Genomic DNA, 57,175 nt, shown 5'->3' with positions numbered 1-57,175 from the left:
CCGCTGCTGCTATTGGCGCTATGCCTGTTGCCGGCGATGGCCTTGGGGTTGTGGATTGGCCGCCGGCTGACGATGAAACTGTCCCGGGAGGCTTTTGTACGCCTGGTGACCTGGCTGGTGCTGGCCAGTGGCGTTGCCTTGATCGGCCATTACCTGAGCACTTGACCTGCTGGGGCTAGGGATTAAGCTGCGGGCCTTTGAATTCGTTCGCCGGCAGGCCGGCTCCTACAATTGATGACAGGAGCCGGCTTGCCGGCGAAAGCGTGAGTACCGTCCCCGCATGTTCCAGGCTTATCCATGAACTCCCAAAGCATCCTCGTCCCGAAAATTTCCACCCTGCCGGTGCACGAGCCCCGGGCCCGGGCGATCGTGCGCTGGCTGGTGCGCAAGAACATCGTCGAGGAAAGCCTCAGCACCTGCGGGCGCACGGGCAATCGCATGGGGCACGCCATTGCCGCCGGGGCACGGGAGGTGGTGCTGCGGCCAGAGGCGCTGCCCTTCGGCGAGCCGATCAATGGCCTGGAAATCATCACCAAGCGCTGCATCTATACCCCGGCCAAGGGCTTTCTCGAGGAAGCGGGCTGTGCCGAGTGCCGGCAGGAAATCGGTGAGGCGCTGTTCGAAAGCCTGGAAGACTGGATGCCAGGGCGTACCGACAACTTCACCTGCCCCGAATGCGGCCATGAAGATGACATCAACGGCTTTCTGTTTCTTCAGGAATGCGGTTTTTCCAACTTGGGCTTTATCTTCAACAACTGGGCCGAAGCGGGTTTTAAACAGAGCTTTATCGACGAGTTCGCCGACTGGCTGGATCAGCCGATAAGTTGGGTCAAGGTCGAGTTGTAGCGCGCGGATATCTCCATCTATCACTCCAGCGATATTAGCCAGAGTTTTACATTGAGCCCGGGTAGCTGTCTGAGTATAATGGCGCGCTTCCATTTTCCCGCCCGGGAGCCCCCGCGATGCTGCGTATCAGCCAAGAAGCCCTCACCTTCGACGACATCCTCTTAGTGCCCGGTTATTCCGAAGTACTGCCGAATGAAGTCAGTCTAAAGACCCGTTTGACCCGTGGCATCGAGCTGAATATTCCACTGGTTTCCGCCGCCATGGACACCGTCACTGAAGCCCGTCTGGCAATCGCCATGGCTCAGGAAGGCGGCATCGGCATCATCCACAAGAACATGACCATCGAGCAGCAAGCTGCCGAAGTGCGCAAGGTCAAGCGTTTCGAAGCCGGTGTGGTCAAAGACCCCATCACCATCGAAGCCGACGCCACCGTACGTGATCTGCTCGAACTGACCAGTATGCACAACATCTCCGGTGTGCCCGTGCTGCACAACGGCGATCTGGTGGGCATCGTGACTTCCCGCGACGTGCGTTTCGAAAGCCGTCTGGAAGTCAGCGTCCGCGAAGTGATGACGCCTAAAGAGCGTCTGGTCACCGTCAAGGAAGGCGCCGACAAGACCGCCGTCCGCGAGCTGCTGCACAAGCACCGCATCGAACGCGTACTGATCGTCGACGACGCCTTCGCCCTCAAGGGCATGATGACCGTCAACGACATCGAGAAAGCCAAGGCTTACCCGCTGGCCAGCAAGGACGATCAAGGTCGTCTGCGTGTAGGCGCTGCGGTCGGCACGGGTAAAGACACGGGCGATCGCGTTGCTGCGCTGGTCAACGCCGGTGTCGACGTGGTGGTGGTGGACACCGCCCACGGTCACTCCAAAGGCGTGATCGACCGCGTTCGCTGGGTCAAAGAGAACTTCCCTGAAGTGCAGGTGATCGGCGGCAACATCGCCACCGGTGCTGCTGCCAAGGCCCTGGCCGAAGCCGGCGCCGACGCAGTCAAGGTCGGTATCGGCCCTGGCTCGATCTGCACCACCCGTATCGTTGCCGGTGTTGGCGTGCCGCAAATCAGCGCCATCGCCAATGTTGCAGCGGCGCTGGTAGGCACTGGCGTGCCGCTGATCGCCGACGGCGGTATCCGGTTCTCCGGTGACCTGTCCAAGGCCATCGTCGCCGGTGCTTCCTGCGTGATGATGGGTTCGATGTTCGCCGGTACCGAAGAGGCTCCAGGCGAGATCGAGCTGTTCCAGGGCCGCTCCTACAAGGCTTACCGTGGCATGGGTTCCCTGGGCGCCATGTCCCAGGCCCAGGGCTCTTCCGACCGCTACTTCCAGGATTCCTCCGCGGGTGCCGAGAAGCTGGTGCCGGAAGGTATCGAAGGTCGCGTGCCGTACAAGGGCACCCTGACCGCGATCATCCATCAGCTGATGGGCGGCCTGCGTTCTTCCATGGGCTACACCGGTAGCGCCAACATTGAAGAAATGCGCACCAAGCCGGAGTTTGTCCGCATCACCGGTGCCGGCATGGCTGAATCCCACGTCCACGACGTGCAGATCACCAAGGAAGCGCCAAACTATCGCGTAGGTTGATAGTGATCGCCTCCAGGCCAAGGCCCGGAGGCGATTGACGAATTTAGTAACCGGGGCTGTGTTTTTCAGCCCCGTGTCGTTTCTGAAATTAGACGAGACTGACCATGGCCCTCGACATTCACGCTCACCGTATCCTGATCCTCGACTTCGGTTCCCAGTACACCCAACTGATCGCCCGCCGTGTGCGCGAGATCGGGGTCTACTGCGAACTGCATCCGTTCGACATGGACGACGAAGCGATCCGCGAATTCGCTCCCAAAGGCGTCATCCTCGCCGGCGGCCCCGAATCCGTGCACGAAGCCAACAGCCCTCGCTGCCCGCAGGCGGTGTTTGACCTGGGCGTCCCGGTCTTCGGCATCTGCTACGGCATGCAGACCATGGCCGAGCAGTTGGGCGGCAAGGTCGAAGGTTCCGAGCTGCGTGAGTTCGGCTATGCCCGGGTTGATGTAGTCGGCAAGAGCCGCCTGCTGGACGGCATCGAAGACCACGTCGACGCCGACGGCCTGTTCGGCCTAGACGTTTGGATGAGCCACGGTGACAAGGTCACCAAGATGCCGGAAGACTTCCACATCCTGGCCAGCACCCCGAGCTGCCCGATTGCCGGCATGTTCAACGACGACCTGCGCTACTACGGCGTGCAGTTCCACCCGGAAGTGACCCACACCAAGCAGGGCGGTCGCATCCTGTCGCGCTTCATCCTCGACATCTGCGGCTGTGAAGCGCTGTGGACCCCGTCGAAGATCGCCGAGGACGCCATTGCCCAGATCCGTGCCCAGGTTGGCACCGACAACGTGCTGCTGGGCCTGTCCGGCGGCGTCGACTCCTCGGTGGTCGCGGCCCTGCTGCACAAGGCCATCGGCGACCAGCTGACCTGCGTCTTCGTCGACAACGGCTTGCTGCGCCTGCACGAAGGCGAGCAAGTAATGGCCATGTTCGCCGAGAACATGGGCGTCAAGGTGATCCGCGCCAACGCCGAGGAGCAGTTCCTCAATAACCTGGCCGGCGAAGCCGACCCGGAGAAGAAGCGCAAGATCATCGGCCGTACCTTCATCGACGTGTTCGATGCCGAATCCTGCAAGCTGGAAAACATCAAGTACCTGGCCCAGGGCACCATCTACCCGGACGTGATCGAGTCGGCTGGCGCGAAAAGCGGCAAGGCCCACGTGATCAAGTCGCACCACAACGTGGGCGGCCTGCCGGAAGAAATGAACCTCAAGCTGGTCGAGCCACTGCGCGAGCTGTTCAAGGACGAAGTCCGCCGTCTGGGCCTGGAACTGGGCCTGCCGTACGACATGGTCTATCGTCACCCGTTCCCGGGCCCGGGCCTGGGTGTGCGCATCCTTGGTGAAGTGAAGAAGGAATACGCCGACCTGCTGCGTCGCGCCGACCACATCTTCATCGAAGAGCTGCGCAAGGCCGACTGGTACCACAAGGTCAGCCAGGCATTCGTGGTGTTCCAGCCGGTGAAATCCGTGGGCGTGGTAGGTGATGGCCGTCGTTACGCCTGGGTCGTGGCCCTGCGCGCCGTGGAAACCATCGACTTCATGACCGCACGTTGGGCGCACCTGCCTTACGAACTGCTGGAAACCGTCAGCGGCCGGATCATCAACGAGATCGAAGGCATCTCCCGCGTCACCTACGACGTGTCGAGCAAGCCGCCGGCCACGATTGAGTGGGAGTGAAATCAGGTCTTTCGGGGGCTATCGCTACCTATCGATAAGATGCTGTAACGTGTTGATTTAGAAGAAAATACGTCACGGCATCTATCGGTGGCTATCGCCGGGCAGCAGAACGCACTGGCGGTAAGGGTGACGGTAGGAACCGGAGGTCGGATTAAGACCCTCCCGTTTACTATCGAGACCAAACCGGTCTTTGACGGTAAATCTCTCCTTGGGAAAGCTTGCGCCATGCGGCTTTCCCGGCATCAGCAGGTCTCCTGACCCTTGACGGTAAAAGCCGTCATGAACAGGAGGAAAAACCTCGATGCTTACTGACACCGCGCTGCGCAATCTCAAGCCCAAAGCCAAGCCCTATAAGGCTTCCGACCGCGATGGCATGTACGTGACGGTATCGCCCGGCGGTACCGTCACCTTTCGCTACGATTACCGTCTCAATGGGCGCCGGGAAACGCTGACCATCGGGCGGTATGGCCCAGCGGGAATTTCGCTGGCCATGGCTCGCGAGAAGCTTCTAGATGCCAAGCGAATGGTTGCCCAAGGCATATCCCCCTCCCTAGAAAAACAGCGAGCCAAGCGGCGTCTGACAGCCGCCAAATCGTTTGGTGACATGCTGAAAAGCTGGCTGGCTGATGCGCGTATGGCTGACAGCACGCGGTCCATGCGCAAAAGCATCATCGACCGCGACATCCTGCCGGTCTTCGAGAACCGGCTCCTGACCGAAATCACCCCTGACGATCTGCGGGCGCTCTGTGCCAAGGTGAAGGGCCGTGGTGCGCCGGCCACGGCCGTCCACATTCGCGACATCGTGAAGCAAGTCTTTGCGTTCGCGATCCTGCATGGCGAGAAGGTCGAGAATCCGGCCGACGATGTGAAGGCTGCGTCAATCGCTACCTTCGTGCCGAAGGATCGAGCGCTGACCCCGACCGAGATTCGCCTGGCTTTTCACCAGTTGGAGTCGATTGCTGCATATCCCACCATTCGGCTGGCCTTGCGCCTGGTGCTTCTAACCCTGGTGCGAAAGAGCGAGCTGATTGAGGCGACCTGGAATGAAGTGGATTTTGAGAACGCCACCTGGACGATCTCCAAACAGCGGATGAAGGGACGTAATCCCCATGTGGTCTACCTGTCGCGCCAGGCTCTGGACATCTTCGTGGCGCTGCACACTTGTGCTGCTGGCTCGAGGTTCGTGCTGCCCTCGCGCTATGACATCCACCGCTGCATGTCACACGCCACCTTGAACCGGATCACCCAACTCATTGCGTCACGTGCTAAGGAAGCGGGGCTGCCGTTGGAGCCGTTCACGGTTCACGACCTGCGCAGGACTGGCTCCACGCTCCTCAACGAAGTGGGCTTCAATGGTGACTGGATCGAGAAGTGCTTGGCGCATGAGGACGGGCGTTCCTCGCGCTCGGTCTACAACAAGGCCGAGTACGCTGAGCAGCGCCGCCACATGCTGCAAGAGTGGGCCGATATGGTTGATGCCTGGGTCGATGGTCGGACTCATGTGCCGAAGCTGCTGCCCGACAATGTGACCGTGCCGGTGTTGAGTGCCGCCGTTTAGAGGAATGGACAGGTTGTCGGTTGACAACCTGTCGAGTCATGGGAATACTGGAGATCATTAATGGCCCGTCCCTCACATCCGAAGAAAGAGGTCGAAGAAGCGCTCAAGCATGCCGAAGGGCAGGGGTGGCGCATCGAAGTTGGCGGCAGTCACGCCTGGGGACGGATCTACTGTCCCTACAACGACGAGGAGTGTCGTTGCGGCGAGTTCTGCATCACCAGCGTGTGGAGCACGCCGAAGACCCCTGGTAACCACGCACGCGCCTTGCGACGCGTCGTGGACAACTGCACCACGCACCGTAAGCCGCAAGAGGCTGCCGACGGCGCAGAGGAGTAGCACGATGGAATACACCTTCACTCTGAAATACCAACTCGCCGATGATGACCGGAACCCGGATGTGCTGGTCGAACGCCTTGGCGAAGCTGGTTGCGACGATGCCCTGGTTGGCATCGGTCAGCCGGGGCGGCTGGCGCTGGAGTTCATTCGCGAGGCGGAGAACGCAGATGCGGCTGTGCGCAGTGCACTGGCCGATGTGCGCAGTGCAGTGCCCTCGGCCAGGCTGATCGAGGTCGCCCCTGATCTGGTCGGCCTGACCGACGTGGCCGAAATGGTCGGGGTATCGCGACAGAACATGCGCAAGCTGATGCTGGCCAACCCGGGCAGCTTCCCGGCACCTGTGCACGAGGGCAGTGCGTCGATCTGGCACCTGGCGGATGTGCTGACCTGGTTGCAGGCCAGGGGCAGCTATTCGCTGGCCAGAGATGTACTGGAAGTGGCGCGAGTGGCCTTGCAGGTCAATCTGGCCAAGGAAAGTCGGCGTCTACCCCGCTCGACTTCTGAGGAGCTGGGGGCTCTGGTCGGCTAAGGCAATCATAGGCCTCATGCTTGATCCGAACCCGCCCGAACCGGGCGGGTTTTCCGTAGGCGGACATCCGGGCCGCTGATGTCTCTGCGAGGCGCCTGCTTGCGCTCCTCAATCCATGCTTCCACCTCGGCCAAGTCCCACACCACGCAACGTGGTGTCAGGTTAAAGCGTCGAGGGAACTCGCCACGACGCTCCATCTCGTAGATGGTCGTCTCAGATAGCGGGATGATCTGCCTCAGCTCTTGTCGCCGAATGGTGCGCCGGAAGGGCAGGGGGCTTCGCTTCGGAAACTGCGGCAGTGCCTCGTAGGCTTCCGTGTCAGGCATCGGAAGAGACTGGCCGGTCTCGGAGATTGACGCGCCGGGCGGAGGCGATAGATGTTCCATCTCGGACTCCATGGGTCTGGCTGGATGGACACACTGTGAGGTTCAGTGCCTTATCGGGACAACCCGCTGCGGCGTACAGGGGCAGACTTGGTGCGATTATTGGTTGCTAGATAGCTTTCAGTGATGTTATTTCATCGCTGAGGTTGTGGCAGTTCTCCAGTTAATTCGATCCTGCCCCTTATCCCAGCAGCTCAGCCGGCTGCACGGGAGTGCAGCCGGAGGGGATCATTCTGTAGATGTCGATTTTGGTGCCTTCTTTCGTGATGCTGAAGAAGTCAGCGACGGCAGGCACTCAAACAGACGTTCCGCATACACAAACCCCATACGTCTCACGGCACTCTGATCGAAATACAGCAGCCAGGCCGCGAGTAACGCCATCGAAATAAGCAGCGTCAAGCCAGCAGCGAGCCCCGGGTCTGCAAAATGCACGGGGTAAAAATGGGGAGGCGTGATCTGCAGAACCTTTGCAATCAGTAATCCGTAGAGGATTCCCAGGAGGCTCGACAGGATGCCGACAGGCTTCATCGCCAGCATATTGCGGTGGAATCCGTAGGCAATATTCTCTTTCAGTAGGAGTTGCTTATTGGTACGCGTGAGTTCGCGAAGTCGCTTGGTTGCTCCGATGTAGATGTCGTCCGCTTTGTCAGGGTTCGCTGATTCTTCTTCTGCCGTTGGTATGTCAATACCCAGTTTAGTTGTGATCGCAGAGTGGTACCTCTGCTTGCTGACGCTATCGAGAAAATTGTCGCGATGCCGCAGGGCTATGGTTGTAGGCATGCCGCCCCATTTTTTGACTAAAAGCTCTTCAAGCTTTTTGCCGCGCCCACGTGCCACGCTCGCAAGCGCGTAAATGGCGCCGCAGCCGCCAAGTAAACCGATAACACCTGTGAGCACAGGATGCTTTGCTCCGTATACGCATAGCAAAGGGACGAGCAATGGCAACGCTACGAGAAGACCTGGAACCACGCGAGCTTTGCGCTCGTATGGGTCTTTAACTAGTTCGAAAATTGTTGTCATGGGAGGTCAGGCCTGGGCTGTTAAAGCATCGATGTAGGGTTGGATTTCATCACGATTTCTCAGCGTGATCTGTTGCGCGAGAGGGTCTGGCGCTTCCTTGGTATGCAAGCCCAAACGCCTTAGCGTGTAGTACAGAAACGCTTGACGGCAGGGAAGCTTGACCTGCCCTTCTTCCATGCCGTAATCCAGCTCCAATACTCGTTTTTTGGCTGCAGGCAAATCGGGATGCGGTGCAAGCACTAGCGTCAACACGTTGTGCCAATGAGCATCCTGGCTGGAGTCCACATGACTCGGCTCGAAACCTTCGATGTGCAAAATTCGAGCGAGAACAAAATCGCTAAAGCGCTGACGCTTGTGGCAATACGCTCGCACGTGCCAGCGAAAACCGTCATTGCCGAGAGCGTGCGGCGAAAGCAGTCGGATTGACTCGTCTAGAGACGTCATGGACTGGTAGCTCACTCGAATAGCTTCCTGCTGCCGAATAGCCCGGACCACTGCTTCTACCGTCTCTTCATTGATTGAGCGCCAGGGGGATGGAGCCCAATCTGTTTCGGGGGCTGAGCCAATAAAGCTGGCTCTCGGTTCGACAACGCCCATCTTGGTTGCCAGTAGTTCCGCTAGATAGCGTTGAGCCGAGCTTCGTTGGTACAGCGGTTGAAAGTGTGAGGTGGCGGTGTAGGTCTTGGAGCGACGGTCATAGGTCAGATTGCTCGGCGCCAGCTCTGTGTACTTAGCAATGTCCAGTGATGCCTGAGGAACCGATATGGCGAAATGCTCGGTGAGATCCATCCGATTGATGCGTCGCTCCCAGCGCAGACGAAAATCGATGAATTGCAACCTGCTCTCCAGACCCCAGCTCAAGCTCTTGGGCTCAGAGGGTTCGACATTAGTATTCGAGGCTTTTTTCATAGTCACCATCTAAAAAGTAGACGGATATAAAAAATATCCGTACATTAAGTGTACGTGACTGCTGCTTTGGTCGTCTACCTGGAGACCCAGATGCCTACAACCATCACATTCTTTCCCGTAGACAACGGGGATATGGCCCTCATCAAGTTTGGCGATGTGGACGCAACCACCCTACTGATCGACATAAACATTAGGCAGGACGCTGACGACCCGGATGGGGTGGCACGTGATGTCGCCAGGGATCTGCGAGACCGTTTGAAGCGGGATGAGAACGGAAGACCTTATGTCGATGCATTCTTGCTGAGCCACCCGGATCACGATCATTGCCGGGGGCTGACGCGGCATTTCTATCTGGGACCGCTGGACAAGTACCCCGATGACAAAAAGGACGATAAGGACAAGAAAATCGTGATCCGCGAGATGTGGTCGTCCCCCATCGTGTTTCGACGCGCCAGCAAGACGCACACCCTGAGTGACGATGCCAAGGCATTCAACACGGAGGCGCGTCGGCGGGTGCAGGTTAATCGCGATAAGAATTTTGCTGTTGGGAGCGGTGATCGTATTCAGATCATGGGCGAGGACATCGACGGAAAAACTGACGATCTCACTCCGATTGTGCGGAGGGTAGACACGAGCTTCTCGACGATCAATGGCAAGACTTCTGCGTACTTCTCCGCTCTTCTTCTAGCGCCCTTGGATGCCCAGGACGACGAGGAAGAGGAGCAGAATCTGATCAAAAACCAGTCAAGCGTGATCCTGAATATCACATTGGCCGCTGACGCACAGACGCCAGATGGCGCGAAGTTTCTTACTGGTGGCGATGCTGAGGTGTTCATTTGGAACCGCCAATGGCAGCGCCACAAGGCTGAAGCCGATGTGCTTGAGTACGACATTATGCAGGCGCCGCATCATTGCTCTTGGCATTCGCTGTCCGAAGACAGCTGGTCTACCCATCGCGAAAAGGCCAAGCTCGACGCCGACGCTCGTAAGGCGCTTTCGCAGACTCGTGACGGTGCCGTCATCGTTGCTAGTTGTATGCCTATTGCAGACGACGACAGTGATCCCCCCTGCATCCGTGCAAAGCGTGAGTACGTCGCAATCGTGGGTGAAGCAAATGGCGAGTTTTACTGCACGGGCGAATACCCGAGCGAAAAATCTGTTGAGCCTCTCGTGTTTACCGTCACTACTCAGGGGGTGCAGCCTCCCTCGAAGAAAGAAGCTGGATCGAAGGCCGCAGCCGTGATTACCTCTGCGCGTACCCCCATGCCGCACGGCGCATCGTGATGGACAGGATTGCGGATGCACTGCATCAGCTTCAGCGGCATCGAGGTCTGGTCCGCGTTGGGGAGCCAAGGGTAAGCGGTGAATTAACGCAGATCGAAGTCGATGTTGCTGTTGAGCTGCCGAGCCGGTCTCGGCGCTATGGCGTATCCGAGACCGGCGTACGTTCGGTCGAGACATGCATTCTGGTCTTCGACAATGACTGGCCGCTATCCGCGCCCAAGCCTTTCTTGCGTACGGACTTTCCGCTCAGCTTGCCGCACATCAACCCCCATCGCGAAGGCGAGTTGGTCTCACCTTGCCTGTTCGAGGGGGCATTGGACGAGCTGCTGCATCGGTTTGGTCTGGACGCGATTATCGATCAATTAATCGATTGGCTGCACAAGGCTGCAGCTGGGGCATTGCTGAATCTTGAGCAGGGGTGGGAGCCGACGCGTCGAGACAGTTGTCCTTCGACCATTGTATTCAGCGCCGAGAAGGTCGCGTCCGCTGCTCCCGCTGACGGCTCGATTTTGATAGTTCCCGTGAGCTATGTAACGATTGATGATGGCCTATACGCCATCATCAATACCGAACTGACCGCCCAGGTCGATCCTGTGTTCTATCAGGACGCTCACAACGACAAGCTGGGTAAATGGGGAAACGGTCATACGGCGGCCTTCATCGCACGCGCTCCAACAACCGACGGCCTTCATCATGTGATCGAACGTTATCAACCGGAGACGGTTTTCGATCTCGCGACGTTGCTTGATCGAGCTGCGGAGCTCGGCATTGATCGCGACGCTTTGGCCAGAAGTCTGGATGGTTTTTACGGACACTCGATCCTGGATATGCAACAGGACTCGCGCGGCTGGGTGCATGGTTTGTACGCGGTTGTGATTCTGACTGTGCAAAGGCCTGTATCGCTTGTGGGCTCGCCAGGGCGAAGTATTGAGGTACTGCCCTATGTGGTGCGCTATGAGCTCAACGCTCAATCGCTCCTAGAGCGAAGCGCCACGGTTCACCCAGCCTTTCATGCGCATGCATTGTCTCCCGAATTGTTGGCAAGGACGTCCGGCATTCCAGCGGCGACCACATCTCAGCCGCTGGTCATACTCGGCTGCGGAAGTGTAGGGTCGAAAATCGCGATGCATCTGGGGCGAGCCGGTTTCGGTTCAATGGCTTTCGTCGACAACGAATCCATGTCGCCTCACAACGCAGCACGGCATGCACTCATTGAGCGGGCATCAGTGCTGGTCCCACCTCGAAAGGCTGCTCTGATGAAGACGACCTTTGAGGAGCTGTCGCATCTTCAATCGCGCGCGTTCGACGCCGACGCAGTGACCCTCTTGGTCGATCCGGCACAGTTCGCCACAACCGTTCCGCAGGATGCAGCGCTTATCGTGGACGCAACAGCTTCACTTAAGGTGTTAGCCGCAGAAACACAGTCGACAGCGCTGGATCAATCACCTGCCCGGCTGGTACGGATCACGATGTACGGTCAGGGCCGCTGTGTTGCAGTTTTGCTCGAAGGACTTGGCCGCGACGGTCGGGTTGATGACCTCACGGCATTCTTGTTCGAGTGCTGCCGATTTGTGCCGGAACTGCGTGCGTCGATTGCCGGTGATACTTCTGAGCCGACGCGTATCTTTGTGGGTGACAACTGCCGCTCACTGACCATGCCAATGTCTGATGCCGTCGTTTCGCGGTCTGCTTCACTGGCTGGGCTGCAACTGGAACGCTGGCTCATTGACGGGCTTCCGAAGGAAGCGACTCTTTGCGCTGGGATCTCGGATGCCGAAGGCCTCGGCATAGCATGGACTCGCACCGGCCTTGGTACTACCACTGTGCTCGATGTGGCGGACGATGGTGGTTGGAGCATTCGGATTCTGCACCCGGTCGCGCAAGCGATCCATGCTGATGCGCTGCGCTGGGGGGCGTTGGAAACAGGCGGTGCCTTGGTCGGCCGCATCTCGTTTGAAAATCGAACCATCATCATTGCGGGGCTTGTTGACGCACCGCCAGACAGCGTTCGAGAGGCCGCACGCTTCGTTTTGGGCACCGATGGGCTTGTTCAAAATTTGCGTACTGCGAATTCAACCTCTTTGGGATATCTCTCTTTTATCGGTACTTGGCACAGCCACCCGAAAGGCGGCGCTCATTCGGGTATAGACCGACATACGTTGCGCGGCATCGCCGAGGATGCTGGTGGTCTTCCTGCTGTGTCGTTGGTATGGACTCCGACAGGACTCACATGTGCGGTGGATCGCTGGTAGGTGGAGAACCACCGGCACTTCGTTGGTATTAGGCAAGAGGGATGTATGGCTGACTACTTTGAGATCGATTTTCTTGGCGTCGAAACAGCGAAGAGCGGTGATGCAATCACGCTGCGCTACTCGGTAAATGGCACCGAAGGCATACACGTGGTTGACGGTGGGTATCTGGATACCGGTGATCAGATCGTGGAGCACCTGAAAACCTACTATGGCACAACGGTTATCGATCACGTGATCCTCACGCATCCGGATCGCGATCACGCCAATGGGCTTCGAAAAGTCTTGGAGCAATGTACGGTCAGGAATCTCTGGATCAATAGGCCGTGGATATATGCAGAGCAGTTAATAGATCGATTCGAGACCTATGAGTCAGTGGAAGCGCTGAGGCGGAAATTACGTTCTGTCTACGATGCCACTGCAGCTCTTGAGGACATTGCGCTTGAGAAGGGAATCCCGATTCATGCTCCGCTTCAGGGGCAGAGCATCGGCCCCTTCACGGTGATGGCTCCGACGTTAGGTCGCTACATGGAATTAATCGTGGATTCCACGAAGACACCTGAAGCTGTTGAAGAAGGTGCCATGGATACTGCTCTGAGCAGCATTTTTCGGGCAGTTAAGGCTGCGACTTCCTACATCAAATCCTTGTGGGGCGACGAGTATTTTCCGTCTGCGCCAACTAGTCGCGAAAATGAAATGAGTGTAGTCCAGTCAGCTGTCCTGAATGGTCATCGCGTCATGCTTACTGGCGACGCCGGGCGTGAAGCGCTGCAAGAGGTGATTGACTACGCACCTTTTGCGGGACTTACGTTGCCCGGCATTCGGTATTTCCAGGTGCCGCATCATGGCGGGCGACACAATGTTTCGACTGAGATTCTGGATCAGTTGGTTGGCCCAAGGTTGGACAGCATGCCAGACAAACATACCTGGAATGCCATATGCAGCTCCGCTAAGGCGGATGAGGATCATCCACGGAAGTCGGTGATTCGCGCTGTACTGCACCGGGGTGGGCACTGGGCAGCAACCGAAAGCAAGAACATACGCATCGGGGCGGGTATTACCCGTGATGGCTGGGTATCAATTCCCCAAGCAGCGTATCCAGAAGAGCAAGAAAGTTGAGTCTAGTAGAGGCGCGGCCCTGCTTTTTAGGCTCCAGAGCAGGGGCAGTCTATGGCCCATTTATTTGTAGTAGGTCCGAGTCTCAATGAAACCACGGTCTTTCATTCGTGCGCTTGGTGACTACTGGGACATCGTAAGTTCCATCTGGTCTCGGTACGAAACCCGCACCCTGACCGAGCGCGAACTGCTACATATCGTACGCCCGCTCACTATCGGTACCGATCAGCCTGAGCAGGTAGCAGTCAAGCGCATGGTCGATATCGGCATCCTTTCGGAGTTCTCCCGCGGTGGGCAGGGCTATTCACTGAATCTGCAGATCGTACCCTTTGTGCAGTTTTTGCTGGATGAGCAGAGTCTGGGCTTGATCGAGGAGATCAGCGCTAACGCCAACAGGCTCGAGGGGCACCTTGAAGAACTGGCTGCGGCCCTGCTCAGCGGTCGGCGCACCGGTTTTTTCGCCAAGTCCCAGGAGATGCAGTCGCGCTTTCAGACGTTGCGCCGCATGGTCGAATCTAATACGCGTGCTATCTACGCGCTGGTGGACAAGGCCAAGCGCTCGGATCAGAGCCAGCCGCTGGCCGAGCGTTATGAGCAGGTGATCAAGGCCTGGGACGAGTACGTAACACCGGCACTACAGATGAAGAGCATGGGTGGGCCGTTCGATCTTTCGCTCATGCGCATCAAGCGCACTCTGCAGGAGTGGCAGCAGGACCCGGCGCTGCACCTGCTGAGCATGGATGATGCACGCTACGAAATCGACAGCATCCTGTTTCGCATGCTCGATTTTCGCGAGAGTCTCAATCATTCGATCGAGAACATGGCGAGCCATCTGGCGCCGCTGGTGCGCCAGGCGCAAATTAATGCGCGCATTGCCCAGGGAGCGGCGCTGGGCCTTCAGGACCTTGGCCACCACAGCAGCCAATTGGCGCGCAGCGACACTCTGGCCCTACCGCCGCGCAAGCGACGCGTCCATAAGCCTGACCAGGATTCGCTGCAGGCCTGGTGGGCGCAGCTCAAGGAGCTACAGTCGATTGCCCCCGACGCGATCCTCGTGCGCGTCCCCTCGGCCGCAGCGCTCGAAGCCCGCGAGCGGCGGGAGATGTCCCCGCAGATGCTCGTGTGGCTGAAGAGTCAGCAGCCTGTCGAGGATGTCGTCGCGAAGCTGATGGTTCAGTACCCCAAGGCCCGGCCTGACTCGGTGTTGCGCGTGCTGACCCGCTTGACGATGGAAGATAAAACTGCGCCTTTCATCCAACGCCACGACGACATGCAGCACTACCGATTCGAGGAACTCGAAATCCGCATGAACCGGCGCTCATACAATGCCGAACCGGCCCCGCGGCGATTGGCCCCGATCGCCTTCTACAGCCATTACGAACCCTTGCCTATCCGAGAACCCGCCGATGGATGATCTGCCTCAGGACGAGTCTGCCGAGGATCTCGAGCTGTCGCTCGAAGATCGAGTGCGCGATGCTAGACACTATGCCCAGCGCCTCGAGCGAGAGCTCCGCCTGTTCTCCCGGATTGTCGAAGCGCTCGAGGCGGGGCGCTTTATCAGCAGCACCGACCGGATCAAGGAATATCGCGAGCTGTCGCGTTTTCAGGACACCTATGAGGTGTTGTTGCGCATGATGGGGCATGAGCTTCGACATCACCCCACAGGGTTTTACTATTTGCAGCCGCGCGAGATGAGTCAGGCCCAGCTGCCCCAGCGTGAGCGCATGGCAGCCGCGGCGATCTTCTCCCTGATTGAGCACCTGTGCGACAAGGGATTGCCGATCGAATCGATGATCACCCATGAAGAACCCATCCTCCTCGACGACCTGGGAGCGATGTTCAGCCAGTGCCACGACCGGCTCACCCGTCTGGGACTGGGCAGTGTGGAGTCATTCATCGACAACGGCATTCGCCGGCTGGTCGACGTCGGGGTGATGAATGAGCGCCGTCTCTCCCAAGACAGGGTCGCCTACACCTTGGGCCTGCCGGCCTACTTCTACCTCGACATCTGCCGGAACCTGGCTGAACAGCATCAGCAACAGCTCGAGGCCCAAGAGCGCGGGGAAGACTATTCCTACAGCGACCGCTCGGTGGACGAGCTGGCAGACGAATTTCTGAATACCCAGCCCAACGAAGACGACGAGACCCCGGAGTAACGATGCGCAGCAAAGCACTCAAGACCCGCTGGGGCGTGCGCCATTACGCCATGGTCAACTCCGGCAACCACATCATGTCGGTTTTTCCCATGGACGGGCCGCTGAGCATCTGCGGACACAACAACTTGGGTAAAACCCAGGCGCTGCAAAGCATGCAGTTTCTCTTCTTCACCCACCTTGCACACATGCACTTCGGCGCCCACCAGGCCAACACCAGCCGCGCATTCTTCTTTCCCAGCGACCACAGCTATCTACTGATGGAGGTGCTGACCCCCGACGGCGTGTTCATCGTCGGTGCTCACGGCAAAGGGCCTACCGCTGGCAACGAATATGAACTGTTCGTGGCTAAAGGTGAGCTGGACATGGATGATTTCGTCGACCCGATCAACCGCATACGCCCCTATAAGGAGCTGTTCCGGCACTGGTACGAACGGGGCATCGAGGTGCGCAACCTGACCCGCGAACAGATGCGCCAAATGCTCTATGGAGAGAGCGGGCGGGTCAAAGGCGGTGACTGGGATGTGACCATAGTGCCTCTGGCGAACGCCAACGAAAGGCGCTACCAGGTGTTCCGCCAAATCTATCGCAACCTGCTCACTCAGCAGCTACTCAAGAGCCGCGAGATCAAGGAGCTCATCCTCAACGTCTTCAGTGAAAAGCTGAGCAATGCCAATTTGAATTTCCTCGAGGTCCGCGAGCGCGCGTTCCAGCGCTTTCGTCTTGCAGAGCGGGAAGTCGAGCGACTTACGTACCGTCGTGAGGACATCCTCGCCCTCGGCAAGGAATACGACGAATACACTGAACTTTCGCAAGAAGGTGGCTGGTTGGCGCGCGAGCTGCGGGTAAACCTGACCCTGGCGGTGGAGCGGGCACCGCTATGCATTGAGGAGCTCAACGCGCTTCACAAGGAAGAAATCGAAAAGCGCGCCAAGCTCAACGAACAACTTAATAGCCGCATGCAAGAACGCGATCGAGCGGTCGAGCAGCGCATCACCTTGGCCGGCCGGCTGACCCGCCTCGACGAGTTACGTGAGCGCAATGCGATGACCTGCCGCGAAACGGTCGAGAAGTCGATTCGCACACTGACAGCCCAGCACGCGACACTCAGCGATCAGTTGCGCCAGGCTGACATCTACGATGTGGCAACCGTCAGCAGCAGACTGCGCCACACTGAAAATGAAATTCGCAAGCTCAACAAGCGACTGGAGCAGGTCCGCAATGGCGACGGACTGTTGGATACCCAAGGCTTTGTCGATGCGGAAAAGGCCGAGCTGTCGCGGCTGCTTCGCAGCGACATGTTCAGCCTTGAGGCCGCAGCACTGACTGAAATCCACCCGGGCAGTTTCAACAATTGGGTACGCACCCAACTCATGTCGAAGGGAGGGCTGCTCAATTTACAGGGTTTCGAGTTAGACCTGACCGATCTGCCTCCAATGGATTTTCATGGCGATGATCCAGCACAGCTACAACAGTCAATCGCCATGTACCAAGAGGACCTGGCCAAGCTTCAGGGGCAACTCGAGGTTGCCCAGAACCAGACGCTCAAGCGTAACGAATTGGAGTCGCTGGCAAAGCAGCTGAGCAACCAGCAGGGCTACCTGCAGGAACTGACCGAGCTCGCGGCTCTGGAAACCACCGAGACCGCTGATCGCCAGGTGCTCGAGGGTGTAATGATGTGTCTCGCCCAGATCGACGAATGGCTGCAAGGGCACCAGGAGCGGATCGAGGAGGCCACCCGGGCCATCAGTGTTATCGAGCAGAAGCTCAACGATGCCCTCGAGCAGGCCCGCCAGCTCAAGGTCGTGCAGCAACACCGCCAGATCCAGAACAGTCCTTTCATTCTCGCTGAAGGGCCGAACGAGGACTTCGAGCGCGATCTCACCGGGTACAACTTCGGTGACACGTTGAATCGGCTGGAGTGGATCAGCAACGCGCTCGACCGCATAGCCCTGACCATGAAGAACTACCAGCACGCGATCGTTGGCGACCTACCTGATCTTGCCCGACATGCGAATCTGAGCGATCTGGTACAGCATGCACGCGAGCGGTTGGAAACGCTGGCGCAGATGCGTGAGATGCTCAAGCGCTACCATCAGGAGGGCATTGCCCAGCTCTCGGGAGCTCTGCGCGATCTTTCCGAGAACTACGTGACGCTGGAACACGAGATATCGCTATTCAACCGCCGGATCAATGCGCGCAAAGTCTCGAACCTTCGTGGCTTCAGGCTAGATCTGAAGAGGAACGAACCGATACTTGAAGCCATTAATATCCTGTCCTCATATATCGCCCAGGCTGACGAAAACGAGACCGACTTGTTCGGTCAGCAAGGCGGGGGCTCATCCGAGGCCGGGTTGGGGCGCGCTATGGATCGGCTATCTCGTCTGGTTGAAGATGGTCGTGACGGTACCCTCGAGCTCGGCGACCTGTTCGATATCGGATTCACCGTGGAAGAGGTCAACGGCAAGGTCGTTGTCTGCAACACACTCGACGAGCTGGCTTCTAATGGCTCGACCATGACGCTCAAACCGTTGTTGTATTTCTCTCTGATTCGCCACCTGACCGACCGTGGTGCTCGGGTCGAACCGTTCCTGCCGTTCTACTTGGATGAGATTGCTTCGGTTGATCCGAACAATCAGCGCACCATCTTGGCATTCAGCGAGAACCTTGGTTTCACTCCTGTGTTTGCATCTGTCGACCCGACTACCACGGTGCGCTATTGCATCAATATCAGTGAGTGTATCAACGCCGACAATCGTATCTATGTGACCCAGGCGGACTGGCAGCACTTCGATCACCACGAAGACGTCAAGCTGGGGCAGGCTCCGCAGCGAAGTGAGAGAGACGAGAAGTCCGAGATAGACGTCGAGCAGTTCAGTGATAGCTTGCAGGTGGCGACCGCGAAGGCTGACACGGTAGCTCAGTCATGAGTCGGTCGAGAGAGCTGGAAATACTACAGCGGTTGCGCAAAGGGCCTGTCCCTGTGCGCAGTTGGCCGAAGGCACTTGAGGCTGTGCTCGATCAGCTCAGAGTCTCCGGCATCGTCACGGTGGGCCGTGTGCCCGGGCGAATATCGCCGCATGTGATTGTGCAGCATGCCGATTCTCTGGGACAGCGTATTGCCCGGTTGCAGCCACCCAAGGATTTGGAAAGCTGTTCGGTGCGCGGCTTGAACATTATCCACGGCGGCTCGAGCAAGCGCGGGGGGAGACTGCCCTCGCTCATGATCAGTTGTAGCGCTGGCGAGGCCGTCAGGTGGGAGGATGCACAGGGTAATATCCTGCAGTGGGAATCGCCTTCACCGGCGTTTCTGAAGTTGCTATGGCACGACGAGCGCAGACCTGACGCGACCCCCAAGCCAACCGGCCATGTGGTGCTAGTGGAAAACCGTGACACCCTGCTGCATCTGCCGACACGGCTACCGGCAGTATTGAGCGGCGCGCTGGTGGCTCATTACGAAGGTTGGCTATCTGATCGGCTGCTGGCGCTGTTGGTGTCTTGGGAGGGCGCGAAGATCTGGCTGCTGCCTGACCTTGATCCAGTTGGTCTAGCCAATGCCCGGCGCATAGCCGAAGCCTTGCCCTGTGCGGGTATGCTGGTACCACTTCTGAGTCCCGAAATAGTCGATCAGTATGGAGACGAAACCATCTGGCGGGAGAGCTTTGCCCTGGTCCCGGCGCTGCTTCCTTGGCTAGAGCAGCAGGACCCACCCCTGCGGGATCTGTTCGCCCTGCTCAAATGCAAGGGTAGAGGTGTTGAGCAGGAGTATTGCCTGGCAGTGCCCTCGACCGTACTTCAACCCATAGAACTAAGAAGGGGCTGATCGCCCGACTGACCCAGTCGCAGTGGCCAATCCGATTAGTCCGGTGCGATTCGATGAGCTGCTTCAGCGGCTCCGAGAAGAGCCGCTGAAGCTTCATTTAGTTTTCTTCGAGGTTGTTAGCATAGATGTCACCCATTGCCTCGTACTTTGCTTTGATGAGATCAATGGGTGGATTTTTTGCCACAAGGTGCTTCTTGTTGAACAACGCCGGGAAAAATTCTCTGGCTAAGTCTGGTGGCACTATGGCAGTCGAAAACCACAAGTGATTCCAAGCTATAAACTCTCTTTCTGTTTCAATAGCAAAAACTGGTGAGGGCTGGAGCTTGCGGAGTTTTCGCGCCTGCTCCCTGCCGTCAATTGGGCGTGGTACGCGAACCTCATTGCCTTTCTTGTCCCAGCCTATCCAGTAGCTGTAATGGCCAACTCCGCCACCAGGCAGGACCGTCAGTTGAACGTAAGCTTTGTTGCGGAGCGGCAAGCGCATCTGGCAAATCCGCTGCATCAGGCGCATTGTGCTTTTTTGAAGGCGATCTTTTGCGGGCTCGTTCTTCAAAGTGTCCAGCAGATGGTTCCAGTTTTGGTAACCCAGGTGCTTTGCTTTGAGCTCCAGCTGACGACAGCGGGAAAGGTCGTCGGGCACGCTGTCCAGCTCCATGGCTCGAACCGCGTTAGCTACACATTCGAAATCGAACATCACAAATTTCCTCGACAAAATGCAGCCGTTAAAGCTTTCGCTTTGCTGAGCATGCTGCTTGCCGGGCGGGCCACAAGGGGAAAAATATGGGCTTCGATTTGAGCTGGTTTTCCTCGAGGCAGCAAGGCGGATACCAGAACCAGACTCGATCCTAGCAGCGGCCCTATAACGGATCAATATCTTCGTGCAGCTTGTGCTTATGAGAAACCTTCAATGGGCGACTGTTCATCTTTTGCCGCTGAGTTTTATCACTTCATTCTTTTTGACTTGAAGTTGCAAGTTCGTGTGTTCGCTATGCATTGGTGTGCCTCGGCGTTCCGCCGTCGGGCTCGCGGGCGGCGCCCCGCGCCTCGTGCCGAGTCGCGGCCATTCGGCTTTGATCCCTGATACCTCCGGCCCTTGCGGGCCTGCGCGCTCCGCTTGCCGATCCGTGGCATGGGTGGAGTGGGGGCGGTCTTGCTGTTCCCTTCACCGTATCACGGCGTTCTCGCCGTCAAGGGCTGCACGTGCCTTGCACGCTGGCGTCCTGGCGGCCGTCGGTGACCCCTGACAGCTGCGCTGCGCCGTGCTGGCGCCGGTTCCGGGCAATTCCGCCCGAGCAACCGGAGCACGATCATGTCGCAACTTTCCTTTTCCTCGTTCGATGCCATGCTGCTGGTGCGTGATGCACAGGGGCGCTACCTGCCTGCGTCTGCAGATCAGATCCTGAATATGGCGCGTCAGGTGATCGACCAGAAATACCAGCGTGGAGCGTTGTTCACGTCGCCGGAGCTGGTCAAGGACTATCTGCGCACCAAACTGGCTGGTTTTGAGCACGAGGTGTTTGCGGCGCTATTCCTCGACAGCCAGCATCGGCTGCTTGAGTATGTGGAGTTGTTTCGCGGCACCATCGATGCGGCGGCGGTGTATCCACGGGAAGTGGTGAAGGAGGCACTGCGCGTCAACGCAGCGGCGGTGATTTTCTCGCACAACCATCCGAGCGGAAATCCAGAGCCCAGCCAGGCAGATAAGGTGCTGACCCAGCGCCTCAAGGAGGCCCTGGCGCTGGTGGATGTGCGCACGCTGGATCACATCATCGTGGGTGGCGAGGCAACTGCATCATTCGCAGAGCAGGGGCTGCTCTGACAGCAGGGGGCTTCGGCCCCTTTTTTGCTGCGCCCTGCCTGCTGGCCGTGCATCACTTGTCGCTATTGCGTTCGCGTTGTCGCAGTCGCTTCACGTAGGCGCTGTCTTTCAGTTCGTCAGGGCCCAGATCCAATGCGCAGTTCACCAGCGAGGCCAGCGTGGCATCGCTGAGCCTGAAGCCTTCGGGTAGCGGACCACCGCTCTGCTCGCTGTTCTCCTCGATGGCGGCGAAGAGTGCCTTGAAGAAGTCCGCAGGCGAGTGGCGTGTGGCTGCGGTTGCGGCTCGAGTCAGCGGATCTGTGGCCTCCAGTTCGGCGCCGTTGGCATCTCTGCCCAGCGCTCGAACGAACTGTTCCACGGTGGGCCAGTACTTCCATTCGAACTGGTTGCGAACGGTGTTCAGGCGCTCCTTCACATAGGCGTTAAAGAGGTAGTGATCCTTCGCTGCGTCCTCAATTACGTTACAGACATGGTAGTGAGTGTCACTGCTGAAACCCGATGTATTGTGCAGGTTGGAGCGGTGCTCCAGCAGTTGGGCCAGTTCCTCGGCTTTCTGTGCAATCTGCTGGTTGGTGTCGACAAGTTCGTCCCGTTGAGCACGAGCCTTGGCGATCTTATCTGGGGCCCAGAATGCTGCGGTACTGAGCAAGAGGCTCAGGAATACCGAGAGTGCCCGAGGATGCAGGTGCAGTTTGTCGTACAGCTCACCGTAGGCTTCATTCAGTTCGAGGCGTCGCGCGAGCAGGCGATCGATGATGGCGTTTTCGCTGGGCAGGATGTTGTGCTCAACGTTGTAGGTTTTATCGTCGATCAGGATGTTCTCGCAGGTTTGCTGCGGGGATGGGGTCGGTGCGGTACGCATGGGTCTTCTCTGAGTAGTGAGGATGCTTTGCAGCGTAATGAGCCGAGTTGCGCTTGTCGGTACCCCAAAGCCCATTGTTCGACCTGCTCTCAGGTACCTCTGTTTTTGGGCATCCCGGCCAATGGCCGGGCGCGCTGTCATGCTGTGCATCGAGCCACGCTGCGCGAGTCTCGCCCCATTCGGGTTTCCATCGTTCCCTCACGGCGTTCGGCTGATGCCTTCGGCCCGGCTACGCAGGGCCTGCGCGCTGCGCTTGCGTGGCGTCTGCGCTAACGCTGTGGCCGTTGCCTGTCGATCCGCCTTTCCCTGAATTCATCACCTTGTCGCGACTGTAGCCCGCGGCCTTGAGCCGTCAAGGCGCGCCGGGCCATGTCCTCGGCTGCGCCTGCGGGCCGCACCTACCCGGCGCTTGTCTCCTTGACGGCCCCCGTCCGCGCGCTCCTGACCGTCGCGGGCGATGAACTCAGGAAAGACGGTGGCAACGAGGCCAGCCCAGGTCTCCGGGCCGACCCCACCGGAAGAGCCAAAAGCGGGCTCCGAATCTAGGAATCCGGTGGTGGTTTTCGACAGCAATACTTGTCAGGAGAACGACCATGCAACTTGCTTCCCGCTTCTCGTACCGCTCCCCGGTGCTGCGCTCCGAGGCTCCTTTGTCGGACGAGCAGATTCGCGCCGTGGCCCCGTCCATCTTCGCGGACGCTCCGCACGAAAGTCGCTCCGAGCGCTACAGCTACATCCCGACCGCGACCGTACTGCAAGAGCTGCGCGGTGAAGGCTTCGAGCCCTTCATGGTGTGCCAGACCCGCGTGCGCCGGGACGATCGGCGTGATTTCACCAAGCACCTGATCCGCCTGCGCCACGCCAGCCAGATCAGCGCCCGAGGTGAGGCCAACGAAATCATCCTGCTGAACTCGCATGACGGAACGAGCAGCTACCAGATGCTCGCCGGCATGTTCCGCTTCGTCTGCCAGAACGGCCTGGTCTGCGGCGACACCGTGGCGGACGTGCGCGTGCCGCACAAGGGCGACGTGGCCGCCGAAGTGATCGAGGGGGCCTACGAGGTGCTGCACGGCTTCGAACGGGCGCAGGCGTCCCGCGAGGCCATGCGCGCCGTCACCCTGGACGGCGGCGAGGCCGAAGTCTTCGCCCGTGCTGCGCTCGCCCTCAAGTATGACGACCCCGACAAGCCTGCACCGATTACCGAACGGCAGGTGTTGGCCGCGCGCCGACTCGACGACAACCGCGCCGACCTGTGGAGCGTGTTCAACCGCACCCAGGAAAACCTAATCCGTGGCGGCCTGCTCGGTTGCGGCGGCAACGGGCGTCGTCAGCGCACCCGCCCTGTGCAGGGTATCGACCAGGACCTGCGCCTGAATCGTGCCCTGTGGCTGCTGGCCGATGGCCTGCGCCAGTTGAAAGCCTGAACCCAACCCGGAGGGGCTTTCAGCTGTCCGGCCCCTCCATTTCCACCGCTGTTGTTATCCCATGAATGGAGCTATCACCATGAACGCCATCATCCACACCGAAGCCGTCACCCTGTCCACCCTGGAAGCGGCCGACCCGACCAAGAACCTGCTGTTGCTTTCGCTGGCGCAACTGCTGCCGCGCCGTTCCAAGCGTAATGCCCGCACCACGCCGCGCCTGTCCATCGACGAGTTGGCCGCGAGCATTTCCCGCATCGGCCTGCTGCAAAACCTTGTCGTCATCCTCGCTGCCGATGGCAAGCATTACGAGGTGGTGGCCGGCGATCGCCGCCTGACCTCCTTGAAGCTGCTGGCGAAGAAAAAGCGCATCGCCGCCGATTTCGAGGTGCCGTGCCTGCTGGTGCCCGACGCCTCGGCCCGCACCGTCAGCCTCGCGGAGAACCTGTTGCGCGAGCAGATGCACCCGGCCGACCAGTTCGAGGCCTTCGCCGCGCTGGTCAAGGAAGGCCGCCCCGTCGAGGATATCGCCGCCGACTTCGGCGTCACCCCGCTGGTGGTGCAACGCCGCTTGAGGCTGGCGAACGTCTCGCCACGCCTGATGGCGGATTACCGGGCCGGAAGCGTCACTCTGGAGCAATTGATGGCTTTGACCATCACCGACGACCACGCTGCGCAGGAAGCCGCGTTCTACAGTGCGCCGGACTGGCAGCGTGGCGCTGCGGCGCTGCGGGCGCGCCTGACGGAGCGCGAAATCGATGTGCGCCATCCGCTGGTGGGCTTCGTCGGGCTGGAGGCCTACACGGCGGCCGGCGGCGGCATCCGCCGCGACCTGTTTGCCGACGACGACAGCGGCACCTACCTCACAGATGCCGCGCTGCTGGAGACGCTGGTGCGCGGTAAGCTGGAGGCGCTGGCCGAGGGCGTGCGTGCTGAGGGTTGGGCCTGGGTGGAAGCCGTGCCGCAGTTCAGCTATGCGGATCGGCAGGCTTTCCAGAGCGCGCCGCGCACCCGCCGCGAACCGTCCGCCCGCGAGGCGCGCCGCATCGCTTCGCTGCAATCCCGGCTGGAAAAGGTCGATGCCGAGCTGGAGGACGCCTACGACGCCGAGGACGCAGACACGGTGCCGACGCTGGAGCAGCGGCGCGAACAGGTGGCCGCCGAGTTGCACGCCGTTGCCGAGTCCTTGCAGGGCTACACCACGGAAGTTCTGAGCGTGGCCGGTGCCGTGGTCGCCATCGACCGCAGTGGCGAGGCGGTGATCCATCGCGGGCTGTTGCGCGAGGCCGAGGCCAACGCGCTGCGCACCCTGGAACGGCTACGCCTGGGCATCGGTGACAACCATGGCACGAGCGACGAAGTAGGCGAGGGCGGCGAGCCGCCCAGGGCGGCGAGTCTGTCCGACCGGCTGGCGCAGCGCTTGAGCGCTCATCGCACGGCGGCGCTGCAGATCGAAGTAGCCAGGCACCCCCAGGTTGCGCTGGCGGCCTTGGTGCATGGGATGGTGCAAACCGCCCTGCGGGACGATTACCACGGCGACAGCATGCCGCTCGGTGTGCGCCTGATCGTGCGGGACCGACTCGACAGCCTTGCCCCGGACTGGCCGGAGTCGCCCGCTACCGTGGCGCTGCATGAGCTGCGTCAGGCCTGGGGCGAGAAGATGCCGCAGGACGGCACCGCGCTGTTCGCCGCGCTGCTGGCGATGCCCCAGGACGAGTTGGTACGGCTGCTCGCGGTGTGCGTGGCGGTGACCGTCGATGTGGTCACGCCCCGCGCTGCCCAGCACCAACCCGGAGCCGAGCTGGCGCAGGCCGTGGGGCTGGACATGGGCGCATGGTGGAAGCCGACCGCCGAGGGCTACTTCAAGCACGTCGCCAAGGCGGTGATCCTGGAGGCGGTGGGCGAGTTCGCGCCGAAGCAGGTCAACCAGCTGGCCAAACTCAAGAAAACTGACATCGCCAGCGAGGCTGAACGGTTGGTCGAAGGCACTGGCTGGATGCCGGCCGTGTTCACAACAGGGCAAGGTACGGCGGAGGCGCAGACTGTCCGGGAAGTGGCGGAGGAGTCGGAGCCGACAGAGGCTGACGACGAGGTACACAGTCACACGTTGGCCGCCTGACGCCCTCGGCGCTCCGGCAAGGAAGCCGGGACTCTGCTCACGAGCGGAGTTTCCCCGATGAGCGACCAGACCATCTGAGGCGGGCTGTTACTCTGGTCTGCCAAGACCCGCCGGCGGCCCCGGCGCGCTGCGCCGGGGTCGCCTCAAATCGGGCGTGGCAGTTCTGCCGCGCCCGGTTTTATCCAAGGGCAGGCAACAGCGCCGAAGCCAACAATCGCCTGGTGATTCTGGGGGGCGCTAATCCAGATCCAGATGCTGAGCGATGTGCTCGACGAGCTTCAGAGGCTCGCGACTGTTTACGACAGTGAACATGAGGTCGCGTTTGCTGCGGGATAGGCGCTGGGAGCAACGCTTGGCGGTGGCTTGCACCGCTGCGTCCGTGCCATGAATCTTGGCAGCGAGCAGTAGCGCTATCGTCGCATCAGTGAGGTTCACAGGCGTCTCATTGAGCTGGGGGAAGGGTGCCCGCATTCTACGGCAGCCATATTTTGATACGAAAGGATTCATCGTCCTGGGTTTCTAAGGCATGACATCAATGTCCAGGAGGTTGCGGAGTCCGGATACTGGGTGGTGTGCAAGGTGCCTTACCCTGGACGCGACAAGGCACATGTACTGCCGCTTTTGACCTGAGGCCGCCGTTGAGAAAGGCAGCAACCGGCCAAGAGCAGTCATTTACGATGGTATCCGCACGCCATCTATTTCAATTTCTTCCCGGCCTTATGCTGTTCGAATCCATGGGTGGCTCACATATCCTCTATCGCCCACTTGACGATGCTTTTCTCAAACCGACTCAGGTGTGAGTATTCCAGTCGTGGTGCCCATTGCTTAAGCTTTTCCATTAGCTGGGTCATGCCCTCGGCGGGCAGTATGGCGCTTTTGAACTTCGTCGAAATCTGCGTGGGAATCCCGTACTCGTCCAGCGCAGTGAGAAGAGGGTCGTTGAACAGGTTTTCAAGCTGCTCAGCCAAGAAGCCGAAATCACCCGGTTCAATACCTATTCGGGTGAAAACGTCAGCTTGAATTTTACTCAATGCCATGATGTCGCGTGGAAGGCGGTACGAGATCACGTTCCGAATAAACTTTAGGCGTTGGCCAATCGACTCGCTTGGAGTGCGATCTGTGGGGTCTTCATCAATAGCTTGTTGGAGGTAGGCCTGGAAATCCTTCTGTGCCCTGAGCGCATTGATGTGCCACGCCAGTTGCAGGCCGGAGTGGATACTGAATTCCTGCAGTTTATGTGGGAGGTGATCGTAGATGAGGGTGCAGAGGTATTCGAGTTGCTTCTGCTCGGGATTTCCTTTCCAGGTCAGCCATATGTGGCTGATTGCGAGCTCACGACGAATCCTGTCAGCCACTTCAATTTGACGGTCTACCGGGATATGCCGGTTCTCGATCAGCGTTGAGGAGGACAGTTGCGGTGTTGAATAGACGACTTCCAAACGCTGCCTGGATTGGTCGGTCAAATACTCTGGTTCCAACTTCATCAACAGTCCCATGGGGGAGGTGCTGTCCTGCAAACCGATCGGGTACTCGACGGTGAGGTTTTCCTCCTCGGGCGGCTCCTCCAGCATGAACACCTTGCCAATGAAATACTGGTTCATGCGACCAGCACGGCCGGAAATGTTCTTAAAGGTGAAGAAGTCAAAGGTGTTCTTGTTGATTCGCCGATCGTAGATGATGACGTTCTCAGCCGAGGTGTTAACGCCTTCGATCATCGTGGACGTGCAGATGATGTAGCGGATGGTTCTCTCGTTGAACAGCTTCACAAAGTACTGTTGAATCGCTCGGGGTACGCCGCCGTGGTGAATGCCGATTCCCAGAGAAATGGCTTTGGCCACATTCCAGTCAGGATGGTAGTTGCTGGAAATCCAGTCCGATACGTCCTTGGTCTCGGGAAGCGAAGGAAAATTACCTCTATCAATCAAAAGCTGTGCGACCCGGTTCGCGCTCGCAGGCGACTGGCAGTAGATCAGCGTAGGGGAGGTGAGTTGCTCGCACAGCTCCAGCAGCTTTTCCTTGCGCTCGTCACCACGGGTGCGCAGGTTAAAGTAGGTTACGTCCACTGCCACCGTCGAGAAGTTCGAGGGGATAAAATTGTATTCATACCCATCCAGACCTTGGATGTTATGGATGTGCGGGCCCAGCAGATAAAACTGGGCACCTAGGTTCGCTAGTTTGTGAAAGGCGAGGCTGAGGTCAACGGAGCGGTTCTTTTCTTCAGAGTCACTGGCAAGATCAAGCTTGTAGAACTCGTCAATGACGAAGAAATCGACGTCGTTCAAATCATCGCGCTGCAGCACCCGTTCCTGAGTCAGGAGGTAGACGTTGATGAGGCCAGTCTTCGCCTCCTGGCTCGGGTGAGTGATGACATTGCAGACCGATCGGAAGCGCTTCACCAGCCGGCGACGCGTTTCGTCAATCAGCGCGATGGTTGGTACGATCACCACCACTTTGCGGAATTTGCCTTGCGCCAGCACCGCATCAATGACAAGGCTCTTGCCGACACTTGTCGACGCGCTGAGCACGACGTTGCGCCCTTGCATAAGTAGGTGAAACACATTTGCCTGAAGCCGGTGGAAGACCAGGCCTTTCTCCACGCCCTCGACCCGGTGGATTTCATAGGCTAGGCGGTCTGCGGCGGACACTTGCTCGACGTGCTCTGTGATGTAGGGGAACAGACCAACAGTGCGAACCAGGCTGAGTAAAAGCGACTGTTCTATTTCGTCCAAGAACGCGAATTTATCTAGGAGACGGATCACCAGATCGCGACCCTCCCACTCAGGTTTCCCCCTGTTCACGATCTGGGTCACGCCTGCAAGAAGTCCAGTCTTGTCGCTATCTTTGCCGCCGAGCGATTCCAGCTGCTGTTTGATGATCTCGTATTTCACTAGCTAACAGCCTTGCACAGGGAGTTGAATTTCTGGACAAGCTGTCGAATGCTTTCCATTGGTACCAGAAACACGACCACCCGAACCTGTTGGATCTTCGAAGGCAAGGTGCTGAGTAAGGTCTTGTAATGCTGCGTCACTTCAGTTTTCAGGTTCGCCACGTAGTCAGCGAGAAAGCCGCCGGCCAACACTTCACTGTCGTATGCCAACAGGACTGGAAAGCAAAGCACCTTCAGCATGTCCTGGGTCGGTGCATTTTTGTGTAGCGCCTTGTTGAACGCCTCGGCGTTTGGTCGATGATGTTGAGGCTCGCGCAGGGTCACGATGATCTCGCGCTCTTCGGTCAACGCGGCTCTGGAAATCGTCGCGTCCAACACATTGCAAATATCTTTCAGCGTCTGATCCATCGTGCCGGTATAGATCATTCGCGATATTCCCAGCCAAAGCTGGTCTACCTCACCCTCGGATTGGACTACGTGGGCGTTGCCGAACTCGGAAAGTTTGCCGTTGACGGTGTAAAACGCTTTGCATGCGATCGGTTCGCTGTTTTCTCGGTGACGCAGTATGGCGTGGAGAATCAGCTCGGCGATCAAGCGGTCGCGAGAGCCAGGCGTTTGATCCAGCATGCTGATGGATTTCGCGAGCGCACTTGAGAGCTGGTGTATCTGGAAATTGGCAATCTCGCTGGCACGTAAACAAAATTCGGGAAGCCATTGCACGAGATGCTCCGCAAACTGATCGCTGCGCCACTCCTCAAAATCGTACTCCACGTCGAAGCCAGAAATGGAGCGAAGCAGCCCCGTCTCGGTGGCTGAATGAAACTCCACGAGAAACGGATCAGGTTTTGATTTGTAAGGTTTAGCGAAGGCGTTGGCTTGCTTGGACGCCGAGTCCAGCAGCGCTTTCAATCGGGCCAATGCATCGGCACGCAGGATAATTTTGTCCTGTGGTGCTATTTTGACATCGGCAGTTGCTGCGTCATCTGCCCAGCCGAGAAAATTCGCGTAGATTTCTTTCAACTGGCGGTGGGAGGGGTTCTCCCCATAAAACTCAATCACTTCGGAAAGCAGGCGCAGGTTAATAGATTCAAGAGCGTTGACCTTGCCACATACCTGCCAAACGAAGTGGTCGGCCCAGTACGACAGGTTCCGGCCCATGGCCGAAATCGACTTGGGAAAACGTTTGGCCAGCTTGATGCCCTGAGCCGTTGCCCCGTCCGGGGTGACACGCTTGTCCAGCTCCTGGGTGAAGTCCTCCAGTACCTTCGCGACATCACGTTTGGAGACGATCCGAAAACAGGCTGGCCCCGGCCTTACGTCGCATTTGAGCGACTTTTGGATCAGAGAGCTATCGGGTTTCCTGTTCTCCAGTTGGGTGCTTTCCTTCAGGTTCCACTTCCCATCCTTCTCGGTGGTTTTGACCTGGATGTATTCATTGATAGTGCTACCTGCTGACTGCTTCACCGCGACGATGTCGTCGGCGGTCTCGCATTCGATCTGCACGTAGCTGCTGTCGGCTAGCATTTTCAATATGAAGCTTACGGCAACGTGATCCTGATATTTGAACCCTTGCCGAGCCGCTGGCCCACCTTTGTTTGATGGGCGGGGAGTAGTAACCATGACTTCCTTGTACCTGTGAAAATGACTGATGCAGGTCGTTCCCATGGTGCTCAGGCTGCGAGGTGCATCACTAGATGGCGTAAAGCTACCATCATCAATATTTGTGCGACCACATTATTGGATCAACATCTACGTGCCTAACCCTTGAACCAGGGCGGGCCGGAAGGCCACTGTATCGGCGGTGCTCCTACTGTAATTCTGGCAACGCTTCTGCTCGGCTTCTTCCACTAGCTGCAGTTGAGCAAACTCAGTAGGAAGCAGCCTGCAATGGCTGCTTTTGGCCGGTTTCTGCCGATTACGCTTGAAAAATAATGATTAGAGCGGCGCAACCCGTCGTCATCGCGATGCAAATTTTTCATGGGGGTGAATGCATTTTGCACCCCCTGTTACCGTCTTCTGCCAGGCGATAACGGGGTGGCGCACCAGTACCTGGTGCGCCATGGCAATCGGCGCCTGCTGACGCGGGTGGGCTTTCGATGGCAGCCACCGCAACGGGCGGGGCGCGATGGGGCTACGCTCCGGCTTGCTGCGACAGGTTGTGCATGCGCGTACCGTCCTCGACTCTGACGGTTGCTAGGTCCAGGTCACGAAGGACGGGCCACGGACATGCCGCACGGCCTCGCTGTGGCGCGTCCAGTCCACGCCTCAAGCCTGTTGCCGCAGAGCGCGGCAAGGGCATTCTCGCTAGTCGTCGGGGTGTTGGCCCTGCCCGCGTCATGGTGCCGGCTGGTGAAGCCGTCGCGCGGGGATGCTGAGTCGCCCTGTCTCCTTCCGGGGAGGTTCGGCCCGGTGCGTCCTTGGCTTGTCGTGAATCCTGGCGGTGGCACGGCTGCGCCTCGGGCCTCATGGACGCAACCGTCCGGCGCAAACAATTTCCCCTCCGCTGCGCGGATTCCTCGCCCACAAATTCTGTGCGCCTCCCGGTCCTCCACGCCGTTACGGCCTCTGTGCGGTGCGGCCAGCCCGTCCACCACCGGACGGATCACAACAAGGACGCGATGGGCGCGACCTTGGTTACCCCGCAAGGAGAAATCATCATGGCCAACATCGGCACCTTCACCGCTCAGAACGACGGCTTCACCGGCACAGTCCGCACCCTGACGCTCAACGTCAAGGTCAAGTTCGTCCTCAACGACAGGAGCAGCGAGAACGCCCCCGACTACCGCATCCAGGCGGCCGGCGGCTACGACATCGGCGCGGCCTGGAAGAAAGTCAGCCAGGCCGAGCGGACCTATCTGTCCGTGACCCTCGACGACCCTTCGTTCCCGGCGACGATCTACGCCCGGCTGATCGAGGAAGAGGACGGTACGCACAACCTGATTTGGTCGCGCAGCAAGTCGGCGGCCTGACGGCCATCTCGTCGCCCCGCCCGTTGTGGCGGGGCGCTGTTTCGGGACTACGCCCTGGACGCGGCGAGCTGGCTTTCCGTCGCAGCCATCAGCTCCGCCGTACTGCAATCGAGCGCGCTAGCGATTTTGAAGATGATCGCCAGCGTGGGCATGTGCTCGCCACGCTCGACCTTGCCCATGTGCGAGCGTTCGACGCCGGCCAGGTTCGCCAGTGACTCCTGCGCGATGCCGCGCTCCATGCGCAGCGCGCGCACCGCCGTGCCGAAGGCTTGAGCCAGCTCGGCATCGAAGGTGGTGGAGCCGGCCGGTCGGCCGGGCTGGACGGATCGCTTCTGCATGGACAGAAGCGTCCGATCGAGGGAAAATCAAAACCACGTTATCTTTAACTCATTTTGGAGATTCCCGCCGCTTTCGTGCTTTTACTGAAACCCGTACCGGCAGATTTGATCAGAACCGTAGAGGCGCATCCGTGTCTTTCCTGACTTGCGTAATGCCGATTCCACGCCTTGACGCTTTTACGGATTCGCCGGCATGCGCATCCGTGCCTCTGAACGAATGCACGAATCCGCATCGGTGGATTGGCGAATCCGTGCGAAAGCCCTTCTGTGCATCCACGCCTGCAAGTAGGGCATGGGCGCATTCCTGCGTGCGGCCATGACCCTGTCACTCATCACCGAGACGGAGCGAGAGCAGTTGCTGGCGAACGGACGTGCCCGGGCGGCGGGCCAGGCCATCGATCCGTTGCCGGTGGTGCGCCTGTTCACCCCCGACGCGCACGTGACCTGGCTTCTGGCTTCGCTCGATGCGGCCGACGAGGACACGGCCTATGGTCTGTGCGACCTGGGCATCGGTATGCCCGCGCTGGGCACTGTGAAACTCTCCGAACTAGCCTCTATCGTCGGCCCGCTCAAGAGTCCGGTCATGCGCGACCTGTACTTCCGGGCGACACGCACATTGTCGGAATACACACGGCTGGCGCAGCTCAACGGCTCGATCATGGACTGACCGATCCGGTCTATCCCGCCCAGGTTGTCCAGGCGCGCACTGTGATCGACCCAATCCGAGTCCAGACCGCCCCGGTCTTAATCGGCACTATTGCACTCAGGCGTTACAAGCCTGACCCAATCGGTCACGATGGCCCCCGCTCAAGGCTGCAGGATATGCCTGGCGCCGCACCATTGATGGGCGGCGGCTCTGTCGCATTCGGACGATCCGCGTAACGCTTCGGAGTCAATCGGTCTTGATGCTGTCGTTTGACGTGTTTCCACATAGTGCTGTGTCGAGGAGGCGCTGACCTCGCGTTGCGAACCCGTGGCGACGGACCCTGTGCAAAGGGAGGTTGCCCCATGGCCGATCACGACGCCGAACAGTGGTATCCCACCGCCGCTTACCTCTACGTACTGCACCTGGATAACCTCGGCCTGGCCTGGGAGTACTTGCGCCGGAACCCGGAGTACCGCCGCGACTGGCGGGATCGTCCGCGCCGACCCGAAGTGGCGCAACGTTGGGGACTGCGCCTGCTGGAAGACCCGAGCCTGGACGCGCGTGACGCGCATCCGGCCTGGTTTCCCGACCACCCGGAACTGATCCAGCTGTATCCCGATGTCGATCCCATGCCCGACTCCGTGGCATTCGACTTCTGGCGCATTCCTGGCAGCAAAGCCCTGGTCCATGATGGCCGGCGCCTGCTGCTGACGACACGCTGGCCAGGCTGCAGCCTACGGCTGACCGTTGCGCCCGGCCTGGAGCAGGGCAGGGCCTATGTCCACGCCGTCCGGGCCTGCGCCAGGCCCTGCGCACGCTTTCGCGCCATCGCGGCCGAGCTGGACAGGCTGGCTGTTGCTGCCGATGCCGCGCCGCTCGCGGCGGCCCGCTGCCGACCCAGCCCGGCCGCACTGCTGGAGCTGCACACCCTCCAGGCGCTCGACGCCACCCTGGCGGGGGCGTCCTTGCGCGAGGTGGCCGCGGGGCTGTTCGGCCCGGCGGCAGTTGCCGACAGCTGGCACGCCGATGGTGGCCTGCGCTCGAAGGTGCGTCGCCTGGTGCGACGCGGCCGGACACTGATGCACGACGGCTATCGCCGCCTGGCACAGCTCGACGCGTGCGGGGAGGGCCGTTCTACGCCGCCTGCAAAACGACCCTGAGCAGGCCTCCACGCCTTTCTGAGACTGCCTCCATCCGGCTGCGCTGGTGTGGCCGGGCTGTCCTGAACGATGGAGGCTCACCCCATGCGACCCGCTCCCGTGCGACCTGCTGCCGCCCACGCCAAGTCCCTGCAACCCGCCACCACTGCCCAGCCGCAGCGCTACCTGACCAACGACGAGGCGGCCACCTACCTGCGCCTGTCGCCGCGCACGCTGGAGAAGCAGCGCGTGATCGGCGGCGGCCCGCGATTTCGCAAGTTCGGCCGGCGTGTCATGTACGCCGTCGCCGATCTCGATGCCTGGGCCGACCAGCACAGCTTCGAGGCCACCTCCGATCCCGAATACGCCGAGCAGCACTCGGCCGACAGCCGTGCGCGCTGATCGGCGGCTCGCCGGAGGCCATCGCCATGTCCAGCTCGGCTCCGGAGCGGGAACAGCTCGACCTGTTCCGCGCCTTGCCGGGCGACATGGCGCCGCGCGACAGCCAGGACCTGATGGCCTACCCGTTCTTCTCGTTGGCCAAGTCGCGGCGCACCGCGCCGATCGATTTCCAGTCCGGCGGTGTCACCGTACGCGTGGAGGGCACACGGGAACATGGCATCGCCACGATCTGGGATGCCGACGTGCTGATCTGGGCGGCCAGCCAGATCGTCGCGGCGCGCGACGTGGGCCTGCACCCGTCGCGCCTGATGCGCGCCACGCCCTACGAGATCCTGCGCTTCATCGGGCGCGGGGTGTCGCTGCGCGACTACCAGCGCCTCAAGGCCGCTCTGGATCGCCTGCAGTCGACCACGGTGGCCACCTCCATCCGCGAGACCAGCGGTCGGCGCCTGCACCGTTTTTCCTGGATCAACGAGTGGAAGGAGCTGGCCGACGCCCGTGGCACCCCGCAGGGCATCGAGCTGATCCTGCCGGACTGGTTCTACGCGGGCGTGCTGGACGCAGCCCTGGTGCTGACCATCGACCCGGCGTATTTCCGGCTCACCGGCGGCATCGAGCGCTGGCTGTACCGACTGGTGCGCAAGCATGGCGGCAAGCAGCCGGACGGTTGGCAGTTCGACTTCCGTCACCTGCACCGCAAGTCGGGCAGCACGGCCAGGCTCTGCGATTTCGCTTGCGACCTGCGTGCCCTGGCGGCGCGTCAGTCGCTGCCCGGCTACGTGCTAGGCATCGAGCGTATACCGGAAGCCAACGTGGAGCTGCTGACGTTCCGGCCCGTGTCGCCCACGGCACGGGGATAAGCGCGGTAAAACCTGTGAATGGGCTCGTGCTATCAGGCGTACGGGGTATCGTGCTATCAGGCGTATCACTATCGTGCTATCGGGCGTACGAAATCCTCTGCAGGCCAGAGCCTGCGCGGGCTCCAGCCTCCCTTAACTTCTCTAACTTAAAAGCTCTAACTTTTTGTAGAGGCGCGCCGTTTCGGTGGGCAACCGCGAAACGGCACGGTCAGGCCGGCTTTCCAGCAGGGAGGGCCGCGCCATGATCATCGCCTTGCTCAACCAGAAAGGCGGTGTCGGCAAGACCACGCTCGCCACCCACATCGCCGGCGAACTGGCGCTGCGCGGTGCGCAGGTCATCCTGCTGGATGCCGACCCACAGGGTTCATCGCTGGACTGGACGCAACGGCGTGCCCAGCAGGGTTTGCCCAGGTTGTTCAGCGCCGTGGGCCTCGCCCGCGAAACCCTGCACCAGGAAGCGCCTGAACTGGCCCGTCGCGCCGATCACGTGATCATCGACGGGCCACCGCGCATCGCCGCCCTGGCGCGCTCCGCGCTGCTGGCGGCCGAGCGCGTATTGATCCCGGTGCAGCCCAGCCCCTACGACCTGTGGGCCAGCGCCGAGATGGTCGCGCTGATCCGCGAGGCGCAGGTGTTCCGGCCGCAACTGGCGGCGGCCTTCGTCATCAATCGGCGCGTCAGCACCACCATCATTGGTCGCGAGGCGCGCCAGGCATTGGCTGACCAATCACTGCCGGCGCTGCGCGCGGAGGTGCGCCAGCGCATCGTCTTTGCCGACAGCGTGGCCGCCGGGAGACTCGCTCGCGAGACGGCACCGGACAGCCCCGCCGCGCGGGAGATCACTGCGCTGGTCGACGAACTGCTGCGGTGGACGGCATGACCCGCGAGCGCGGCAAACGCACGGCCATCGGCGCCCGCCCGCCGGCAAATCCGCACGCCGAGGCGTGGGTGCGCCAGGGTGATGCTGGCGGCCTGCAGAAAGGTGATCTCTACACCGCACGCCTGACCCTCGACATCACGCCCGCCATGCGCGCCCGCATCAAGGTCTCGGCGTTCACCCAGGGGGTAACGGTCGCCGATCTGCTGCGCGCGCTGCTGGAGCGCGAGTTCCCGGAGAAGTCCCCATGAACGCACAGCTTTCGGAGACCACGCCTGCGCCGCCGCCATCGCTCGCGGTGCTCGCCGGCCAGACCGACGCCACGCCGCTGACCCGCGTTTCGCTCGCCTATGTGGAGCAGCGCATCAAGCTCTACCTGCGTTTTGGCGAGCCGGTACGCATCACTCGCCTGGATCACTGGCGACGTGTCGCGGTGTTCCTGCCGGGTGCCGTCTTTTGCCGTATCCGCTGGCAGGCCAACGACTACGGCACGATCCGTTGGCAGCTCATGGTGATGCAGGCGTGCACGCCTCTGGACACCATGCAGCGCATCCCCGGCGTGCTGCCTGGCGCGCGCCTGCTGCTGCATACGGAAGGCGATAACACGGTGCGCGCCGTGCTCGAGCGCATCGACGCCATCGAGGCGCTGGGCATCGCCCCCGTCGCCGCATCGCCGGCGTACTGGCGCACGCTGGGTAACCGGCTCGCGGCACGCTCGCCGCTGCCCGGCTACACCGCCGAGCGGCACGCCGCCTGGCTCGCCGGGAGGTCATTGTCATGACCATCGTTTCCACGACAAGCCCCGCACCGCGTCCTCGCTCGCGCCTGCGCGCTCGCATCGTCCTTGCGGGGCTGTCCTCCGTAGGCCTTGTCGCGTTGGCCTGGGCGTCCTTTGTGCAGCCGCTGCCGCGTCTGGTCTACAACCCGTCCGACAGCGTTCCGGTCGGTTGGTATCGCGTCGAACCGCTTCAGCCCCGGGCCGGCTCGCTGCCTCGTCCGTTGTCCGTGGGCAGCATCGTCCTGGTCCAGTTGCCTGCCGACGCTACCGCACTCGCTGCGCAGCGCGGCTACCTGCCGGCGCATATCCCGCTGCTCAAGCGCTTGGGCGCGGTTGCGCCGCAACACGTCTGCATCGTCGCCGGCCAGGTACGTATCGACGGCGTGCCGGTGGCCACCGCGTTGCCTGCCGATCGCCTGGGCCGGCCGCTGCCATCCTGGCGGCATTGCCGACCGCTGATCGAGGGCGAGTTGTTCCTGCTGAGCGTGACCAACCCGGCGTCGTTCGACAGCCGCTACTTCGGGCCGGTCAGCACATCCGCCGTGATCGGCGTCGCGCGCCCGATCTGGTCGGAGACACATCCATGATGGCAGCCGACTCGCTGCGCTCCGGCGTGCCTCCAGCCTGTCGTTTCGGCGGTCACTGCCGTTTCGCCGCGCCTGCCATGTGTGCGCATTCGTGTCGCGCTTCGCACAACCTTCGGCGCATCTATCCAGCGTGCAGGTGTCTTGCCTCGAACGCGCACGGCCGATGGCCGTCACCGCGTTCGCCGGCGTGCGGGCTGCGAGCAGCGCCGCGCTGCCGGGCCGTCGAGGCCTGGAGCGTAAGCGACAGGCAAAAGCGGAAGGCAAGACAAAAGGGGGCGGCACCTGCTCGCCCGCAATACCAGTCTGCACGTGGGGGCGGAGCGGCACGGCGCGGCTTCACCACCGTGCTGTGTGCGACGCGCAACACGCGCCGATGCCGGCATACCCGTGTGCTTCACACGCCAGGACACGCCCTGGCTCGACGAGGGAACAGCCATGACCGACCGGCGTGACGACGATTTCCGCATTCGGCCCAACGCCCCGAAGAACCGGGGCAAGGGCTTTGTCTCCAAGGTGCTCAAGCAGGTCGGCAAGGCCGGTGGCAAGTCGGCTGTGCGGCGCCCATCACTGGCCGGTGGCAAGGGACAGCACGCCGGTCAGCGGCCCGGCTCACGCCTGGGGCGTGGGCACACGGCGGCGCGCTTCGCGGGCACCTCACTTACGCCATTCTCGCGCCGGGTGACCATCAAGACCCTACTGGTCAACCAGCGCCAGGCCAGCCCGCGGTCGCTGGCCAAGCACCTGCGCTACATCGAGCGCGACGGCGCCGGCCGCGACGGCGAACCGGGCCGCGCTTATGGGGCGCAGGCGGACGAGGCCGACCTTGGTGCATTCAAGGAGCGCTGTCAGGACGACCGGCACCATTTCCGCTTCATCGTCGCGCCAGAGGATGGCGCCGAGCTGGATGACCTGCGCACCTACACACGACATCTGATGGGGCGCATGGAGGCCGACCTGGGCACGCGTCTGGACTGGGTGGCGGTGGATCACTGGAACACCGATAACCCGCACACCCACATCGTTCTGCGCGGGCGCGACGACACCGGCAAGGATCTCATCATCGCTGGCGATTACATCGCCCACGGCTTCCGCCACCGGGCCGCCGAACTGGCCACCGAGTGGCTGGGGCCACGCACCGAGCTGGAGATCCAGCGGACCTTGCAGCGCGAAGTGGAGCAGGAGCGGTGGACGAGCCTGGATCGCACGCTACGACGCGAGGCTGGCGACGATGGCCAGGTGTATGTCGAACGTCTCAATGAACCCCGCCTGCAACGCCAGCGCCTGCTGCTGATCGGCCGCCTGCAACGCTTGCAGCACATGGGCCTGGCCGACGAGACACAGCCTGGAGCCTGGGCCATCCATGCCAATGCTGAAAAGACCTTGCGCGCCCTGGGTGAGCGTGGGGACATCATCCGCACCCTGCAGCGGGCCATGAGTGGCCAGCGGCGCGAGCTGGCGGTGTTCGAGCCGGGGGAGGAGGGACGCGCCGTGATCGGCCGGGTGGCCGCCAAGGGACTGGCCGACGAGCTGCGCGACCGGGGCTATCTGGTCATCGACGGTATTGACGGCAAGGCTCATTACGTCGCGCTCAACGCCCGCGACGAACTGGCGAACTACCCCTCAGGATCGGTGGTGGAGGTGCGCGGCTCGGCCGAGATACGCGCGGCCGACCGCACCATTGTCGCGCTGGCGAGCGATGGCCTGTATCGCACCGACCATCACCTGGCGGTTGCTCAGGGTCAAGCAAAGGCTGGCCGCAATCCGCAGGAGGTCGTGGCGACTCACGTCCGCCGCCTGGAAGCCCTGCGTCGTGCAGGTATCGTGGAGCGTGTGGCTGAAGGGCTGTGGAAAGTGCCGGACGATTTGCCCGAGCGTGGCCGCCAGTACGACGCGCAGCGCCTAGGGGGAGTTGCTGTGGAGCTGAAATCGCACCTGCCGATTGAACTGCAGGCCCGCGTCATTGGCGCCACTTGGCTCGACCAGCAACTGATCGGCGCTGGGCGAGGGATGGGTGAGCTCGGATTTGCCGGTGAGGTGAGACAGGCCATGCGGCAGCGCGCCGATTTCCTGGTCGAGCAGGGGCTGGCCGAGAGGCAAGGCCAGCGTGTGATCCTGGCGCGCAACCTGCTGGCGACGTTGCGCAACCGGGAACTGGCCCGGGTCGCTCGGGAGATCGCCGCCGAAACTGGGTTAGAGCACCGACCAGTGCTTGATGGCCAGCGCGTGACGGGCATCTACCGGCGTAGCGTCATGCTCGCCAGTGGACGTTATGCCGTGCTCGATGATGGTAAGGGATTCAGCCTGGTGCCGTGGAGGCCGGTCATCGAGCAGCGGCTGGGGCAACAGCTCGCCGCGACCGTTCGGGGTGGAGGAGTGTCCTGGGAAATAGGGCGGTCGCGAGGTGTCGACATATAAAAGGCCTTGTGCGACCACACGTCGCGCTCACGTTTAGTAGAGCCGTAGCCCTGGATGGAGCGAATCCATACCCATGATTAAGTATGGGCCTTGGTGATCTACCACTCTCTAGCATTGATTCGTCATCGAGCATGCTGGGGAACTGTGTAAATGTTACTGAGTGATGAGCAGCAAATGATCCAGGACTCCTTGCGCGCATTTGCGCAGGAGCAGCTGGCGCCTCACGCCGAAGCCTGGGAACGACAGAAGGTTTTTCCTTATCAGGCGCTACGTGGACTGGCCGAGCTTGGTGCGTTCGGGATTACCGTACCGAGCCAATGGGGCGGTGCCGGGATGGACTATCGCAGCTTGGTCTTGGCAATCGAGGAAATTGCAGTTGGCGATCCTGCCACCTCCACCATCATCAGTGTCCACAACTCTCTAGCTTGCTCGATCATTCAGCGTTACGGCAGTGACGAGCAGAGGGAACGCTTCCTGCGTCCGCTGGCGTCTGGTGACTGGTTAGGCTGCTTTTGTCTGACCGAGCCCCATGCTGGCTCCGATGCCGCGTCGTTGCATACCCGTGCGGTGCGTGACGGTGATTCCTGGATATTGAACGGCGTGAAGCAGTTCGTCACCAGTGGCAGCACGGCGCAACTGGCGCTTGTGTTTGCTGTGACAGACAAAGCTGCCGGCAAGAAAGGCATCAGTTGCTTTGTGGTGCCAACTTCTACCCCTGGCTACCAGGTGGCGCGCCTGGAAGAAAAAATGGGCCAGCATGCCTCGGATACTGCCCAGATCCTGTTGGAGGACTGCCGAGTAGGAACGGATCACCTGTTGGGTGAGCTTGGGCAGGGGTACTCCATCGCCCTGTCGAATCTTGAGGGAGGGCGTATCGGCATTGCGGCTCAGTGCCTGGGTATGGCCCGTTCTGCGCTCGAGGCCGCTGTTCGCTATGCAGAGGAGCGCACGGCATTCGGCCAGACCTTATCGAAACATCAGGCTGTTGCGTTTCGTCTAGCGGATATGGCGACACGCCTGGAGGTCGCCCGCCAAATGGTCTGGCATGCCGCTGAGTTGCGCGATGCTGGCCAACCCTGCTTGAAAGAGGCCTCCATGGCCAAGCTGTTCGCCTCCGAAATGGTCGAGCAGGTCTGCTCCGATGCCATTCAGATTCATGGTGGATATGGCTATGTCACCGACTTCCCTGTGGAGCGTATCTACCGCGCTGCGCGGGTCACGCAGATCTATGAGGGTGCGAGCGATATTCAGCGACTGCTGATCGCCCGCACCTTACTCAATGCTTAACCAGAACAAAAAACGGAGAGCAAGATGACCTATCCCCGCCGTCGTTCCGAACACCTGTTCAGCGATATTTTCCTGCCCGAGGAAACCCGCACCATTCGTGCCGAGGCCCGAGCGTTCGCCGAGCGAGAGCTGCGTCCAAGAGCCCATGCCCTGAATACAGCGGCTGAGCGCCGTGATGGTTTCCCGCGTGAACTGTTCGAGCTGATGAGTGAGGCCGGGCTGTATGAAATCCCGTTTGCCGCTGATGTTGGCGGGCGCGGTTTGCAGCACCCGACCCTGGCTACTCTGGTTGCAATCGAGGAGCTGGCCTATTACTCGCCAGGTGCCGCTTCGGCGCTGTACGACGGCCAGGCGATCCTGGTGGGGAAAACCCTGGATCGCGCCGGGCCGGCGTTGCGCCAGCGTTATCTGCCGCAACTGATCAAGGGCGGTTTCGTCGGCGCTTTTGCCACCAGTGAGCCGGAAGCAAGCACCGATCTATCCGTCGGTTCCATGCACAGCGTTGCGGAGCGGGTAGAGGGCGGTTGGCGGGTGAATGCACACAAGCGCTGGATTACCAACTCGGTTGCCGCCGATCTGATCCTGCTGCTGTGCCGTACCGGGGATCGACTGACCATGCTGTGCGTGGATATGCACGACCCGGGTGTAACGGTCGGTGAGCCGGACCTCAAGATGGGCAACCATGCGCAACTGACGGCTGATGTGCGTATCGAGAACGTCTTCGTCGCCGATGACCATGTCGTTGGTGACGTGGGGGGTGGTTTGCGTGCTGCGCTCGGGGCGTTGATGCTGGGACGGATGGGCATCGGTGCCATTGGCGTTGGCATGGCCCAGGCCGCAGTGGATTTCGCTGTCGACTACAGCAGCAAACGCAAAGTGTTTGGCCAGGAATTGGCCCGTTTCCAGCACTGGCAATTTGTTTTTGCCGAGCATGCGCTGGGAATCGAAAACGCCCGCAATCTCTACACGAAGGCGGCGTTGCGCTACGACCAGGAGGGGCAGGCCGAGGTAGAGGCGGCCATGGCCAAGATCGCCGGTAGCCGCCTGGCTGTGGAGGTGGCCCGCGACGCCATCCAGGTTTGCGGTGCCTATGGGTTTGTGCGGGAACTGAAGGAAACTGCTACCTACTTCCCGCTGGAGTCGATCTATCGGGATGCCAAGATCGGTGAGATCTATGAGGGTGCCAATGAAGTGCAACGCTGGGTCGTGGCACGTAACCTGTTTGGCCGTGAGCTGATTGGTTGAGGACATGCTGATGAACGATCCGGTTGTAATCGTTTCGGCGGTGCGTACGCCGCTCGGTGCGTTTCAGGGCATGCTCGCCTCCCTCAACTGCACCGATCTGGGGGGCATCGTGCTGCGTGAGGCAGTGCGCCGTGGTGGCTTGAGTGGGGAGCGGGTCGATGAGGTGTTGCTCGGTTGTGTGTTGCCTGCGGGCCTGGGGCAGTCTCCGGCGCGTCAGGCCAGTCTGAAGGCAGGGTTACCGTTGTCGGTAACCTGCGGCCAGGTGAGCAAGGTCTGTGGCTCGGGTATGAAGGCCGTGATGATCGCCCATGACATGCTTCTCGCCGGCAGCAATCGAATAATGCTTGCCGGCGGCATGGAGAGCATGAGCAACGCGCCCTATCTGCTGCCCAAGGTTCGTGGTGGTATGCGCATGGGGCATGGCCAGGTAATCGACCATATGTTTTTCGATGGCCTGGAAGATGCCTATGACGATTCCACGCGCGGCCGTTTGATGGGCACCTTTGCGGAGGAGTGTGCAGACGCTTATGGCTTCACGCGAGAGGAGCAGGACGGCTTTGCCCGCCAATCTCTGGAGCGAGCCCGTGCCGCGGCCGAACGCGGCGAGTTTGCATGGGAAGTGGCTGCCGTGCAGGTGCCGCAAAGGGGCACAGTGGCCCACGTGGCGGAGGATGAGCCGCCGCAAAAGGGCGACCCGGACAAGATCGGTCGCCTCAAACCGGCTTTTCGCAAAGATGGTACGGTCACGGCAGCCAATTCCAGCTCCATAGCCGATGGTGCCGCTGCGCTCTTGCTGATGCGTGCGTCCACCGCTGCGGAGCTGGGCCTACAGCCACTGGCTGTCGTCCGGGGTCATGCCGGGTATGCCCAGCAGCCCGCGTTGTTCACCACAGCCCCGGTGGGGGCGATGCGCAAACTGCTGGGGCAGGTCGGCTGGTCTGCGCAGGAGGTCGATCTGTATGAGATCAACGAAGCCTTTGCCGTTGTTACGCTTGCAGCCATGCGCGAGCTGGACTTGCCCGCCGGCAAGGTCAACGTCAATGGTGGCGCTTGTGCCTTGGGCCATCCGATCGGGGCGTCAGGGGCACGTATTCTAGTGACCCTGCTGGGTGCCTTGAGAGCCCGGGGCTTGCGCAAGGGAGTGGCCAGCTTGTGCATCGGCGGTGGCGAGGCCACGGCAATTGCGCTGGAGCTGTGCTGACCCTGTCTCCCACCTGCCGCTGGCAAAGAACCAGGCCCGGCAACTTGCCGGGCCTTTTCTCCAGTTTCACAACGTGAAGCGGCCGACTACCTGGCGCAGGTGACTGGCCAGCCCGGTCAATGCTTCTCCAGCCCTGGCAGTGATCTGGGCCTGCTCCAGGCTGAGGCTGGTCAGGTCATGGATGCGTAGCAGATTACCGTCGATTTCCCGCGAAACCATGGCCTGCTCTTCCGTGGCGCTGGCGATGGTCATGTTGTTGTCGTTGATTTTCGCCGTAAGCTCCGCAAAGTGTTGCAGGCTGTCATTGGTCTGCGTGGTTCGCGTCAGGGTCTGGTTGGCTTGCTGGGCACTGCTCTGCAGGGCTTGGGTTGTTTGCAGCGTACCTTGCTGGATCAGGCTGACGATCTGCTCGATGTCTTTGGTTGATGCCTGGGTTCGTTGCGCCAGGGCACGCACCTCGTCCGCCACCACCGCAAATCCACGGCCACTGTCACCGGCTCGCGCGGCCTCGATGGCGGCGTTCAGCGCCAGCAGGTTGGTCTGCTCGGCAATATTGCGGATGATCACCAGTGTCTGGCCAATGTCTTCGGCCTTGTGTGCCAGCTCCTCGGACTGTTGGCAGACTCCAAGCACCTGTTGCGCCAGCGTCTGGATATCGGCGACGGTCGCGGACAAACGCTGCTGCCCGTCCGTGGAGGCGCTGACACAATCTCGCGAGTTCTGCGCCGTGGCATTGGCATGCTGAGCGACCTCCTCGACCGAGACGGCCATCTGGTTGATGGCGGTAGCGGTCTGCTCGACCTGCTGGCTCTGCTGCTGCAGGTTGTCCGTGGTGACCTGTGCCGCCTTGCGCATAGCGTCCGCGGCCTGGAGCAGATCGGTGCTGCTGTGCTGAATCTGCGTCAGGGTACTGTGCAGGTTGTCGCGCATGGTCTCCAGCGCCAGGCCAAGTCGCCGGGTTTCATCCGGTCCGTCGATCTCTATCCGGCAGTTGAGCTTGCCGGCGGCGATGGTTTCCGCAACGGCGACTGCCGCCTGCAGGGGCTTGGTGATGCTTCTGATCAGTTGCCAGAGCAGAACCAGGGTAAGCGCCAGCACGGGGGGAATGACCGTCACCACCACATTGCCGACATGATCTTGCACGGCGGCATCGGCTGCGGCCATCCGATGGCTCTGTGCAAGCTGCTGCTGGTTCAGTCGTAGCAAGGCTGCCCGTAAGATGCCATGCGTCCGAGGGTTGGCCAGGTAGCCGAGCAGTGCGTCGTGGATTTCCTGGTATTGTCCGGCGGGCAGTGTGGCCGGCAGTGCATCGAGCAGGTTGCGCAATGCCGTGCTGTCCACTGTGTCGGCATCCAACTGGCCTTGCATTTCATTCAGCCAGGCTTGCTGTGGCAGCCATGTGTTTTGCAGCAGTTGATTGGTGGTGCGGATCTTGGCCAGGTTCGCCAGGGCAAACACGCCGAGGAACACCACCAGAATGAGGATCATGCTCAGGCAGAGTACCAGGCGCTGAGAGATCTTCGTTTTCGTCCAGTACGGCATGATTGCTTGCTCCTTCTCGACACGCCATTGGCTGAAATAGCCAATGCGAGATGGCGGTCAGGCACCGATAGCGCCACGCTATCGGTGCTTTGCGGGGTCAGAAGTAGAACACCACGCCAGCGGTATAGACGGTGGGGTCGAGGACAATGTCAGCCTTGACCGGAATGCCGCCCATGGCTGGAGGAGCGTTACCCGTGGCCTCGGCTTCCAGGTAGAAGCGCTTGACGTCGAAGAACAGGCCCATGTTGTCGCTGCTGCGATATTCGAAGCCGCCCTGCAGGACCAGGCCATTGACGTCGTCGACATTCAGATTGCTGACGGCTTTGTCTTTGGAGTCCAGGACAAGCATGTAGGACCATCCGGCCCCAAGGTAGGGTTGGAACTTGCCGAAATTGGTAAAGCGGTACTGCGCAGTCAAGGCAGCCGGGCCATAGGTGATGCTGCCCAGTTTGCCCAGTCCTTTCAGCGAGCCGCCCGCTTTCAGTTCGGTGGTTGGTGGATAACCCACGGTCAGGCCAACGGCCCAGTTTTCGGTGAAGCTGTAGCCGATCTCGGCAGCCAGGGTGAGGTTGTCTTTAACATCGGCGCTGGCACCGGGGATTTCACCCCCGAGCATGGGGGCCTTCAGCGTGACGTCGTTCTTGAAGTCGACGAAGGCAGGGCCGGTTCGCAGCCACCAATGTCCCTCTTCGGCATTCGCCTGTGTGGCGCCTAACAGCAGAGCTGCGGCGGTGAGCGCTGAAAGACGAGCCGGTCGGGTGAGTTTTTTCATGATAGTGATCGCTCTTGTTGTTGTTCTGGTGCACTCCATGAGTCGCTGAACGAGGGAGTGGTGGAGCTGATCCTAGGGAAACGACAGGCGCTTGAATGGGTTCAAACGAACTAATTTGCACAAGGCGTTGACGGTGCAGGGAGGCTTCCTGGGCAGGTTATTTCATCGCTACGCATCTTGACTGATTGGCTTCAGAATCATTTTCACGGGGTTTCCCGGCGATTCTTGGCCAGGCGGATTGGGAGGCAGATTAGTCCTAAAGAACGCCGCGGCTTCCAACATCACGCCATAGGCTTTGTCCCATCGCGCTACTGCGCATGAAACCCGCCTGCTTGAAAGCAGGCTGTCAGTTTGGGATGAGGAGGCAAGACATGAGCCAGGCCTATATCGTTGCAGCAGTTCGTACCGCGGGAGGGCGTCGTAACGGGCGCCTGTCTGGTTGGCACCCGGCGGATCTGTCCGCCCAGGTGCTCAATGAGCTGGTTGCCCGGGTAGATGTCGACCCGGTGCGGATCGATGACGTGATCATGGGCTGCGTCAGCCAGATCGGTGAGCAGTCCAACAACATTGCCCGCAACGCCATCATGTCCTCCGTGCTGCCGGAAAGCGTGCCGGGAACCAGCCTGGATCGTCAGTGCGGCTCTTCCCAGCAGGCCCTGCACTTTGCCGCTCAGGCGGTGATGTCCGGCACTCAGGATATTGTCATTGCCGCCGGCGTCGAGAGCATGACCCGTGTGCCGATGTTCCTGCCCAGCACGCTGCCTCACGAGCATGGTTATGGCCTCTATGTCGGGCCGGCGATGCAGGAGCGTTACCCCGGTGTGCGCTTCAGCCAGTTCACTGGTGCCGAACGCATGGCGCAGAAGTATGGCTTCAGCCGCGAGGACCTGGATCGCTTCGCCCTGACCAGCCACCAACTCGCGGCGCGCGCCGTCGAGGCGGGGGTATTCAAGAATGAAATCCTTGCGCTGCAGGTCCGTACTGCCGAGGCGGGTGCCCTGGATGATCTGCATCTGGTCGATGAGGGCATCCGTTCCGATGCCACCCTGGAAAGTATCGGCAGCGTCAGGCTGCTGCATGAAGGCGGGGTGATTTCCGCCGCCAACGCCAGCCAGGTTTGCGATGGTGCCTCCGGGGTCATGGTGGTCAACGAGCGTGGCCTCAAGGCGCTGGGCGTCGAGCCGCTGGCCCGGATCCATCACATGAGCGTGCTGGGCCATGACCCGGTGATCATGCTCGAAGCCCCCATTCCCGCGACGCAACGGGCACTGGAAAAGTCCGGTATGCGGATCGACGACATTGACCTGTACGAGGTCAACGAGGCCTTTGCCTCCGTGCCTCTGGCCTGGTTGCAAGCGCTCGGCGCGGATGCGTCTCGCCTCAATGTGCATGGCGGGGCCATTGCCCTGGGTCACCCGCTGGGGGCCTCGGGCACCAAGCTGATGACCACCCTGATCAATGCCCTGAATGTACGCGGCAAGCGCTATGGCCTGCAGACCATGTGCGAAGGCGGCGGCATGGCCAACGTCACCATCATCGAGCGTTTGTGAGGAGCGTTGCCATGAAAACCCGGATTACCGAGCTTCTGGGAATCGAATTGCCGATCGTGCAAGGCGGCATGCAGTGGGTGGGGCGTGCGGAAATGGCCGCGGCTGTCTCCAACGCGGGTGGACTGGGCATGCTCACCGGCCTGACACAGCCAACACCGCAGGATCTGCGCGCGGAAATCGAGCGGACCCGGGGCATGACCTCGAAACCGTTCGGCGTGAACCTGACCATCCTGCCCTCGGTCAATCCGCCGCCTTACGCCGAGTACGTCGAAGCGATCATCGACAGCGGCGTGAAAGTGGTGGAAACCGCAGGCAACAGCCCGAAGGAATTCATCGCCCGTTTCAAAGAGAACGGCGTGAAGATCCTGCACAAATGCACCTCGCTGCGGCATGCCCTGTCGGCCGAGCGCAACGGTGTGGACGTGGTGTCCATCGACGGCTTCGAGTGTGCCGGTCACCCAGGTGAAGATGATGTGGGCGGGTTGGTGCTGATTCCGCTGGCTGCCCGTACCCTGAACATTCCCGTGATCGCTTCCGGCGGCATTGCCGATGGCCGTGGCCTGGCGGCTGCGCTGGTGCTGGGGGCCGAAGGGGTGAACATGGGCACCCGTTTCTGCGCAACGGTCGAGGCACCGATTCACCAGGCGATCAAGGAAGCGCTGGTTGGCGCTTCCGAGCGTGAAACCAATCTGATTTTCCGCACCCTGCACAACACTGGACGCGTACTGAAAACTCCGGTGTCGAACGAGGTGGTCAGCCTCGAGCGCCGTGAGGGGGGCTGCGAGTTCAAGGACATCCAGCATCTGGTGTCCGGGCAGAAGGGGCGTCTGGCTCTGGAAACAGGTGACCTGAATGCCGGCCTGGTGTGGGCGGGGCAGGTGGTTGGCCTGATCGGCGATATCCCGACATGCGAGCAGTTGCTCAAGAGGATTATCGCCGAATGCCGTGAGCAGCTTGGCGTGGTCAACGGTTTCTTCGGGAACTGAGGAGGGCATATGTATCAAGGTAAAACCCTCCGTCTGCTGTCGCTGGGAGACGGCTTCGTCGAGCTGTGTTTCGATCGTGCTGGCGAGCCCATCAACAAGCTGGACAAGACCACGGTGCGCGAGCTGCGCGAGGCGGTCGAATCGATTGCCGGTGATCCGGCTTTGCGCGGATTGCTGGTCACCAGCGCCAAGGATGTGTTCATCGTTGGTGCTGACATCACTGAGTTCGCGGCACTGTTTGCGCTTTCCGCCGAGGACATCAGCGCCGATGTCAGCCGCTCCAACCAGTCGTTCCTGGCATTGGAAAACCTGCCGGTGCCGACCCTTTCCGTGATCAATGGCTACGCGCTGGGTGGCGGGCTCGAGCTGGCGTTGAGCACGGACTTCCGTGTGCAGTCGACGACGGCTGAAATCGGCTTGCCGGAAGTCAAACTAGGGCTGATTCCCGGTTTTGGTGGAACAGTGCGTCTGCCTCGGGTAGGGGGAGCCCATACCGCCCTGCACTGGATTGTCAGCGGGCGTCAGGTGACGGCGGAAGACGCTTTGGCGGGTTCTGTGGTTGATGCCATCGCCGAACCGGAAAGCCTGCGGGGCGTTTCCTTGCATATGCTGCGACAGGCGGCGTGCGGGGAGTTGGATTGGCGCTCTGCTCGTCAGCGTAAGCGGCAGCCGGTCCTGACCGATCCACAACTGGCCAACCAGATGTTTCAGCAGGAGCGGGAGCGCCTGCAACAGCGAGGCAACCAACACCTGCCTGCCGCGCAGATGGCCATTACGCTGTTGCAGGATGCGCTGCCCCTGGATGGGCAGCAGGCGTTGGAGCTTGAGTCCAGAGTCTTTGGCCAGGTAGCCAGAACCCAGGCCGCCTCCAGCCTGGTACAGGCATTCCTGAACGATCAGGCGTTGAAGAAAACCCTGCGCCAGTACCGCGCCGATGCCCGCCCGGTCTCGCGTAGCGCGGTACTGGGCGCCGGCATCATGGGCGGTGGGATTGCCTACGGCAATGCGATCAAGGGCATCGATGTCAGGGTCAAGGACATCTCGTTTCCGGCGCTGCAGGCATGCATGGGGGAAGCCCGTCGTCTACTCGACAAGGGTGTCGCTTCCGCCCGCATGAGCCGACCGACGGCCGATGCAGCACTGGCTCGCATTACCCCCTTGCTGGAGTACGAAGGGTTTGACGACGTGCAGATCGTTGTCGAAGCCGTCGTGGAGAAGCTGGACGTCAAGCGGGAGGTCTTGCAGGGGCTGGAGTCGGTCGTTGCGGATGACTGCGTGATAGCCACCAACACCTCCTCGTTGTGCCTGCGTGAGATGGCCGATGCGCTGCAGGACTCGAAACGCCTGGTGGGTTTGCACTTCTTCAATCCCGTACCGCAGATGCCCCTCGTTGAAGTGGTGCGCGGTGAGCATACCGATCAAGCCAGCCTGTGCACTGCCGTGCAATACGTTCTGGCCCTGGGCAAGACGCCCATCGTCGTGAGCGATTGCCCGGGTTTCCTGGTGAACCGCGTATTGACGCCCTACATCCTGGCTTTCCTGGAGTTGCTGGGCGAGGGCGTCGACTTCCAGCGCATCGACCAGGTCATGGAAGCATTCGGTTGGCCGATGGGGCCGGCCTATCTGAATGACGTGGTCGGGATCGATACCGCCGCGCATGTCTTTCGCACCATCGGCTCGGCCTATCCACGGCGCATGTCGGCAGAGCTGAGCCGCCATCTGGATGCGCTGGTCAGGCTGGGGCGACTGGGGCAGAAAAGTGGCTCGGGCTTCTACCAGTACCAGCGTGACGAAGGGGGCAAGGTTCGCAAGATCCCCACCACGGATATCCGCGAGGTAGTGCGTATTGATGCTTTGGCTGCCGAGGTCGGTGATCAACAGATTGTCCGTCGTCTGATGCTGCCGATGCTGCTGGAGGCCGTGCATTGCCTGGATGAAGGTGTGGTGGGCAGTGCCCATGAGCTGGATACCGCGATGACCATGGGGCTAGGCTTCCCGACGCATATGGGCGGACCGCTGAAGTACATCGACTGGCTCGGTGCCGAACAGGTCGTGGAGTGGGCTGGGGCGGTAGGCCTCGGCGTGCCCGAGCGACTGAAGTGCATGGCTCGCGACGCGCAGCGTTTTTATTGATTGATGAAGGCGTAAGGATTTGAACATGCAAGTACAAGACAAGGTATTTCTGGTAACGGGCGCCGCCTCCGGGCTTGGCGCAGCCACTGCTGAACACCTGGTCGCCCAAGGCGCCAAGGTCGTGCTGGCGGACATGAACAGCGAAATGGGCGAGAGCCTGGCGGCGCGTCTCGGCGAGCGTTGTGCCTTTGCCAAGGTCAATGTGACCTCGGCAGAGGATGTGCAAGCCGCCGTACAGTTGGCTGTCGATCGCTTCGGCGGCCTGCATGGCGCGATCAGTTGCGCCGGTATCGGCAATCCGGAAAAGGTGCTGGGCAAGGAGGCGCCGCATCGTCTGGAGAGTTTCGCCAAGGTGATCGAGGTCAATCTGATCGGTACCTTCAACGTCATCCGCCTGGCTGCTTTCCAGATGAGCCAGAACACTCCTAACGAGCAGGGTGAGCGCGGTGTGCTGATCAACACCGCCTCAATTGCGGCATATGACGGCCAGATCGGCCAGGCCGCTTATGCGGCGTCCAAGGGGGGCGTGGTGGGTATGACCCTGCCTATCGCCCGGGAGCTTGCACGCAGCGGCATCCGTATCTGCACCATAGCTCCGGGCCTGTTCGCGACGCCGATCCTCAACATGTTGCCCGATGACGCCAAGAAGGCTCTGGGCGATCAGGTGCCATTCCCTTCGCGACTGGGCTATCCCTCTGAGTTTGCCCAACTCGCTCAGCAGATCATCGAGAACCCGATGCTCAACGGAGAAACCATCCGCCTGGATGGCGCTCTGCGGATGCCTCCACGCTAGATCGCAGCCGTTAGTCATCCCAATTTTTAGCCGGTCTCCGTGGCCGGCTCTTTTTGCCTGTCATAAAGGAATTGTGTGGTGAGTGAAGCTATTGAGTCTTTTGTTCTCAAGGTCGCTGACGATGTGTTGGTGGATCTTCAGCGTCGCCTGGACAACACCCGCTGGGCTTCGGCGGAAACAGTTGGCGACTGGAGCCAGGGCGTTCCCCTGAAGCATTTGCAGGACTTGCTCCACTACTGGCGACACGCGTACGACTGGCGACGCTGTGAGGCTCGCCTGAATCAGCTGGGGCAATTCCGTACACGTATCGACGGCGTGGATATCCATTTCTTACATGTGCGCTCGGCCAACCCCAACGCCATGCCGTTGCTCCTGACCCATGGCTGGCCGGGATCGATCATTGAGTTCCTCAAGGTGATCGATCCGCTGGTCGACCCGCAAGCACATGGCGGTAGTGCCGCGGATGCCTTCCATCTGGTGATCCCATCGCTGCCCGGTTACGGATTTTCTTCCAGCCCCACTGGCCCCGGTTGGGGAGTGGCGCAGATTGCCAGAGCCTGGGCGATCTTGATGGAGCGCCTGGGTTACGAGAGCTATGTCGCTCAGGGCGGAGATTGGGGGGCGGCGGTTACCACTGAGCTGGGCCAGCGCCGGCCCAGGGGATTGCTGGGTATTCATCTGAATATGCCGCTGGTTCTGCCTGAGCCGCCGTATGACAACCTCAGTGACGATGAGGCGCGCATGCTTGGGGCCATGGTTCAGTACCAGCAGGGGCAAGCGGCGTATGCCATGCAGCAGATGACCTGTCCGCAGACCCTGGGTTATGCCCTGGCGGACTCGCCTGCGGGACAGGCCGCGTGGATATTCGAGAAGCTGGTGTCCTGGTCTGACGGTGATGGCGAGCCGGGTCGAGTGTTTTCCCAAGACGAGGTGCTCGACAACATCATGCTCTATTGGCTGGGCAACAAGGGGGCATCGTCCGCTCGCCTGTACTGGGAGAGCTTTGCCGATGGCTTTGGTGCGCGCCAGCTTGATCTGCCTGTGGGTTGCAGCATTTTCCCAAAGGAAATCTATCAGGCCGCGCGTAGCTGGGCCGAGCGCTGCATGAGCCAGCTCATTTACTGGAATGAGGTAGAGCGCGGTGGGCATTTTGCCGCGTTTGAACAACCGGATTTATTTGTTCGTGAAATCAGGGACTGCTTCCGTTTGCTGCGCTAGGTGCTGTGTAGCCAATCATGGAATAGCAAACCAACCAGTGAGGGCGTGCCATGAGTCGTATCGGCGGAAGTTTCATGGGGTTATTCGCAAGCCTCTGGGCGGGGGCGTTGTGGGCCGCAGCGCTGAATCTGCCCGATGGTATATCCATGCAGGTGTCCGAGGTGGTCGCCGGGCAAAGGCTGGAGTTGCTCGGCACGGGTGTGCGCAGCCGCCCCGGTGGGAGGGTGGATTATGTGCTGGGCCTGTATCTGCTGGATGGATGCGAAAGCGCGGCAAAGGTGTTCACCAGTCAGGAACCCAAGAGCGCTCGAGTGATTTTCGTTGATGGCATGAGTTTCGAGCGCGGCCGCAAGGTTATGGTCGAAGACATTATTGTCAACGTCGAGCCGGAGATGTTCGAGCGGGTATCCCAAGCGCTGGCGCAGTTGATCAAGGCCGGGCCGGTGGAGAGCGGCTTTCCCGCGGGCAGTTGGATCGCCTTCAACTACCTCCCGGGGCGTGGCACCGTCTTCGTTTACAACGGTCAGGAAAGCCAGCCGATTCCGGGTGACGAGTTCTATCAGGCGCTGCTCATGCAATGGTTGGGCGCGCGGCCGATCAGCCGGAAGTTCAAGCAGTCGATCCTGGGATCATGCACCGTCGGTTGAGGTTCGCTCTGCATGCGTAGGGGGCTGCGGGCTATCCAGGTTTAGCCATGGGCAGGCTGCTGAGCCTGCTCATGGCTTTCCGCCTGTTCAGATCCAGCCGTGCCGCCGGGCGATGGCAACGGCCTGGGTGCGTGAGTGAGCATCGAGCTTGGAGTGGATGCGACGCAGGTGGGCCTTGACCGTCGTTTCCGAGAGAAAGATCTTGTCGGCGATCTCGCGATTGCGCAGCCCCTCGGCGATGTAATGCAGCACCTGCAGTTCACGCTTGCTCAGTGGCTCGATAACGACAGCCTTCGATGCGGTCTGCCCTCGCGATGCCTCCGCGCTCGGTGGCTCGCCACCCACCTGCTCGAACAGCTGTTCGACAAAGCTGGCGCTGATGCCCTCTGGCAGTGGCACATGCTGCTGCCGGGCCTGCCAGAGACGCAGCAGCGGATGCAGGGCGCTGCCTTCGTCGAGAAAGCTGCGGAAGAAGCCTTCATTGCCGGCCAGCTGCAGCGCTTCGCTGATCAGCTGCAATGCCGCTTGCTGCTTGCCCTGGGCGTACAGGGCCGTGGCCAGCAGCAGCTTGAGTTTCAGGCAGCGACGCAGGCGCAGGTTCTGCCGGGCCTGGGCGCAGGCCCGACGGATATCCTCTTCCACCACGGCCGCCTGCCCGTTGGCAATCGCCAGGCGCCAGCGCATCACTTGCGGAGTTTCGATCTCCTGGGCCGGTAAGGTATAGCCCGCCAGTTCCTGCCACAGCGGCATGCTCTCGACCTCGCGGACGATGCGCTCGCTGAGGAACAGGTCGCCATGCAGCCAGTGCAGCCTGGCCTGCTCCAGACGCGCGCTGGCGCGAACCCGGGGCAGGTCGAGGTCGAGGCCGATATTCTCCAGCTCGGTGAGGTAGCGCAGCGCGGTTTCCCGGTCATCCTCGCAGGTGGCCAGGCGCGAGAGCAGCACATAGGAGAGGATCAGCGCATCGACGTGGCCGTTCTGCCGCGCATAGGGTAGGCACTCGCCAATCAGGCGACGGGCCTGCTCGAGCCGGTTCATCTCATACAACACTTCGGCCAGCGGCACGCCGATCATGGCGCGACCACCAGGCACCCCCTTCTGTCCCTCGCGCCAGGAGCTGCGGTAGCTGGTCTGCAGGCGAACCTGGGCTTGGATCAGACGCCCCTGGAGCAGTTCGATCCAGCCTTCGTTGTAGTCGCCGATGGTACGGATGAAGGTGTTGCGGATCTGGGTTTCCTGGTCGATGGCCTGAACCATCAGCTGGCGCGCCTCGTCGTAGCGGTTGGCGGCAATCATGTGGTGGGACTGGATCGTGACCAGGATGCCTTGTTGCAGCGGGTGTCCATCGGACAGTTGTGGGAGATGCTCGCTGCAGGCCCGAAAGCACTCCTCGATACGATCGCTCATGGCCAGCATCAGGCACTCGAGGGTATGCGCATGAGCTGCCTCGGACGGGGCGTCCCGCTTTATCGCCGCAATATGCGAGGAGGCTTCGGCATGACGGCGGTTGAGGATCAGCGCCCAGGCATAGGACAGGCGCAGGCGTGGGTGGTTGACGAGCAGGTCCGTGGGCAGTTGGTCGAACCAACGTAGCAGGCGGCGTACACGGCCATCCTCGAGCAAGGCCTGGGCGTGGTCTTCGAGCAATTCCAGGGCGGCCTCGGCCTCGCCGGCCAGCAGCAGGTGGTCGATGGCCCGGATCGGTCTGTTCTGTCGGATGAACCATTGGGCCGCCCGCCGCTGGAGCTGCCCATGGCGGTCACCAGGTTGTCGGGCAAGCTGGCTGCGCAGGTAGCTGACGAACAGACTGTGGTAGCGGTAGAGGCTGCCCTGGCTGTCGAGGGGCAGCAGGAACAGGTTGTCGCGCAGCAGGCGGGCCAGCACTTCCCGGCTGTCCCGTCGTTGCATGAGCCAGTCGCAGGCCTCGGCATCGAACTGTTCGAACACACTGCTGGCGAGGAGGAAATCCTGCTGCTCCGGGGCAAGGCGCAGCAGGATGTCTTCGGTCAGGTAGTTGGCCAGTTCGCAATGGCTACCCGAGAAGTGGTGCAGGAGAGCGCTGGGGCCGCTGTGCCGCGGCAGCGAAAGGGTCAGGAGCTGAATGGCTGCCACCCAGCCCTCCGTTCGCGAATGCAGCAGACCGATGTCCTGCGCGCTGAGCTCCTGGGGCAGGCGGGCATGCAGCAGGCGGGTGGTTTCTTCGAGGCTGAGGCAGAGATCCTCGCGGGTGATCTCCAGCAACTGACCCCGGGCGCGCAGGGTGGCCAGTCGTAGGGCCGGTATCTGCCGCGAGCTGATGACCACTTCACCCTGGGGTGGCAGGTACTCCAGCAATTGTTGCAGTAGGGAGAGAACGTCCGGGGCCTGAATCACCTCGAATTCATCGAGCAGAATGGAAAAGGGTTGTGCGCACAGGGCCAGTTGCTCGATCAGGCCGGTGGCATGTGCCGGTTGTTGCGCACTGGCGTTCCAGCCGACCTGCAAGTGGCGGACGAAGCGCTCGAGGTCGTTGTCGGCGGCGTCCAGGCTCAGCCATAGCGTGCGGCGTTTTTCCCGCCGGCAGGCCGCCAGGTATTGCAGGAGCAAGGTGGTCTTGCCGAAACCGGCGGGGGCATGCACCAGTACGAGCTTGCGTGGCGAGCGCTGCGCCAGCCTGCCCAGTATGGCGAGGCGCGGCTCTTGCTGGGCGGGCTCCTGAGGTGGCTGCAGTTTGGACATCACCAGTTGCGGGGGAGATTGTAGAGTCGGCAGGCGGGCAAGGTTACTCATTCTCGACTCCTGATCGACGGGAGCCCTATGGCCCCGAGGATGGTGGTTCTTCTCGACTGGGGGCGGAGGGGCGTGATGGCCCCTCCTGGTGGAATGTGCGTCAGATCTCGTCGAAATCGACCTTGGTCGCGCCGCAGTCCGGGCACATCCAGTCGTCCGGCACGTCGCTCAACGGCGTTCCCGGGGCGATGCCTTCCGCCGGCAGGCCCAATGCTTCGTCGTAGATGAATGAGCAGTAACGACATTGCCAGCGCTTCATGCGGCGTCCCTCCCGGCATGGCGGGCATGCTCGTCGAGTGGCTGCAGGCCGAAGGTTTTGACGATCAGCGGTGAGTTGGCCATGTGCTCGGCGTGCCGCAGTTCCCACAGTTTGATCATGTTGTAGAAGGGCGCAGTCGGGTACAGGTGGTGCATCAGGTGGTAGTTCTGGTAGGCCAGCAGCGGGGTCAGCAACCACTCTGCGCCCGGGCGGATGTTGGAGGCGCGGTATTCATCCTCCTTGGCCGTGCTCTGGAAGGGTTCATGGGGCAGGTAGACGAAGGCCATGACGAACAGGAAGGAGCTGATGCGGGTCGGCAGAATCCATAGCATCAGGGCTTCCAGGCCATAGCCGGCCAGCGTCAGGGCGATCAGCACGCCGATGATCACGGAGAAGTGGATGATCAGGCGTGGCAGGAACTTCTTGCGCATGGCGGCGGGCGCACGCATGAAGAAGTACTTGGTGTAGTAGTAGTCGAAATTGCTCCAGCGCAGGGGGAACAACCAGTCCATCTTGTGCCCGAAGTGATCGGGATCCATGGTGCTGTCGTTGGTGAAGCGGTGGTGCTGCATATGGATGAAACGGGCGACGTTGAATGGCGCGATCGGGCCGAAGAAGAACATGCCGATATGGCCAGGCAGCTCATTGATCCATTTGATGCGCGAGACGGCCCCGTGGGAGGCATCGTGTACGCAGCTGAACAGCAGGTAGATGACCAGCCCATTGATGATCGTCCCCACCCAGAGCGGGATGTTGCCCGCCACGGCGTGGTAGTCCACCAGTCCCAGGGTGCCCAGGGAACCGAAGAACAGCAGCATGGTGGGCCATGCCAGCAAGGGGGCGTCCATCAATTTGCGAAACTGGATATCCTTTGGGGTGACGGTACTCATAGTGCCTCCACGGCGTTTGCCAATGTTGTTTTTGTGAGCTGACTTTGGCACTCGCGCGGTGTGGGAAACCTAGGAGAAAGTCTGGTTTGGCCTTCGGGGTCGGCTTCTGGCGGCAGGCGTGATGTGGCGCCGCGCACGCGCCGTGCATGGCACGACGCAGTCGCCAGGAAATGGGCGGGTGGGAGTTACTCGCCGTGGTTCAGTAGTTGCAGCTGGCGGGCGACGACCAGGGCTCCGGAGCGGTTTTTCACCCCGAGCTTGCCGTAGATGTTGTAGACATGCCATTTGAC

The 57,175-nt window shown here is 60.9% G+C and carries 51 protein-coding genes and 1 pseudogene (2 of these 52 cut by a window edge); 36 read left to right on the top strand and 16 right to left on the bottom strand.

Annotated elements, in window-relative coordinates; all coding sequences use genetic code 11:
- From A9971_RS23735 to A9971_RS23705, 7 genes are all read left to right on the top strand, one after another.
- Positions 1–165: the final stretch of a sulfite exporter TauE/SafE family protein gene (locus tag A9971_RS23735; RefSeq protein ID WP_183000045.1), read on the top strand. Its footprint begins 606 nt before the window's first position; 165 of the gene's 771 nt are visible here — the last part of the coding sequence; its start codon lies beyond the left edge, outside the window; its stop codon occupies positions 163–165.
- A gap of 132 nt (positions 166–297) precedes the next feature.
- Positions 298–846 (top strand): hypothetical protein, encoded by a 549-nt coding sequence (locus A9971_RS23730; protein ID WP_011063194.1) that lies wholly within the window; start codon positions 298–300, stop codon positions 844–846.
- 116 nt (positions 847–962) lie between these two features.
- Positions 963–2,432, top strand: coding sequence for an IMP dehydrogenase (gene guaB, locus A9971_RS23725; protein ID WP_025129573.1), 1,470 nt, complete (start codon positions 963–965; stop codon positions 2,430–2,432).
- Between the two features lie 104 nt (positions 2,433–2,536).
- The gene (gene guaA, locus A9971_RS23720; protein ID WP_011063192.1) at positions 2,537–4,114 is read left to right on the top strand and encodes a glutamine-hydrolyzing GMP synthase; all 1,578 of its coding nucleotides are present in this window, start codon (positions 2,537–2,539) and stop codon (positions 4,112–4,114) included.
- 301 nt (positions 4,115–4,415) lie between these two features.
- Entirely contained in the window at positions 4,416–5,672 is a 1,257-nt protein-coding gene (locus A9971_RS23715) for a site-specific integrase (protein ID WP_009616197.1), read from the top strand.
- A 60-nt stretch (positions 5,673–5,732) separates the two neighbouring features.
- The gene (locus tag A9971_RS23710) at positions 5,733–6,008 is read left to right on the top strand and encodes a hypothetical protein (RefSeq protein ID WP_009616198.1); all 276 of its coding nucleotides are present in this window, start codon (positions 5,733–5,735) and stop codon (positions 6,006–6,008) included.
- A gap of 4 nt (positions 6,009–6,012) precedes the next feature.
- Complete coding sequence (locus tag A9971_RS23705; RefSeq protein ID WP_009616200.1) at positions 6,013–6,537, top strand: AlpA family transcriptional regulator; 525 nt, start codon at positions 6,013–6,015, stop codon at positions 6,535–6,537.
- Positions 6,538–6,551: 14 nt separating this feature from the next.
- Here A9971_RS23705 and A9971_RS23700 read toward each other — a convergent pair whose 3' ends face one another.
- The 3 genes from A9971_RS23700 to A9971_RS23690 all read right to left on the bottom strand — a co-directional run bounded on the left by A9971_RS23700 (position 6,552) and on the right by A9971_RS23690 (position 8,858).
- Positions 6,552–6,923, bottom strand: a complete 372-nt coding sequence (locus A9971_RS23700) for an AlpA family transcriptional regulator (RefSeq protein WP_256663218.1) — start codon at positions 6,921–6,923, stop codon at positions 6,552–6,554.
- Positions 6,924–7,148: 225 nt separating this feature from the next.
- Positions 7,149–7,940, bottom strand: a complete 792-nt coding sequence (locus A9971_RS23695) for a hypothetical protein (protein WP_009616203.1) — start codon at positions 7,938–7,940, stop codon at positions 7,149–7,151.
- Positions 7,941–7,946: 6 nt separating this feature from the next.
- Complete coding sequence (locus tag A9971_RS23690; RefSeq protein ID WP_009616204.1) at positions 7,947–8,858, bottom strand: WYL domain-containing protein; 912 nt, start codon at positions 8,856–8,858, stop codon at positions 7,947–7,949.
- An 81-nt stretch (positions 8,859–8,939) separates the two neighbouring features.
- Between A9971_RS23690 and A9971_RS23685 the strand changes: the two genes are divergently transcribed.
- The 7 genes from A9971_RS23685 to A9971_RS23655 all read left to right on the top strand — a co-directional run bounded on the left by A9971_RS23685 (position 8,940) and on the right by A9971_RS23655 (position 19,474).
- A complete protein-coding gene (locus A9971_RS23685; protein WP_009616205.1) occupies positions 8,940–10,133 on the top strand; it encodes a hypothetical protein in 1,194 nt (397 codons plus the stop codon).
- Positions 10,130–12,385 (top strand): Mov34/MPN/PAD-1 family protein, encoded by a 2,256-nt coding sequence (locus A9971_RS23680; protein ID WP_152604462.1) that lies wholly within the window; start codon positions 10,130–10,132, stop codon positions 12,383–12,385. The genes A9971_RS23685 and A9971_RS23680 overlap by 4 nt, the downstream gene beginning before the upstream one ends.
- Before the next feature lie 45 nt (positions 12,386–12,430).
- Complete coding sequence (locus A9971_RS23675) at positions 12,431–13,501, top strand: ComEC/Rec2 family competence protein (protein WP_009616207.1); 1,071 nt, start codon at positions 12,431–12,433, stop codon at positions 13,499–13,501.
- Positions 13,502–13,586: 85 nt separating this feature from the next.
- Positions 13,587–14,912 carry a hypothetical protein gene (locus A9971_RS23670; RefSeq protein ID WP_009616208.1) on the top strand — a complete coding sequence of 442 codons (1,326 nt, stop codon included), beginning with the start codon at positions 13,587–13,589 and terminating at the stop codon, positions 14,910–14,912.
- Positions 14,905–15,654 carry a chromosome partition protein MukE gene (locus A9971_RS23665; RefSeq protein WP_009616209.1) on the top strand — a complete coding sequence of 250 codons (750 nt, stop codon included), beginning with the start codon at positions 14,905–14,907 and terminating at the stop codon, positions 15,652–15,654. The genes A9971_RS23670 and A9971_RS23665 overlap by 8 nt, the downstream gene beginning before the upstream one ends.
- Before the next feature lie 2 nt (positions 15,655–15,656).
- A complete protein-coding gene (locus A9971_RS23660; RefSeq protein ID WP_009616210.1) occupies positions 15,657–18,581 on the top strand; it encodes a hypothetical protein in 2,925 nt (974 codons plus the stop codon).
- An 83-nt stretch (positions 18,582–18,664) separates the two neighbouring features.
- Positions 18,665–19,474 carry a hypothetical protein gene (locus A9971_RS23655; RefSeq protein ID WP_126547487.1) on the top strand — a complete coding sequence of 270 codons (810 nt, stop codon included), beginning with the start codon at positions 18,665–18,667 and terminating at the stop codon, positions 19,472–19,474.
- 97 nt (positions 19,475–19,571) lie between these two features.
- Here A9971_RS23655 and A9971_RS23650 read toward each other — a convergent pair whose 3' ends face one another.
- On the bottom strand, positions 19,572–20,168 hold the full coding sequence (locus A9971_RS23650; protein WP_009616212.1) for a hypothetical protein: 597 nt from the start codon (positions 20,166–20,168) through the stop codon (positions 19,572–19,574).
- 615 nt (positions 20,169–20,783) lie between these two features.
- On the opposite strand from A9971_RS23650, the gene radC reads away from it, so the two are divergent.
- The gene (radC, locus tag A9971_RS23645) at positions 20,784–21,293 is read left to right on the top strand and encodes a DNA repair protein RadC (RefSeq protein ID WP_009616213.1); all 510 of its coding nucleotides are present in this window, start codon (positions 20,784–20,786) and stop codon (positions 21,291–21,293) included.
- Positions 21,294–21,345: 52 nt separating this feature from the next.
- Here the strand turns inward: radC and A9971_RS23640 are convergent, their stop codons facing one another.
- Positions 21,346–22,155: a hypothetical protein gene (locus A9971_RS23640; RefSeq protein WP_009616214.1), complete on the bottom strand. Its 810-nt coding sequence runs from the start codon at positions 22,153–22,155 to the stop codon at positions 21,346–21,348.
- Between the two features lie 593 nt (positions 22,156–22,748).
- Between A9971_RS23640 and A9971_RS23635 the strand changes: the two genes are divergently transcribed.
- Complete coding sequence (locus tag A9971_RS23635) at positions 22,749–23,579, top strand: DUF932 domain-containing protein (protein ID WP_009616215.1); 831 nt, start codon at positions 22,749–22,751, stop codon at positions 23,577–23,579.
- A gap of 79 nt (positions 23,580–23,658) precedes the next feature.
- Positions 23,659–25,695 carry a ParB/RepB/Spo0J family partition protein gene (locus A9971_RS23630; RefSeq protein WP_009616216.1) on the top strand — a complete coding sequence of 679 codons (2,037 nt, stop codon included), beginning with the start codon at positions 23,659–23,661 and terminating at the stop codon, positions 25,693–25,695.
- 237 nt (positions 25,696–25,932) lie between these two features.
- Here A9971_RS23630 and A9971_RS23625 read toward each other — a convergent pair whose 3' ends face one another.
- From A9971_RS23625 to A9971_RS23615, 3 genes are all read right to left on the bottom strand, one after another.
- The gene (locus tag A9971_RS23625; RefSeq protein ID WP_024128486.1) at positions 25,933–26,130 is read right to left on the bottom strand and encodes a hypothetical protein; all 198 of its coding nucleotides are present in this window, start codon (positions 26,128–26,130) and stop codon (positions 25,933–25,935) included.
- 308 nt (positions 26,131–26,438) lie between these two features.
- The gene (locus A9971_RS23620; RefSeq protein ID WP_009616217.1) at positions 26,439–28,583 is read right to left on the bottom strand and encodes a DEAD/DEAH box helicase; all 2,145 of its coding nucleotides are present in this window, start codon (positions 28,581–28,583) and stop codon (positions 26,439–26,441) included.
- The gene (locus tag A9971_RS23615; RefSeq protein ID WP_024128487.1) at positions 28,583–30,202 is read right to left on the bottom strand and encodes a dsDNA nuclease domain-containing protein; all 1,620 of its coding nucleotides are present in this window, start codon (positions 30,200–30,202) and stop codon (positions 28,583–28,585) included. Before A9971_RS23615 ends, A9971_RS23620 begins: the two co-directional genes overlap by 1 nt.
- A 1,037-nt stretch (positions 30,203–31,239) precedes the next feature.
- Here A9971_RS23615 and A9971_RS23610 point away from each other — a divergent pair.
- Positions 31,240–31,551, top strand: a complete 312-nt coding sequence (locus A9971_RS23610) for a DUF736 domain-containing protein (RefSeq protein WP_009616221.1) — start codon at positions 31,240–31,242, stop codon at positions 31,549–31,551.
- A gap of 47 nt (positions 31,552–31,598) precedes the next feature.
- Here the strand turns inward: A9971_RS23610 and A9971_RS23605 are convergent, their stop codons facing one another.
- Entirely contained in the window at positions 31,599–31,889 is a 291-nt protein-coding gene (locus tag A9971_RS23605) for a helix-turn-helix domain-containing protein (protein WP_009616223.1), read from the bottom strand.
- A gap of 316 nt (positions 31,890–32,205) precedes the next feature.
- Here A9971_RS23605 and A9971_RS23600 point away from each other — a divergent pair, with 316 nt between their 5' ends.
- The 12 genes from A9971_RS23600 to A9971_RS23545 all read left to right on the top strand — a co-directional run bounded on the left by A9971_RS23600 (position 32,206) and on the right by A9971_RS23545 (position 43,326).
- Positions 32,206–32,556 carry a DUF2958 domain-containing protein gene (locus A9971_RS23600; protein ID WP_024128488.1) on the top strand — a complete coding sequence of 117 codons (351 nt, stop codon included), beginning with the start codon at positions 32,206–32,208 and terminating at the stop codon, positions 32,554–32,556.
- Between the two features lie 341 nt (positions 32,557–32,897).
- Positions 32,898–33,695 (top strand): DUF2285 domain-containing protein, encoded by a 798-nt coding sequence (locus tag A9971_RS23595; RefSeq protein ID WP_009616227.1) that lies wholly within the window; start codon positions 32,898–32,900, stop codon positions 33,693–33,695.
- An 84-nt stretch (positions 33,696–33,779) separates the two neighbouring features.
- Positions 33,780–34,076: an AlpA family transcriptional regulator gene (locus A9971_RS23590; RefSeq protein WP_009616228.1), complete on the top strand. Its 297-nt coding sequence runs from the start codon at positions 33,780–33,782 to the stop codon at positions 34,074–34,076.
- A 26-nt stretch (positions 34,077–34,102) separates the two neighbouring features.
- Positions 34,103–34,936, top strand: a complete 834-nt coding sequence (locus A9971_RS23585) for a replication initiator protein A (protein ID WP_009616230.1) — start codon at positions 34,103–34,105, stop codon at positions 34,934–34,936.
- Positions 34,937–35,177: 241 nt separating this feature from the next.
- Positions 35,178–35,816, top strand: coding sequence for a ParA family partition ATPase (gene parA / locus A9971_RS23580; protein WP_009616231.1), 639 nt, complete (start codon positions 35,178–35,180; stop codon positions 35,814–35,816).
- Positions 35,813–36,064, top strand: coding sequence for a hypothetical protein (locus tag A9971_RS23575; RefSeq protein ID WP_009616232.1), 252 nt, complete (start codon positions 35,813–35,815; stop codon positions 36,062–36,064). Before parA ends, A9971_RS23575 begins: the two co-directional genes overlap by 4 nt.
- The gene (locus tag A9971_RS23570) at positions 36,061–36,594 is read left to right on the top strand and encodes a DUF2840 domain-containing protein (protein ID WP_009616233.1); all 534 of its coding nucleotides are present in this window, start codon (positions 36,061–36,063) and stop codon (positions 36,592–36,594) included. The genes A9971_RS23575 and A9971_RS23570 overlap by 4 nt, the downstream gene beginning before the upstream one ends.
- The gene (locus A9971_RS23565; protein ID WP_009616237.1) at positions 36,591–37,178 is read left to right on the top strand and encodes a S26 family signal peptidase; all 588 of its coding nucleotides are present in this window, start codon (positions 36,591–36,593) and stop codon (positions 37,176–37,178) included. Before A9971_RS23570 ends, A9971_RS23565 begins: the two co-directional genes overlap by 4 nt.
- Before the next feature lie 435 nt (positions 37,179–37,613).
- Positions 37,614–39,593: a relaxase/mobilization nuclease and DUF3363 domain-containing protein gene (locus tag A9971_RS23560; protein WP_009616240.1), complete on the top strand. Its 1,980-nt coding sequence runs from the start codon at positions 37,614–37,616 to the stop codon at positions 39,591–39,593.
- 150 nt (positions 39,594–39,743) lie between these two features.
- On the top strand, positions 39,744–40,880 hold the full coding sequence (locus tag A9971_RS23555; protein WP_024128489.1) for an acyl-CoA dehydrogenase family protein: 1,137 nt from the start codon (positions 39,744–39,746) through the stop codon (positions 40,878–40,880).
- A gap of 24 nt (positions 40,881–40,904) precedes the next feature.
- A complete protein-coding gene (locus A9971_RS23550; protein WP_009616244.1) occupies positions 40,905–42,125 on the top strand; it encodes an acyl-CoA dehydrogenase family protein in 1,221 nt (406 codons plus the stop codon).
- Between the two features lie 10 nt (positions 42,126–42,135).
- Positions 42,136–43,326, top strand: a complete 1,191-nt coding sequence (locus A9971_RS23545) for an acetyl-CoA C-acyltransferase (RefSeq protein WP_009616246.1) — start codon at positions 42,136–42,138, stop codon at positions 43,324–43,326.
- A 66-nt stretch (positions 43,327–43,392) separates the two neighbouring features.
- On the opposite strand, the gene A9971_RS33300 is transcribed toward A9971_RS23545, so the two are convergent.
- The 3 genes and pseudogenes from A9971_RS33300 to A9971_RS23535 all read right to left on the bottom strand — a co-directional run bounded on the left by A9971_RS33300 (position 43,393) and on the right by A9971_RS23535 (position 45,640).
- On the bottom strand, positions 43,393–44,181 hold the full coding sequence (locus A9971_RS33300; RefSeq protein ID WP_404944716.1) for a methyl-accepting chemotaxis protein: 789 nt from the start codon (positions 44,179–44,181) through the stop codon (positions 43,393–43,395).
- A gap of 69 nt (positions 44,182–44,250) precedes the next feature.
- A pseudogene (locus A9971_RS33295) lies at positions 44,251–44,490 on the bottom strand (HAMP domain-containing protein); the annotation flags it as partial.
- Positions 44,491–44,965: 475 nt separating this feature from the next.
- Positions 44,966–45,640 carry an OmpW family protein gene (locus A9971_RS23535; RefSeq protein ID WP_009616249.1) on the bottom strand — a complete coding sequence of 225 codons (675 nt, stop codon included), beginning with the start codon at positions 45,638–45,640 and terminating at the stop codon, positions 44,966–44,968.
- 371 nt (positions 45,641–46,011) lie between these two features.
- Here A9971_RS23535 and A9971_RS23530 point away from each other — a divergent pair, with 371 nt between their 5' ends.
- The 6 genes from A9971_RS23530 (at position 46,012) to A9971_RS23505 (ending at position 52,967) form a co-directional block, all read left to right on the top strand.
- Positions 46,012–47,190 (top strand): acetyl-CoA C-acetyltransferase, encoded by a 1,179-nt coding sequence (locus tag A9971_RS23530; RefSeq protein ID WP_009616251.1) that lies wholly within the window; start codon positions 46,012–46,014, stop codon positions 47,188–47,190.
- Positions 47,191–47,201: 11 nt separating this feature from the next.
- A complete protein-coding gene (locus tag A9971_RS23525; protein WP_009616253.1) occupies positions 47,202–48,176 on the top strand; it encodes a nitronate monooxygenase family protein in 975 nt (324 codons plus the stop codon).
- A 9-nt stretch (positions 48,177–48,185) separates the two neighbouring features.
- Positions 48,186–50,309 carry a 3-hydroxyacyl-CoA dehydrogenase NAD-binding domain-containing protein gene (locus A9971_RS23520; RefSeq protein ID WP_009616255.1) on the top strand — a complete coding sequence of 708 codons (2,124 nt, stop codon included), beginning with the start codon at positions 48,186–48,188 and terminating at the stop codon, positions 50,307–50,309.
- A gap of 25 nt (positions 50,310–50,334) precedes the next feature.
- Positions 50,335–51,102, top strand: a complete 768-nt coding sequence (locus A9971_RS23515; RefSeq protein ID WP_009616257.1) for a 3-hydroxyacyl-CoA dehydrogenase — start codon at positions 50,335–50,337, stop codon at positions 51,100–51,102.
- Positions 51,103–51,180: 78 nt separating this feature from the next.
- Entirely contained in the window at positions 51,181–52,320 is a 1,140-nt protein-coding gene (locus A9971_RS23510; RefSeq protein ID WP_009616259.1) for an epoxide hydrolase family protein, read from the top strand.
- A gap of 50 nt (positions 52,321–52,370) precedes the next feature.
- On the top strand, positions 52,371–52,967 hold the full coding sequence (locus A9971_RS23505) for a chalcone isomerase family protein (RefSeq protein ID WP_009616261.1): 597 nt from the start codon (positions 52,371–52,373) through the stop codon (positions 52,965–52,967).
- A gap of 87 nt (positions 52,968–53,054) precedes the next feature.
- Here A9971_RS23505 and A9971_RS23500 read toward each other — a convergent pair whose 3' ends face one another.
- The 4 genes from A9971_RS23500 to A9971_RS23485 form a co-directional block, all read right to left on the bottom strand.
- Positions 53,055–55,736 (bottom strand): LuxR C-terminal-related transcriptional regulator, encoded by a 2,682-nt coding sequence (locus A9971_RS23500; RefSeq protein ID WP_009616263.1) that lies wholly within the window; start codon positions 55,734–55,736, stop codon positions 53,055–53,057.
- Positions 55,737–55,836: 100 nt separating this feature from the next.
- Positions 55,837–55,995, bottom strand: coding sequence for a rubredoxin (locus tag A9971_RS23495; protein WP_009616265.1), 159 nt, complete (start codon positions 55,993–55,995; stop codon positions 55,837–55,839).
- A complete protein-coding gene (locus A9971_RS23490) occupies positions 55,992–56,885 on the bottom strand; it encodes a fatty acid desaturase (RefSeq protein WP_009616267.1) in 894 nt (297 codons plus the stop codon). Before A9971_RS23490 ends, A9971_RS23495 begins: the two co-directional genes overlap by 4 nt.
- Positions 56,886–57,070: 185 nt before the next feature.
- Positions 57,071–57,175 carry the end of a LuxR C-terminal-related transcriptional regulator gene (locus A9971_RS23485; protein ID WP_009616269.1) on the bottom strand. Its footprint extends 2,514 nt past the window's final position, so 105 of the gene's 2,619 nt are visible here — the last part of the coding sequence; its start codon lies off the right edge, out of view; its stop codon occupies positions 57,071–57,073.

Source organism: Pseudomonas sp. UME65 (genome assembly GCF_014170225.1).
Lineage (GTDB): Bacteria > Pseudomonadota > Gammaproteobacteria > Pseudomonadales > Pseudomonadaceae > Aquipseudomonas > Aquipseudomonas protegens.
The sequence above is the reverse complement of the archived record's forward strand: the minus strand, read 5'-3'. Positions and strand labels throughout refer to the sequence as shown.

Excerpts from the sequence above, each read along its gene's own strand:
- A9971_RS23635 (WP_009616215.1), top strand. The coding sequence starts at position 22,749 with ATGCAACTTGCTTCCCGCTTCTCGTACCGCTCCCCGGTGCTGCGCTCC.
- A9971_RS23710 (WP_009616198.1), top strand. The coding sequence starts at position 5,733 with ATGGCCCGTCCCTCACATCCGAAGAAAGAGGTCGAAGAAGCGCTCAAG.
- A9971_RS23690 (WP_009616204.1), bottom strand. The coding sequence starts at position 8,858 with ATGGTGACTATGAAAAAAGCCTCGAATACTAATGTCGAACCCTCTGAG.
- A9971_RS23670 (WP_009616208.1), top strand. The coding sequence starts at position 13,587 with ATGAAACCACGGTCTTTCATTCGTGCGCTTGGTGACTACTGGGACATC.
- parA (WP_009616231.1), top strand. The coding sequence starts at position 35,178 with ATGATCATCGCCTTGCTCAACCAGAAAGGCGGTGTCGGCAAGACCACG.
- guaB (WP_025129573.1), top strand. The coding sequence starts at position 963 with ATGCTGCGTATCAGCCAAGAAGCCCTCACCTTCGACGACATCCTCTTA.
- A9971_RS33300 (WP_404944716.1), bottom strand. The coding sequence starts at position 44,181 with ATGCGCAAGGCGGCACAGGTCACCACGGACAACCTGCAGCAGCAGAGC.
- A9971_RS23520 (WP_009616255.1), top strand. The coding sequence starts at position 48,186 with ATGTATCAAGGTAAAACCCTCCGTCTGCTGTCGCTGGGAGACGGCTTC.
- A9971_RS23550 (WP_009616244.1), top strand. The coding sequence starts at position 40,905 with ATGACCTATCCCCGCCGTCGTTCCGAACACCTGTTCAGCGATATTTTC.
- A9971_RS23495 (WP_009616265.1), bottom strand. The coding sequence starts at position 55,995 with ATGAAGCGCTGGCAATGTCGTTACTGCTCATTCATCTACGACGAAGCA.
- A9971_RS23585 (WP_009616230.1), top strand. The coding sequence starts at position 34,103 with ATGTCCAGCTCGGCTCCGGAGCGGGAACAGCTCGACCTGTTCCGCGCC.
- A9971_RS23640 (WP_009616214.1), bottom strand. The coding sequence starts at position 22,155 with ATGCGTACCGCACCGACCCCATCCCCGCAGCAAACCTGCGAGAACATC.
- radC (WP_009616213.1), top strand. The coding sequence starts at position 20,784 with ATGTCGCAACTTTCCTTTTCCTCGTTCGATGCCATGCTGCTGGTGCGT.
- A9971_RS23565 (WP_009616237.1), top strand. The coding sequence starts at position 36,591 with ATGACCATCGTTTCCACGACAAGCCCCGCACCGCGTCCTCGCTCGCGC.
- A9971_RS23630 (WP_009616216.1), top strand. The coding sequence starts at position 23,659 with ATGAACGCCATCATCCACACCGAAGCCGTCACCCTGTCCACCCTGGAA.
- A9971_RS23705 (WP_009616200.1), top strand. The coding sequence starts at position 6,013 with ATGGAATACACCTTCACTCTGAAATACCAACTCGCCGATGATGACCGG.
- A9971_RS23570 (WP_009616233.1), top strand. The coding sequence starts at position 36,061 with ATGAACGCACAGCTTTCGGAGACCACGCCTGCGCCGCCGCCATCGCTC.
- A9971_RS23595 (WP_009616227.1), top strand. The coding sequence starts at position 32,898 with ATGGCCGATCACGACGCCGAACAGTGGTATCCCACCGCCGCTTACCTC.
- A9971_RS23650 (WP_009616212.1), bottom strand. The coding sequence starts at position 20,168 with ATGTTCGATTTCGAATGTGTAGCTAACGCGGTTCGAGCCATGGAGCTG.
- A9971_RS23700 (WP_256663218.1), bottom strand. The coding sequence starts at position 6,923 with ATGGAACATCTATCGCCTCCGCCCGGCGCGTCAATCTCCGAGACCGGC.
- guaA (WP_011063192.1), top strand. The coding sequence starts at position 2,537 with ATGGCCCTCGACATTCACGCTCACCGTATCCTGATCCTCGACTTCGGT.
- A9971_RS23545 (WP_009616246.1), top strand. The coding sequence starts at position 42,136 with ATGAACGATCCGGTTGTAATCGTTTCGGCGGTGCGTACGCCGCTCGGT.
- A9971_RS23535 (WP_009616249.1), bottom strand. The coding sequence starts at position 45,640 with ATGAAAAAACTCACCCGACCGGCTCGTCTTTCAGCGCTCACCGCCGCA.
- A9971_RS23555 (WP_024128489.1), top strand. The coding sequence starts at position 39,744 with ATGTTACTGAGTGATGAGCAGCAAATGATCCAGGACTCCTTGCGCGCA.
- A9971_RS23590 (WP_009616228.1), top strand. The coding sequence starts at position 33,780 with ATGCGACCCGCTCCCGTGCGACCTGCTGCCGCCCACGCCAAGTCCCTG.
- A9971_RS23600 (WP_024128488.1), top strand. The coding sequence starts at position 32,206 with ATGACCCTGTCACTCATCACCGAGACGGAGCGAGAGCAGTTGCTGGCG.
- A9971_RS23615 (WP_024128487.1), bottom strand. The coding sequence starts at position 30,202 with ATGGTTACTACTCCCCGCCCATCAAACAAAGGTGGGCCAGCGGCTCGG.
- A9971_RS23665 (WP_009616209.1), top strand. The coding sequence starts at position 14,905 with ATGGATGATCTGCCTCAGGACGAGTCTGCCGAGGATCTCGAGCTGTCG.
- A9971_RS23660 (WP_009616210.1), top strand. The coding sequence starts at position 15,657 with ATGCGCAGCAAAGCACTCAAGACCCGCTGGGGCGTGCGCCATTACGCC.
- A9971_RS23575 (WP_009616232.1), top strand. The coding sequence starts at position 35,813 with ATGACCCGCGAGCGCGGCAAACGCACGGCCATCGGCGCCCGCCCGCCG.
- A9971_RS23675 (WP_009616207.1), top strand. The coding sequence starts at position 12,431 with ATGGCTGACTACTTTGAGATCGATTTTCTTGGCGTCGAAACAGCGAAG.
- A9971_RS23500 (WP_009616263.1), bottom strand. The coding sequence starts at position 55,736 with ATGAGTAACCTTGCCCGCCTGCCGACTCTACAATCTCCCCCGCAACTG.
- A9971_RS23605 (WP_009616223.1), bottom strand. The coding sequence starts at position 31,889 with ATGCAGAAGCGATCCGTCCAGCCCGGCCGACCGGCCGGCTCCACCACC.
- A9971_RS23610 (WP_009616221.1), top strand. The coding sequence starts at position 31,240 with ATGGCCAACATCGGCACCTTCACCGCTCAGAACGACGGCTTCACCGGC.
- A9971_RS23715 (WP_009616197.1), top strand. The coding sequence starts at position 4,416 with ATGCTTACTGACACCGCGCTGCGCAATCTCAAGCCCAAAGCCAAGCCC.
- A9971_RS23695 (WP_009616203.1), bottom strand. The coding sequence starts at position 7,940 with ATGACAACAATTTTCGAACTAGTTAAAGACCCATACGAGCGCAAAGCT.
- A9971_RS23530 (WP_009616251.1), top strand. The coding sequence starts at position 46,012 with ATGAGCCAGGCCTATATCGTTGCAGCAGTTCGTACCGCGGGAGGGCGT.
- A9971_RS23505 (WP_009616261.1), top strand. The coding sequence starts at position 52,371 with ATGAGTCGTATCGGCGGAAGTTTCATGGGGTTATTCGCAAGCCTCTGG.
- A9971_RS23560 (WP_009616240.1), top strand. The coding sequence starts at position 37,614 with ATGACCGACCGGCGTGACGACGATTTCCGCATTCGGCCCAACGCCCCG.
- A9971_RS23490 (WP_009616267.1), bottom strand. The coding sequence starts at position 56,885 with ATGAGTACCGTCACCCCAAAGGATATCCAGTTTCGCAAATTGATGGAC.
- A9971_RS23685 (WP_009616205.1), top strand. The coding sequence starts at position 8,940 with ATGCCTACAACCATCACATTCTTTCCCGTAGACAACGGGGATATGGCC.
- A9971_RS23515 (WP_009616257.1), top strand. The coding sequence starts at position 50,335 with ATGCAAGTACAAGACAAGGTATTTCTGGTAACGGGCGCCGCCTCCGGG.
- A9971_RS23525 (WP_009616253.1), top strand. The coding sequence starts at position 47,202 with ATGAAAACCCGGATTACCGAGCTTCTGGGAATCGAATTGCCGATCGTG.
- A9971_RS23730 (WP_011063194.1), top strand. The coding sequence starts at position 298 with ATGAACTCCCAAAGCATCCTCGTCCCGAAAATTTCCACCCTGCCGGTG.